Origin of the sequence: Undibacterium sp. GrIS 1.8, assembly GCF_040544445.1 — a bacterium.
In the GTDB taxonomy this organism is placed as follows: domain Bacteria; phylum Pseudomonadota; class Gammaproteobacteria; order Burkholderiales; family Burkholderiaceae_D; genus Undibacterium.
The window spans coordinates 1-47,917 of sequence record NZ_JBEONQ010000038.1 but is presented as its reverse complement, the minus strand read 5'-3'; the positions used below and the strand labels follow the sequence as shown (position 1 = coordinate 47,917).

The 47,917-nt window shown below is 45.9% G+C and carries 46 protein-coding genes; 20 read left to right on the top strand and 26 right to left on the bottom strand.

Annotated features, from left to right (window positions below; all coding sequences use genetic code 11):
• Nucleotides 1-62 precede the first annotated feature (62 nt).
• A complete protein-coding gene (locus tag AAKU64_RS16640; RefSeq protein WP_354333872.1) occupies nt 63-905 on the bottom strand; it encodes a Tar ligand binding domain-containing protein in 843 nt (280 codons plus the stop codon).
• A 572-nt stretch (nt 906-1,477) separates the two neighbouring features.
• On the opposite strand from AAKU64_RS16640, the gene bufA2 reads away from it, so the two are divergent.
• The 3 genes from bufA2 (at nt 1,478) to AAKU64_RS16625 (ending at nt 3,573) form a co-directional block, all read left to right on the top strand.
• On the top strand, nt 1,478-1,744 hold the full coding sequence (gene bufA2, locus AAKU64_RS16635; protein ID WP_354333871.1) for a BufA2 family periplasmic bufferin-type metallophore: 267 nt from the start codon (nt 1,478-1,480) through the stop codon (nt 1,742-1,744).
• A gap of 84 nt (nt 1,745-1,828) precedes the next feature.
• Entirely contained in the window at nt 1,829-2,719 is an 891-nt protein-coding gene (gene bufB / locus AAKU64_RS16630) for an MNIO family bufferin maturase (RefSeq protein ID WP_354333869.1), read from the top strand.
• Nucleotides 2,716-3,573: an HvfC/BufC family peptide modification chaperone gene (locus AAKU64_RS16625; RefSeq protein WP_354333867.1), complete on the top strand. Its 858-nt coding sequence runs from the start codon at nt 2,716-2,718 to the stop codon at nt 3,571-3,573. The genes bufB and AAKU64_RS16625 overlap by 4 nt, the downstream gene beginning before the upstream one ends.
• Nucleotides 3,574-3,581: 8 nt before the next feature.
• Here the strand turns inward: AAKU64_RS16625 and pabB are convergent, their stop codons facing one another.
• Complete coding sequence (gene pabB / locus AAKU64_RS16620; RefSeq protein WP_354333865.1) at nt 3,582-5,546, bottom strand: aminodeoxychorismate synthase component I; 1,965 nt, start codon at nt 5,544-5,546, stop codon at nt 3,582-3,584.
• A gap of 187 nt (nt 5,547-5,733) precedes the next feature.
• On the opposite strand from pabB, the gene AAKU64_RS16615 reads away from it, so the two are divergent.
• Nucleotides 5,734-7,059 (top strand): diguanylate cyclase domain-containing protein, encoded by a 1,326-nt coding sequence (locus tag AAKU64_RS16615; protein WP_354333864.1) that lies wholly within the window; start codon nt 5,734-5,736, stop codon nt 7,057-7,059.
• Here the strand turns inward: AAKU64_RS16615 and slmA are convergent.
• From slmA to argB, 3 genes are all read right to left on the bottom strand, one after another.
• Entirely contained in the window at nt 7,004-7,579 is a 576-nt protein-coding gene (gene slmA, locus AAKU64_RS16610; protein WP_354333862.1) for a nucleoid occlusion factor SlmA, read from the bottom strand. The two genes, AAKU64_RS16615 and slmA, sit on opposite strands and share 56 nt — an antisense overlap.
• 12 nt (nt 7,580-7,591) lie before the next feature.
• On the bottom strand, nt 7,592-8,329 hold the full coding sequence (locus tag AAKU64_RS16605; RefSeq protein WP_354333860.1) for a pyrimidine 5'-nucleotidase: 738 nt from the start codon (nt 8,327-8,329) through the stop codon (nt 7,592-7,594).
• A gap of 102 nt (nt 8,330-8,431) precedes the next feature.
• Nucleotides 8,432-9,355 carry an acetylglutamate kinase gene (gene argB, locus AAKU64_RS16600; protein ID WP_322120898.1) on the bottom strand — a complete coding sequence of 308 codons (924 nt, stop codon included), beginning with the start codon at nt 9,353-9,355 and terminating at the stop codon, nt 8,432-8,434.
• A 146-nt stretch (nt 9,356-9,501) separates the two neighbouring features.
• On the opposite strand from argB, the gene AAKU64_RS16595 reads away from it, so the two are divergent.
• The 5 genes from AAKU64_RS16595 (at nt 9,502) to AAKU64_RS16575 (ending at nt 12,007) form a co-directional block, all read left to right on the top strand.
• Nucleotides 9,502-10,071: a sigma-70 family RNA polymerase sigma factor gene (locus tag AAKU64_RS16595; protein ID WP_322120897.1), complete on the top strand. Its 570-nt coding sequence runs from the start codon at nt 9,502-9,504 to the stop codon at nt 10,069-10,071.
• A 182-nt stretch (nt 10,072-10,253) separates the two neighbouring features.
• Complete coding sequence (locus AAKU64_RS16590; RefSeq protein WP_354333857.1) at nt 10,254-10,466, top strand: zf-HC2 domain-containing protein; 213 nt, start codon at nt 10,254-10,256, stop codon at nt 10,464-10,466.
• On the top strand, nt 10,463-10,684 hold the full coding sequence (locus AAKU64_RS16585) for a cysteine-rich CWC family protein (protein WP_354333855.1): 222 nt from the start codon (nt 10,463-10,465) through the stop codon (nt 10,682-10,684). Before AAKU64_RS16590 ends, AAKU64_RS16585 begins: the two co-directional genes overlap by 4 nt.
• Before the next feature lie 72 nt (nt 10,685-10,756).
• On the top strand, nt 10,757-11,470 hold the full coding sequence (gene folE / locus AAKU64_RS16580; protein WP_354333853.1) for a GTP cyclohydrolase I: 714 nt from the start codon (nt 10,757-10,759) through the stop codon (nt 11,468-11,470).
• Between the two features lie 111 nt (nt 11,471-11,581).
• Complete coding sequence (locus AAKU64_RS16575) at nt 11,582-12,007, top strand: BLUF domain-containing protein (RefSeq protein WP_354333852.1); 426 nt, start codon at nt 11,582-11,584, stop codon at nt 12,005-12,007.
• 259 nt (nt 12,008-12,266) lie between these two features.
• Here the strand turns inward: AAKU64_RS16575 and AAKU64_RS16570 are convergent, their stop codons facing one another.
• The 5 genes from AAKU64_RS16570 to AAKU64_RS16550 all read right to left on the bottom strand — a co-directional run bounded on the left by AAKU64_RS16570 (nt 12,267) and on the right by AAKU64_RS16550 (nt 16,823).
• Nucleotides 12,267-14,396 (bottom strand): M48 family metallopeptidase, encoded by a 2,130-nt coding sequence (locus tag AAKU64_RS16570; protein WP_354333851.1) that lies wholly within the window; start codon nt 14,394-14,396, stop codon nt 12,267-12,269.
• A 25-nt stretch (nt 14,397-14,421) separates the two neighbouring features.
• The gene (locus AAKU64_RS16565; RefSeq protein WP_322120891.1) at nt 14,422-15,006 is read right to left on the bottom strand and encodes a LemA family protein; all 585 of its coding nucleotides are present in this window, start codon (nt 15,004-15,006) and stop codon (nt 14,422-14,424) included.
• Between the two features lie 124 nt (nt 15,007-15,130).
• On the bottom strand, nt 15,131-15,814 hold the full coding sequence (locus AAKU64_RS16560; RefSeq protein WP_354333848.1) for a BON domain-containing protein: 684 nt from the start codon (nt 15,812-15,814) through the stop codon (nt 15,131-15,133).
• Nucleotides 15,807-16,403: a phosphoheptose isomerase gene (locus AAKU64_RS16555; protein ID WP_354333846.1), complete on the bottom strand. Its 597-nt coding sequence runs from the start codon at nt 16,401-16,403 to the stop codon at nt 15,807-15,809. The genes AAKU64_RS16560 and AAKU64_RS16555 overlap by 8 nt, the downstream gene beginning before the upstream one ends.
• A 33-nt stretch (nt 16,404-16,436) precedes the next feature.
• Nucleotides 16,437-16,823 (bottom strand): YraN family protein, encoded by a 387-nt coding sequence (locus AAKU64_RS16550; RefSeq protein WP_354333844.1) that lies wholly within the window; start codon nt 16,821-16,823, stop codon nt 16,437-16,439.
• A 180-nt stretch (nt 16,824-17,003) separates the two neighbouring features.
• On the opposite strand from AAKU64_RS16550, the gene rsmI reads away from it, so the two are divergent.
• Nucleotides 17,004-17,882 (top strand): 16S rRNA (cytidine(1402)-2'-O)-methyltransferase, encoded by an 879-nt coding sequence (gene rsmI / locus AAKU64_RS16545; RefSeq protein ID WP_354333874.1) that lies wholly within the window; start codon nt 17,004-17,006, stop codon nt 17,880-17,882.
• 43 nt (nt 17,883-17,925) lie between these two features.
• Here rsmI and AAKU64_RS16540 read toward each other — a convergent pair whose 3' ends face one another.
• The 6 genes from AAKU64_RS16540 to AAKU64_RS16515 all read right to left on the bottom strand — a co-directional run bounded on the left by AAKU64_RS16540 (nt 17,926) and on the right by AAKU64_RS16515 (nt 24,929).
• Nucleotides 17,926-18,999 carry a septal ring lytic transglycosylase RlpA family protein gene (locus AAKU64_RS16540; RefSeq protein ID WP_354362483.1) on the bottom strand — a complete coding sequence of 358 codons (1,074 nt, stop codon included), beginning with the start codon at nt 18,997-18,999 and terminating at the stop codon, nt 17,926-17,928.
• A 92-nt stretch (nt 19,000-19,091) separates the two neighbouring features.
• Complete coding sequence (gene rodA / locus AAKU64_RS16535; protein WP_354333840.1) at nt 19,092-20,204, bottom strand: rod shape-determining protein RodA; 1,113 nt, start codon at nt 20,202-20,204, stop codon at nt 19,092-19,094.
• A 2-nt stretch (nt 20,205-20,206) separates the two neighbouring features.
• The gene (mrdA, locus tag AAKU64_RS16530) at nt 20,207-22,189 is read right to left on the bottom strand and encodes a penicillin-binding protein 2 (protein ID WP_354333838.1); all 1,983 of its coding nucleotides are present in this window, start codon (nt 22,187-22,189) and stop codon (nt 20,207-20,209) included.
• A gap of 29 nt (nt 22,190-22,218) precedes the next feature.
• Nucleotides 22,219-22,737, bottom strand: a complete 519-nt coding sequence (mreD, locus tag AAKU64_RS16525; RefSeq protein WP_354333836.1) for a rod shape-determining protein MreD — start codon at nt 22,735-22,737, stop codon at nt 22,219-22,221.
• Complete coding sequence (gene mreC, locus AAKU64_RS16520; protein ID WP_354333834.1) at nt 22,734-23,792, bottom strand: rod shape-determining protein MreC; 1,059 nt, start codon at nt 23,790-23,792, stop codon at nt 22,734-22,736. Before mreC ends, mreD begins: the two co-directional genes overlap by 4 nt.
• A 93-nt stretch (nt 23,793-23,885) precedes the next feature.
• Nucleotides 23,886-24,929, bottom strand: coding sequence for a rod shape-determining protein (locus AAKU64_RS16515; RefSeq protein ID WP_323492742.1), 1,044 nt, complete (start codon nt 24,927-24,929; stop codon nt 23,886-23,888).
• Between the two features lie 489 nt (nt 24,930-25,418).
• Between AAKU64_RS16515 and gatC the strand changes: the two genes are divergently transcribed.
• The 5 genes from gatC (at nt 25,419) to pyrE (ending at nt 30,095) form a co-directional block, all read left to right on the top strand.
• Nucleotides 25,419-25,721: an Asp-tRNA(Asn)/Glu-tRNA(Gln) amidotransferase subunit GatC gene (gene gatC / locus AAKU64_RS16510; RefSeq protein ID WP_354333832.1), complete on the top strand. Its 303-nt coding sequence runs from the start codon at nt 25,419-25,421 to the stop codon at nt 25,719-25,721.
• Between the two features lie 63 nt (nt 25,722-25,784).
• A complete protein-coding gene (gene gatA, locus AAKU64_RS16505) occupies nt 25,785-27,239 on the top strand; it encodes an Asp-tRNA(Asn)/Glu-tRNA(Gln) amidotransferase subunit GatA (RefSeq protein ID WP_354362482.1) in 1,455 nt (484 codons plus the stop codon).
• Nucleotides 27,236-27,805, top strand: a complete 570-nt coding sequence (locus AAKU64_RS16500; protein WP_354362481.1) for a hypothetical protein — start codon at nt 27,236-27,238, stop codon at nt 27,803-27,805. The genes gatA and AAKU64_RS16500 overlap by 4 nt, the downstream gene beginning before the upstream one ends.
• A 97-nt stretch (nt 27,806-27,902) precedes the next feature.
• Nucleotides 27,903-29,387 carry an Asp-tRNA(Asn)/Glu-tRNA(Gln) amidotransferase subunit GatB gene (gatB, locus tag AAKU64_RS16495; RefSeq protein WP_354362480.1) on the top strand — a complete coding sequence of 495 codons (1,485 nt, stop codon included), beginning with the start codon at nt 27,903-27,905 and terminating at the stop codon, nt 29,385-29,387.
• Between the two features lie 36 nt (nt 29,388-29,423).
• Nucleotides 29,424-30,095: an orotate phosphoribosyltransferase gene (gene pyrE / locus AAKU64_RS16490; protein WP_354362479.1), complete on the top strand. Its 672-nt coding sequence runs from the start codon at nt 29,424-29,426 to the stop codon at nt 30,093-30,095.
• 107 nt (nt 30,096-30,202) lie between these two features.
• Here the strand turns inward: pyrE and AAKU64_RS16485 are convergent, their stop codons facing one another.
• The 10 genes from AAKU64_RS16485 to AAKU64_RS16440 all read right to left on the bottom strand — a co-directional run bounded on the left by AAKU64_RS16485 (nt 30,203) and on the right by AAKU64_RS16440 (nt 39,698).
• Complete coding sequence (locus AAKU64_RS16485) at nt 30,203-32,719, bottom strand: secretin GspD/PilQ domain-containing protein (RefSeq protein ID WP_354362478.1); 2,517 nt, start codon at nt 32,717-32,719, stop codon at nt 30,203-30,205.
• On the bottom strand, nt 32,716-33,240 hold the full coding sequence (locus AAKU64_RS16480; RefSeq protein ID WP_354362477.1) for a hypothetical protein: 525 nt from the start codon (nt 33,238-33,240) through the stop codon (nt 32,716-32,718). Before AAKU64_RS16480 ends, AAKU64_RS16485 begins: the two co-directional genes overlap by 4 nt.
• Before the next feature lie 6 nt (nt 33,241-33,246).
• Entirely contained in the window at nt 33,247-33,894 is a 648-nt protein-coding gene (locus AAKU64_RS16475) for a hypothetical protein (protein ID WP_354362476.1), read from the bottom strand.
• A gap of 1 nt (nt 33,895) precedes the next feature.
• On the bottom strand, nt 33,896-35,140 hold the full coding sequence (locus tag AAKU64_RS16470) for a hypothetical protein (protein ID WP_354362475.1): 1,245 nt from the start codon (nt 35,138-35,140) through the stop codon (nt 33,896-33,898).
• Complete coding sequence (locus tag AAKU64_RS16465; protein WP_354362474.1) at nt 35,109-36,137, bottom strand: hypothetical protein; 1,029 nt, start codon at nt 36,135-36,137, stop codon at nt 35,109-35,111. Before AAKU64_RS16465 ends, AAKU64_RS16470 begins: the two co-directional genes overlap by 32 nt.
• Nucleotides 36,137-36,805: a type II secretion system protein gene (locus tag AAKU64_RS16460; protein ID WP_354362473.1), complete on the bottom strand. Its 669-nt coding sequence runs from the start codon at nt 36,803-36,805 to the stop codon at nt 36,137-36,139. Before AAKU64_RS16460 ends, AAKU64_RS16465 begins: the two co-directional genes overlap by 1 nt.
• A 1-nt stretch (nt 36,806) precedes the next feature.
• Nucleotides 36,807-37,295, bottom strand: a complete 489-nt coding sequence (locus AAKU64_RS16455) for a PulJ/GspJ family protein (RefSeq protein WP_354362472.1) — start codon at nt 37,293-37,295, stop codon at nt 36,807-36,809.
• Entirely contained in the window at nt 37,292-37,717 is a 426-nt protein-coding gene (locus AAKU64_RS16450; RefSeq protein ID WP_354362471.1) for a pilus assembly FimT family protein, read from the bottom strand. Before AAKU64_RS16450 ends, AAKU64_RS16455 begins: the two co-directional genes overlap by 4 nt.
• A 44-nt stretch (nt 37,718-37,761) precedes the next feature.
• Entirely contained in the window at nt 37,762-38,223 is a 462-nt protein-coding gene (gene gspG, locus AAKU64_RS16445) for a type II secretion system major pseudopilin GspG (RefSeq protein ID WP_354362470.1), read from the bottom strand.
• A gap of 272 nt (nt 38,224-38,495) precedes the next feature.
• Complete coding sequence (locus tag AAKU64_RS16440; protein WP_354362469.1) at nt 38,496-39,698, bottom strand: type II secretion system F family protein; 1,203 nt, start codon at nt 39,696-39,698, stop codon at nt 38,496-38,498.
• A gap of 626 nt (nt 39,699-40,324) precedes the next feature.
• Between AAKU64_RS16440 and AAKU64_RS16435 the strand changes: the two genes are divergently transcribed.
• From AAKU64_RS16435 to AAKU64_RS16415, 5 genes are all read left to right on the top strand, one after another.
• Complete coding sequence (locus AAKU64_RS16435; protein ID WP_354362468.1) at nt 40,325-42,043, top strand: hypothetical protein; 1,719 nt, start codon at nt 40,325-40,327, stop codon at nt 42,041-42,043.
• A 137-nt stretch (nt 42,044-42,180) separates the two neighbouring features.
• Nucleotides 42,181-42,756 carry a hypothetical protein gene (locus AAKU64_RS16430; RefSeq protein ID WP_354362467.1) on the top strand — a complete coding sequence of 192 codons (576 nt, stop codon included), beginning with the start codon at nt 42,181-42,183 and terminating at the stop codon, nt 42,754-42,756.
• 42 nt (nt 42,757-42,798) lie between these two features.
• Nucleotides 42,799-44,484 carry a GspE/PulE family protein gene (locus AAKU64_RS16425; RefSeq protein WP_354362466.1) on the top strand — a complete coding sequence of 562 codons (1,686 nt, stop codon included), beginning with the start codon at nt 42,799-42,801 and terminating at the stop codon, nt 44,482-44,484.
• A gap of 92 nt (nt 44,485-44,576) precedes the next feature.
• On the top strand, nt 44,577-46,196 hold the full coding sequence (locus tag AAKU64_RS16420; protein ID WP_354362465.1) for a glycosyltransferase: 1,620 nt from the start codon (nt 44,577-44,579) through the stop codon (nt 46,194-46,196).
• Complete coding sequence (locus AAKU64_RS16415) at nt 46,133-47,461, top strand: glycosyl transferase (protein ID WP_354362464.1); 1,329 nt, start codon at nt 46,133-46,135, stop codon at nt 47,459-47,461. The genes AAKU64_RS16420 and AAKU64_RS16415 overlap by 64 nt, the downstream gene beginning before the upstream one ends.
• Nucleotides 47,462-47,917: the final 456 nt, after the last annotated feature.

Genomic DNA, 47,917 nt, shown 5'->3' with positions numbered 1-47,917 from the left:
ACTTTCATCTTGCCAGAAATGGCCGCTCCTTTCTCATCTATTTTGCGCTTCTCGCAATAAAATTACTCTCCGGTGTTTCGTTTTGCAAGAACCTCGATCCCTAAAAGATTAGTGTTCATGGAGCCTAACGCATTAATTAGCACCCCAAACTCGTTACGTGAACGGCTGCTGATTTGTCCAGTCAGATCTCCTTGCGCGACCCTCTCGGCGATCTTAATTGCCTGGCGCAACGGTGATGTGATGCCGCGAATCAGCAAGAATATCGTTGCGGCACCGATCAGCACCGAAACGATCAACACGCCAATCATCAGATAGCTGGTATTTCTGATGTCGGTGGCAACAGTCTCACTGTCGCCAGCGACGCGGTTGGCTAAAAGGTCTGTGAGTGCGCGCAGATCGACGTCCGAAGTTCGGAGAACAGGATTAATAGATTTGATCAGGAGTAGCTCCGCGTCGTCCCACTTCTCTTGCTGAATTGCAGCGTTAGCAGCCGCAATGCTTACAGTGCCGAGTTTTCCACTTTTGTCGAACCAAGTATCAGCCAAGGCCTTTTCGTTAAGATCTGTGATGTCGCTTAGGTAACTACTCCATAAGGTGTTGATTTCCGCAGTCGTGTCGTCGATGATTTTGTAATGTACGGTTAGTGGATGATCGTGCAATTTGGCCCATTCAGTGGCCGGATTGTGCTGTAATGCCTGAAGGATCTGGCTACGATTTATCTCCATCTTGAAACGGATTTTTTCGATCATCGCGACGACTTTTACGTTCCGCAGTGATTTGCCCTGCAAAAGCGTCGACGTGTGCTTCGTGGAATATATCCCGGCCGCGCCGACAATTAGCAGCATCGCGATCAGCATGCCTACAGCCGCGGTGATCAGAGTTTTGATCTTAATGTTATCAAGCATGATTAGTTTCCGTAACGAAATAATTCAAGTGGGAAATTCTATTATCCTCCTTAAGCGAGGAAGCTTCAGAATACAGAAAAACCGTGCGTTAAGACAAGCAGTATTAGTGTAACGGGTTCTGTCGCACTAATGAGGTAAAGTTGAGTTGAAGCATCAAGAGAGTCTAGCCACTGAGTACAGTAAGTTTTGCTTTTCACTCAAAACAAAGGTCTTGGCCTTGCGTTTACCTCCCAGGCGAGGAGTATATATAAAGTGCCTTAATACAACACCGCCAATTAGATATCGTTCGCTATCCTGCACAACGAACACATCGATCAATATTCACATCTTGTTCGCCCATCTCACCATCCCTAATTTCGCCCCTAAAAAAATATTTTTAAAAATAAATGAAATCAAGTGTAAGTAATCGCGCTCTGCTCACGACAGATGCATAAGTTCAGGCAGAGAACAAAACGCAAGACTCTGAGATGGACTTTGTAGTTGAACCAAAGCTGACGTGTTTTACATTTTTAATTGCTGACACTTTTATTCATTCCTATTTTTAATTCAATTTTTTTATATCGGAGAACAACATGAAACAAGCTATCCAAACTGGTGCCCTGATCGCTGCTGCCGCTGCTGCTATGGCTTTCTCTGGCGCGACTTTCGCTGCCTCTACTACAGCAAGTGCTGGTGACATGGTGCATTGTTCAGGCATCAATAGCTGCAAAGGTACTAGCGATTGCAAAACTGCAGAGAACGCATGCAAAGGCCAAAATTCTTGCAAAGGTCACGGCTTTATCGCAACAAGCTCTGCTGATTGCAAAGCTAAAAACGGCAAAGTCATCGATCAAAAGTAATACCCTGAGTGCGCTGTAGTATGTTTTTGGTCACATCGGCCAATCATGCGACGGCGCACTTTATATCTTTAAAAGATGTCTGCCATGATGACGACAATTGCATCGCCGGGTTTTGGACTAGGCTTACGTACCGATCACTACAATGAGATTTTGGCGACGCCGAATAGCTTCTCACAAGCGATAGACTGGTTTGAAATTCTGTCTGAAAACTATATGGTGCCAGGCGGAAAACCGCTCGCCATGTTGGATGCAATACGACGTGATTACCCGATGGTGATGCACGGCGTGTCGATGTCGATAGGCTCCGCGCAAGGCCCTGATGAAGCGTATTTGCGCGACCTGAAAAAACTCATACAGCGGGTACAACCGCTATGGGTGTCGGATCATTTATGCTGGACCGGTGTGCATGGTAAAAATATGCACGACTTGCTGCCCTTGCCGTACACCGAGGAAACTGTCGCACTGGTGGTGCAAAATATCCGTCGCGTACAAGACATATTAGAACGCCCCTTAATTATCGAAAATGTCTCTAGCTACCTGACCTTTGCTAGCGATGCAATGAGCGAGTGGGAATTTTTAAATGCGATTGTCACTGAGGCAGATTGCCTGATGCTATTGGACGTGAATAATATTTACGTCAGCAGCGTCAACCATGGCTTTGATGCATTGGACTATCTGAACGGGATTCCACAAGGACGGGTGCAGCAAATCCATCTTGCAGGTCATCACAATCACGGTAACTACATTGTGGATACCCACGATCATCCTGTCGCTGATCCGGTATGGGATTTATATGCGCACGCACTACGTCGATTTGGACAAGTCGCCAGCATGATAGAGCGCGACGACAATATCCCTCCATTAACGGAGCTGGTGGAAGAGCTAGCTATTGCGCGACGCATCGCCCAACGTGTGAAGACAGAACAAGCAGTAACAAGAGAGCTGCAAATGCGATCCGCGGGGTTGTTGGTATGAGTACGCAAGCATCAACAACATTGGGGATGGAATTGAAATTAGAAACGGCAGGCAAGCTTCCTTTGCTGGAATTGCAGCAAGAATTTCAAGATTTTATTTTGGGACCGCAAGCTGATACTGCTTTCGGTCAACATATTGGCCATTCATCTGGCCGGTCGGACTTTGCTACCGATGCGCGGCTGGCGATTTATTACGATGCTTATCGCCTTCGCTTACGTGAGGCTTTGTCAGACGCGTTCGATAAAACCCATCGCTATATTGGGGATGACTTATTTCATCAAGCTTGTCATGAATATTGCCAGACACACCCATCGCTGTCGCGTAATTTACGCTGGTACGGCGCAAAATTTCCCACGTTTTTAAAAACTTATTTATCGGATTACCCGATCGCGGCAGAGCTGGCCGAGTTTGAGTGGCTGTTGAGTCTGGCGTTTGATGCGGAAGATCAGCCCGTATTAAGGCTGTCAGACATGGCAACCGTGGCACCGGAAGATTGGGCGCAAATTGGCTTTGTGGGTCAGGCATCGCAACATTTTTTACACGCCCGTTGGAATAGCGTTGCGCTGTGGATGGCGCTGGGAGAGCAAGCTCAGCAAAAGGTTCAGCAGCAAAGCCCACCTGATCCGGTGTATTCAGAAGAAGGCGCTATCTGGCTGATCTGGCGCAAAGATTTGCAAGCGCATTTTCGGTCCATTAGCGCAGCAGAATATACGGCTTTAACCGGACTAAACGAAGGTCAAAGTTTTGCAGAGGTTTGCGCAACCGCCGCCGAAAAAAATCCAGACAGTACGATGCAAATTGCGGGATGGTTGCAGACTTGGTTGAATGAGGATTTGTTATCGGCAGTGCGCTAAATAACGCATCACCAGATCACTTCTGCAAGCATTGCGCCGCGCAAAGAATTACAAACCATCACCTGATCTGCATGGCGTAAGTCGTCCATACGCAATTGCTTTTCGCTGGCCTGCCATTGAGAATCGTCTAACATCACTGCACGCATCACACCGGGTAATACGCCGTCACTCAATGGCGGCGTGAACCACTTGCCATCAATCTGTACAAATAAATTACTACGTCCCCCTTCAGTCAGGTAGCCATACTGGTTGCAAAACAAAGCATCAAATGCGCCTTGCTGTTCAGCAGCTTGCCACGCTTGATCGTATTGCTGACGCTGCGTGGTTTTATGGCGTAAGAATACGTCGCCACTTTGCGTATGCTGTGTTGCTAACACTAACTTGACTGGCTTAGAAGCGTCGGCGAATGCAAGCAAAGGCGCGCTTTGGAGGCTGGTCGTGCCGTCACTCTGCAACGTAAGACGCAGGCGGAATGCGGCTTCTGGAGGCAAATCGGCCTGAAAGCCAAGGATTACCTGGACAATCTTTTCTTCATCATAAGCAAACCCCAGATACTGAGCAGAGTTGCGCAGGCGCTGTAAGTGGCGCGGGAGATGACGGTAACCGTGCTCACGACTGGCATGCATGGTTTCAAACAAGGCGAATTCAGGACGCAGATCGGTTAAGAATTTTGCTTTGAGCTGGCATTCGGCAAACTCTTCCGCGGCCACGCTGTCATACACAATCCCAGCACCGACACCCATCACGGCCTGGCGCACATCAGCTTCTTTTTCCAGCTCCGGCGCTTGCAAAATCAAGGTACGGATCGGTACGGACAAACAAAAATCGCCGACTTCTCGGGCTGCGCTAACGTTGGCGCTATTGCTGGTTTCTGGCGGATCAAACCAGCCGATTGCGCCAGTATATAAACCACGCGGCTCGGTCTCTACTTCACGCACGATTTGCATGGTGCGGTGTTTGGGTGCACCGGTGATAGAGCCACAAGGAAACAACGCCGATAAGATCGCTGCCAGACCCAACTCAGGCTGTAGGGTTGCGGTAATACTCGATGTCATTTGTAATACGCTGGAGAAGCGATTGACCTCAAACAAGGCAGGGACTTTGACTGATCCCGGCACCGCAATCCGCCCCAGATCATTGCGGAGCAAATCCACGATCATCAGATTTTCTGCCCGATTTTTTGGATCAGCCGCCAGTTCTTGCGCCAGCCTAGCGTCAGTCACTGCATCGCCGGTAGCTGCGGCTGTACCCTTCATCGGTCGAGCAAATAATTCACCTGCCTGATGACGCACGAATAATTCCGGTGACAGCGACAAAACAGCTTCGCCATCCGGCAGACAAATCAGCGCGCCATACGGTACCGGCTGGCGCTGGCGCAAACGCCGGTAGAGCGTCAGCGGCGACCCCAACACATCAAAATGCAGGCGATAAGTGTAATTAACTTGATAGGTGTCGCCCGCAGCGATATAGGCGCGTATTTGCGAGATCGCTAGTGTAAATGCGGCCTCGTCTACGCTGGCACGGATGCCGGCAATGCTGGCCGTAGCCTTGTCTGCATCGGCAGGCAGATTGACACTAGCCTGATTTTTTCTCTCCGCATCTGCGAGCCAAATCGCCACTTGTTCACGATTCAGCAAATCGCAACGGGTGAATAACAAGACGCGTGATACCGCGTCCCGGTTAGTGTGCTGAGCGGGATTTGCTACTGCGCTCCAATCGTCAATCGCCTGCAAGCGCGCACCGGTTTCGTAACTAAGTAAAGCCACTGCATGCATGCCCGACTGCAAAGCTTGTTGCGTGCGTTGCCATAAATCTTGCCAAGCCGCTTGAATCGTATTGGCAGCATTCTCGGCGTCACACTGCAAGACTTGGACTAAGCCGGTGTACAAACGCGAACTGGCAAGACCATTTTCGGCATGCGCATCGTCTAACAAGGCAAAACAATCGGGAGTGGTGTTGGGCAAAAAAGACACTATGAGAACCAAAAGTAGAGAATGCGCTGGAGTTTACTCGCAGATACCAAGCATTGCACAGCTAAGCGAGGATTAGCATTACAATAATTACAACTAAATCTAAAGCTAAGTTATTTTAGAGCGAATACTCAGGCAGTATTGGCTGATAATACGGAACAAAATAATGTCAATATCGAGACAAATACTCATGCAAACCGCATTTCTCAGATTGCCTCTAGCAAAAAAGCTATTGCACGATAACTTCATTGCGATCGTGATTGCCTTGTCGTCGGCGCTGGTATTTTTCTTATTGGTGTTTGGTTACATGGCACAAAAGAATTTACGCGCTGCCAGCATGTATAAAGCCAGTACCTTAGCGGCTAATCTGGACGACAGTATGAGCAATACTGATCCAAGACAATCAAATAAGTTAATACTTAACGTCAGTGTTGCACCCGATGTTTTAAGCATCGCTGTGTTTGACAAAAATGGCACACCTAAAATCACATGGAATCGCCTTGAGTATTTTGGTAAAGCAGAAAACCTGGCAGCGATCGTTCCTCCAACATCAAGCAACCATACGCAATCAAGTTTTAAAAGCGATTATTTTGAGGTGACAGTGCCAATCATGAATGGGCTGGAGCTAACTGGTTTTGTGCAAATGCAGATCAGTTTAAGTAGCTTTTACAAAGATCTTGTACTGTATTTTGTCTTGGGTTTCTTGTTATTAGCGATTACTACACTGGCGGGTGTTTACCTGTTAACTCAAAGACAATTGGTGCGTCTGGCGCCTGTTTTTGAACTGTCCCGGATTATTGAAAAAGTCGTTGTATCAGAAGATTATAGTTTGCGTGCACGCCATCATGACAGCAGTGAACTGGGCAGCCTGAGTCAGCACTTTAATAAGCTTATGTCGCACATAGAATCGTGGGAGTCTGATGTGCAAGTCGCTGCCAATCAACGACTGGAAGAAGAACGACGCATCACTATTTTAGATAATCACGATAGCCTTACTAAGCTACCGAATCGTCACTATTTCCATCGTCTGTTAAGTAATAGCGTAGAGCAAGCAGTTGAAACCAAAAAAATGGCTGCACTCGCATTTATCGACATTGATCACTTCAAAGTTTTAAACGATTTACATGGATATGACGCTGGTGATTTAATTCTGGCAACCATGGCAAATCGCCTGTCGGCCGTTTTACGCAATACCGACACATTGTGCCGGGTCGATGGAGATGAATTCGCAGCAATTTTGCCCGATATCGGAACGGTAGAGATGGCGCAGACTTTAGCTGATCGCTTAGTACAAGCAATCAGCGAACCCTTGATTTTGCGTGGAAAAAAATTGACCATTACGGCCAGCGTCGGTGTCGCATGCTGCCCACTGCATGGAAAAGAACAACGCCTTTATTTACACAATACCGATCTGGCGTTAAAAGAAGCCAAATACTCAGGCACCAATACCTGGCGGATTTTTAGCGCAACAACAGCGCAAGCTGATGCGCAGCTTGCTCTCCAGGTAGATATTTAAAACCGGTTTTAGCATAGCGGTGCCAACGCCCCATCACAAAGCTACTCAGCAAATTTGCCCGCATGGCAGCTTCCGTTTCAAGCAGATTGCCTTGACTGCTGGCGATGCGTAATGACTGCTTGAAAGCGAGTTCAATCCGTTCCATAAACTGATTCATGCGGACTTGTAAACGCGGATCTTCATTCACCAAAGCATCGCCAATTAATACCTTGGTCATACCGGGATTGCGCTCAGCAAAATTGAGTAGCATCAGCGCAATTGCCTGCGTTTGAGACAAACCATCTTCTTGCTGTTGACTGATCTGATTGATGAGTCCAAAGACCGAGCTTTCGATAAACTCAATCAAGCCTTCAAACATCTGCGCCTTACTGGCAAAATGCCGGTACAAAGCGGCTTCTGACACTTCGATCTTGGCAGCCAGAGCAGCGGTCGTGATCTTTTCGCCCTTGGGATTTTCTAGCATTGCTGCCAGTGTTTGTAATATCTGTAGCTTGCGCTCGCCGGGTTTGGTGGTTGCCATTTTTATTTATTTTTAGCGTAGACGATGAATATGCTGGGGTAAATCTAATACGGATTTTACTGCGACATCTACACAGGCATAGGATTTTTTAATCTTGTATTGATGCAACGCATCTAGCTCTTTATGACCGGGTTGGCTGGCTTGCAAGTAACGGGTAATCAATGCGGTGCGCATACCGGTCCGCTTGGCTGCGCGTAAATTGCTGACGGTGTCTTCAATCAAAATACAATCTGCTGCACGCACTTTTTGCTTTGCCACTAGTTTACGCAAATATTGCGTTGATGGCTTAGGTCGTAAATGTCCATGTACGCGCATTGCCTCGATTGGTATATGTGCAGCAAAATGCCGGTGCAAACCCAAGTGACGTATCACTTCACGCGAATAGTCGCGCGGCGCATTAGTCAGCAAAATTTTGCGTCCGGGCAAACGACGTAACAGACGCGCCAAACCACGTTCTGCCCTGATCATGGCGGTCAGATTATCAAAGCTATGTGCCGCATGCAAAAAGCTGTCTGCCCGCACGCCATGATGCTTTACCAGACCCAATAAAGTTGCGCCATACCGTTGCCAGTACAAAGCTCTTGCGGCGTTGACAGTTGCGGCATCGGCAGGAGTAACGCCGTCACCCAACAAGTCCGCCATAAAGCGATTCATATTCTGCGTGATCGCAGGGAAAATCGCATGACTGGCGTTATGCAAGGTATTGTCAAGATCGAACAGCCAAAGCGGATCTGAACGTTTTGGCTTCATTATAAGCAACTCGGGTAATCGCTGATTGCGAATGTGATTGGATAAATTGCGATGGACTTAGTAGCGACTAAGTCCATCGCTACTAAGTCTATTTTGACTACATTAGTGACTTCGAATCATGGTACCAAACGCTTGTTCTGTCAGCACTTCCAGCAACAAAGAATGTTCAATCCGGCCATCAATAATATGCACGGTATTGACGCCTGATTTAGCGGCATCCAGAGCGGAAGAAATCTTTGGCAACATACCACCGGAGATGGTGCCATCAGCAAACATTTCATCAATCTCGCGCGCAGATAAATCTGTGACCAAATTACCTTGTTTATCTTGCACGCCAGCGATATTGGTCATCATGATCAACTTTTCAGCCTTCAGGATTTCGGCAATTTTGCCCGCGACTACGTCAGCATTAATATTGTAGGCCTGGCCATCAATACCAAAACCGATAGGTGAAATAATCGGGATAAACGCATCATCCTGCAACGCCTTCACCACCGCCGGATTGATCGCATCAATCTCGCCGACAAAACCGATATCCAGGAATTTGCCCGGATTTTCACGATCTGGCATTTGCATCTTGCGGGCACGGATGAGTCCGCCATCTTTGCCAGTCAAACCAACTGCCTGGCCGCCGTAATGATTAATCAACATCACGATATCTTGTTGCACTTCGCCACCGAGCACCCACTCCACCACTTCCATGGTTTCTTCATCGGTAATCCGCATGCCTTGCACAAACGAACCTTGTTTGCCGATTTTTTTAAGCGCGTTATCAATTTGCGGCCCACCGCCATGGACGACTACCGGATTCATCCCGACCAGCTTGAGCAAAATAACATCGCGGGCAAAACTATGCTTCAGACGCTCTTCTGTCATTGCATTGCCGCCGTATTTAACGACGATCGTTTTACCGTGAAATTTACGGATGTAAGGAAGCGCTTCTGCTAAGATTTCGGCCTTAATCTCTGACGCAACGCCAGCCAATTTATCCGTCGAAGAGATCGCTGTGTCGGTTACACTACTCATAATGAAAATATCCTGTGGTCATTTGGAAGTGTCCTGAATTTTACAGGGAAAAAGTGTCATGCAGCCATGCGACCCTACATTTGCACAAGCTAATGATGCCTTGACGTTATCATCGTAGTTATTTGTCAAAATTATCTATTTAAAAAATGACATCACTCCCCGCCCTACATCAACAACTTGAGGTCATGCGACCCGTTTTGTTGCGCTTCGCCCTGTTGCAATTGCGGAATCAGGCATTGGCAGAAGATGCCGTCCAAGAGGCTTTGCTTGCCGTACTGGAAAAACCGGATAGCTTTGCCGGACAATCTTCATTGCGCACCTATGTCACAGGGATTCTTAAATATAAAATTATTGATTGCTTACGAGCCTCGAATAAAGAAGTCTCTTTGCAGGTAGAAGACGGCGAGTCGGAGGCGGATTTGATCGATAGTCTTTTTAAACAAGACGGGCATACGATAGAGCAACCGCGTGCTTGGGGTAACCCGGACGCAACGCTGGAACAAAAGGATTTTTTCCGGGTATTAGAGGTATGCCTTGAAAAACTACCAGCGCAAACAGCACGCGTATTTATGATGCGCGAATGGCTGGACTTAGAAACTGAAGAAATTTGTAAGGAATTGAGCCTGACCACGTCTAATCTATGGGTGCTGCTCTACCGAGCCAGATTACGTTTGCGGGAGTGCCTGGATTTAAACTGGTTTGCCAATAAAATCTGAGCTAAATCTTAAAGCTAAAACTTCAAGTTAGTATTTAAAGTACTAATTCATTTTATATAATTTAGGACTTACGCAACATTGTCCTGGCACAGCTTGGCGAAGAAAATGGTCTTTAGTACGACCAGACTCTGGAACGCAGCTGAGGCGGTTTTTGCGTAAGTCCTATCCTCTACCTACTTATCATGAGACTACTACTCACCTGCAAACAAGCGCACCAGATGGTCTCGGAAGGTCTGGACCGCGAGCTAAAACTAGGCGAGCGCACGCGTCTGAAAATGCATCTGACCATGTGTGACGCCTGCACTAACTTTAATGGGCAAATGCGATTATTGCGTAAAGCTATGCGCCAGCTACCGATGCAAGATGATAGCTCTGGGCCAGATCGTCCAAAATGAGTACCTGCCCACGCTGCCAAACCAGCTTTACTTGCGCGATGGCAGACAATACTGGCCAAGCTTGCTGGTGTGTTGCACTACCACCGATCCCACTCGCCCAGCTACCAGAAGGTAAATTGGACATGGATGCAAGTTGCTTTTGTCCACAATGTTTGCCCGAGTGGAAAGCCGAGCGGGCAGCGCTACAAAACTTGAGTTCGGCAATTCAGTTACCATAGTGTTTTTGTGGTGTTTGTAAGCGCAGGCAAGACCGCAAATGTCTGTTTGTGCGCCCTTTCTTGGAATCTAGCATGCCATCTGATTTGTCTTCTGAATTAAAACAACTACCGACACCCGTTCCAGTCTCGCAGCGGATACGTGAGCGAATTGTGGCGAGCAAAACGCGCTACCATGCGAACGACAATATTGCTAATTTTATCCAGCCAGGCGAGTTAGAATTATTGCTTGATGAAGTGGAAGAAAAACTCAAAGGCGTATTGCAAAGTTTAGTCATTGATACCGATAGCGACCACAATACGCAAGATACGGGTCGCCGTGTCGCGAAGATGTATCTGAACGAAATCTTCAAGGGACGCTATGTCAATATGCCGGCGGTGACTGAGTTCCCAAATGCATCGCATCTCAACGAGCTGATGATCATTGGCCCGATCACGGTACGCAGCGCTTGCTCGCATCACTTGTGCCCGATTATTGGCAAGGTATGGATCGGCGTCATGCCCAACGAACATTCCAATCTGATCGGTTTGTCCAAATACGCGCGTATCGCAGAATGGATCATGAGCCGCCCCCAAATTCAGGAAGAAGCCGTGGTGCAATTGGCCGATGCCTTGCAAGAAAAAATGCAGCCAGATGGCTTGGCCGTGGTGATGGAAGCAGATCACTTTTGTATGCATTGGCGCGGCGTCAAAGATATGGACGCAAAAATGATCAATAGCGTCATGCACGGATCATTTTTAAAAGATCCTAACTTGCGCAGGGAATTTTTATCGCTGATCAAACGATAGCGTGTTTTTAAATTCGTTTTTAAATTTACTTTACATGTGCGCTGATCAAAAAACCAGTTCGACCACTTGTATGCCACTTATGGCAAGCTAACTTTATTCAAAGAGATCATCATGCTAGTCCGACTTTTGTACGCCAGCCGTGCCGTTGATCAACAGATGTCCAACATGATATTAGGCATCATGCAGCAATCGCGTACACAAAATCCACAAAATGGCATTACCGGTATTTTGTGTCACAGCGACAGTGTGTTTATGCAAGTGTTGGAAGGTGGGCGCGAGGCTGTGAATACGCTCTACGCGCACATACTGCGCGATCCGCGCCACACGGATGTGACTCTGCTGCATTACGAAGAAATCAACGAGCGGCGCTATTCTGGCTGGACTATGGGACAAGCCAACTTGGGCAAAATCAACCCGTCGATTTTATTGAAATACTCAGCCCTGCCAGAACTCAATCCGCATCTGATGTCCGGCAAAAACTCTTTGGCTTTGATCGATGATTTAATGGCGACAGCAGCCATTGTAGGCCGCACCTGATTGGAATAAACCCGATTACGGCAAGTGGTCGGGTGCTTGGAGGAGAGCTTACAAACAAGCTTGGAAAAGAATATAGAAGCGCGCTTACTAATCCAGCAATTCCCCCAACGATTCAGCACTTTGTCTGCAACGCATACTTCCCTTACGCCAAACTCATAAATAATATACTCCCATATAGTATATTTAGTTGTCCATAGAATCATTGGACAATACGGCATATTTATCAAAAATAAGGGGGAGTATATTTAACTTAACTCTATTACAAAGTAAATTCGCCAACTTTCTGCGGAACAGGTGCGTCGATTGCAGCGCAAATACAACGGAGTAAATCTGCGCTGTCTGGATTGAGTCGCTCGTTTGGCAAGGCTGCGGCGGCGACCAGCAAACGAATTAAAAATGGCTTAGCCAAAGGCGCTAGCTGATTCAATTTATCCAGCGCTTGCTTCACCTCAAAAAAGTCGGGTGCATTCACCGATACTGTGACCGCCGGACTGGTGTTGATCGGAGCTGTGTTGATCGCAGCTATATTAATCACACACATATCAGTAGCATTTAAGCCCAGGTCGGGCATGCTACTGGCAGCGCGTAAAAATGCGCCTCTGGCATCAAACGCCGCCGTATCTTTGCCGCTGGCGGTGTAGGCGACTAAAGACAGCAACAATGCGGTTTCTTTTTTCAGCGCAGCCAATTGACCAAAACGTACCGGCACGGCACGTCCTGCTAACGGCCCCAATCGGCGATCAAGTACCGTTTGCAAAACAAACTCGGCCTGAGTCATCTTTTGGTCCGCTGCGATCAGCCTAGCAACGATCGTTAACAGACTCGCCCTCTGCTCCACCGACAATAGTTTTAATGCGGGCATTGCCAGATCAAGCAACGGTAAGCGCGCACTGCGCGGCATGGCCTCAATATGTGGCAACAAACTTAGTGCTAAGGCAGATTGCGCTGTGGCGGATTGCTGCAAAATGGTAATTTGTATTGTGTAGGCTTGGGTGTCACCGCGATCTAACAACAAAGTATATACCGCGGCACTAGCGCCCAAAGGATCGCGCAAGGCATCCAGTAACTCACTTGGCATGCGATTTTTTGTTGATGCGTGGTTGCCAAATCCCAGGCCGAGTTGATTACTTACGTTTGATGTTAATGCGTTTGATGTTAATGCGTGGGATGTTGCGGCGTCTGATGTTACTGCGCCTGATGCAATACCTGATTTCGCTGTGCCCGGAGAGTCGATAATTGCCAAGGTAGAACCAGGTACGCTGTTGTTCGTTGCCGCTTGCGCTGCCATAAAATTGCGTGCGCCAAATCCATATACGCCCTCAGGCAAACCGGCACCAGCGTCAACATCAATAATTTCACTGGCATCTAAAAACTCTACATTCCGGCCATACAAACGTTGCAGACGTTCTTTTAACGGCGGATGTGTCGCAAAAAAACCGTCTAGTAAATTAGGTCGGGCTGCGCCCAAAAACATATGAGAAAGCTGTTCTGCATGTGGGCTATCGATACGTGATCCGCATTGGTTGGTGAGCGTTAATCCGCCGATTTTACGTAATGCGCCGCCAATACCTTCAGGGTTACGCGTAAATTGAACTGCGCTGGCGTCGGCTAAAAATTCACGCTGACGGGAGACTGCAGACTTAATCAAACGGCCAAAGAAAATCCCGACATAGCCAATCACAAACAGAGCAACGCCAGTTAGAAAAAAGATCGTTTGCAACGATGGACCTTTTTCATCACGACTACGTGACGACCCGATGCTAGAACCCCAATACATCAGTTGCTGGCCAAAACTGGCAATCATCTGTATCCCAAACAGCATACCGATCAGTTTGATATTCATACGCATGTCGCCATTGAGAATATGGCTGAACTCGTGCCCTATCACTCCCTGTAATTCATCGCGGGTCAAGCGCACCAAAGTGCCTCGCGTGACGGCAACAACTGCCTCATTTTGATGATAGCCCGCGGCAAACGCGTTAATTGCCTCTTCATGATCCATCACATAAACGCGGGGACATGCGATGCCAGAGGCCAGTGCCATTTCTTCCACAATATTGAGCAGACGACGTTCTTGCAAATCCTGCGAAGACGGCATCACTAGACGCCCGCCAGCCAACTGAGCCACGGCATCACCACCGTCGCGCAGACGGAACATTTCTACCAAAGTACCGCCGCCGATGAACAGCAGAGTCAAAAAAGTGTTCAGAATAAAGAAGCCGCGGGGGTAGTGGTGCACGCCAGCAAAGCGCTGGCCGCTGGACCAAATCCAGACCAAAGCAAGGCTAAGATTAACCGCCAGCACGATCGCCACCACCGCCAGAAAAAACAAGAATAAAAGCTTCTTACTTTGGCGGTGTGCCTGGTCTTGTTGCTCGAAAAAATCCATACGGATTTATAGAAAACAGCAGCGGTTAGAAAGAGACTTTAACAGCTTTGCGTTCTTCTGCCGACTCGGTGGCCTGCAAGAGTTCGCCAGCTTTGAAGCCAAACATATTGGCAATAATAGAACCGGGGAATTGCTCGATGGAGGTGTTGTACTGCATCACGCTGTCGTTATAAGCTTGGCGAGAGAAGGCGATTTTATTTTCTGTACCAGTCAATTCTTCTGTCAATTGCATCATGTTCTGGTTGGCTTTTAAGTCAGGGTAGGCTTCTGACAAGGCGAACATTTTTCCTAAAGATGCCGTCAAAGTACCTTCTGCTGCGGCCATCTGCTGCACCGCTGCGGCGTCGGAGGGATCACTTACCGCTTTCGTATTAGCGGTCACTGCCTGATTGCGTGCTGCGATGACGGCTTCCAGCGTTTCGCGCTCATGCTTCATGTAGCCTTTAGCTGTTTCTACCAGGTTTGGGATCAGGTCGTAGCGACGTTTTAGCTGAACATCAATTTGTGCAAACGAATTTTTGAAACGATTACGTAAGCTCACCAGCCGGTTATAAGCACCGACGATCCAGAATGCAAACACAGCAACGACGACTAAAAAAATGATTAACATGGGTTCTCCTGATGGAAAAAAAGGGTTTGAACCAAAGTACAAACCCTGTAGTTGTTATCGCTCGGCGATTAGCTTCGTCTTGGCTTAGTCTTAGCTTGTTATTAGCTTAGTATTGACTACGCGGCTATTTGGATTCAGTCGTACTCTCGGACTTCGTATCTGGCTTCTTAGGTTCAGCGGACAGTTCTTTTAATTCAGTCTCGCTGATGTAATCAAACACTTTGACTACCTTGCGTACGCCACTGACACCGCGCGCGACTTCTCCTGCCAGATTACCTTCGCGCTGTGTGACGCGCCCCATCAAATAAACCGTGCTGGCTTCAGTGACTACTTTAAAAGCACTGGCATATAAATCTTTGGTGTCGACAAAAGAGGCTTTGACCTTAGTCGTGATCAGAGCATCGCTGGAGCGCGAAGAATAGTTGGACAAACCGGCAACTTGCAGCTCGTTTGCAACGGATTGCACGCCTTCTACCGCACGCATTTCTGTCTCCGCCTTGGTTTTAGTGGCCTCATCAGGCACCTCACCGGTCAACAAAGCACGGCGATTAAAACTGTTGACGTTGACATGGGAGGAATCACCCAGCGCTCTGGACAAGCGGATTTCGCCCTTCAGGACAATCGACTTGTCTTCAGTCTGAGCACCAAATGTACGCCTGTCGGTAGCAGCAAAGGTACCGACTACTGCACTGCCTACCATCATTTCTATACAACCCTGCAAACTCATCGCAGTAGCACAACATAAACTGATTACCAGTACCGGTCGAGCGGTCTTGGTCACTAAACTCTTAGTTAGATTCTTAATCATCTGCATCACCTCCGAATAAAGCGGCATCGATGCCGTCACACAAACAATGTATGGTTAATAAATGGACTTCTTGTATTCTGGCTGTCCGGTCATGCGGCACACAAATATGGACATCGGCGTCGCTCAGGATTTTACCGATTTGTCCGCCACCCTTACCTGTAAGCGCAATCACGCGCATATCACGGTCAATTGCAACGTTAATCGCATTAATCACACTAGTAGAATTACCCGATGTGGATAAGGCGAGTAAGACATCGCCTGCCTGACCAAAAGCCTGTACCTGCTTAGAGAACACTTCCTGAAAGCTGTAGTCATTGGCTACAGCGGTCAAAATTGAGGTGTCGGTTGTCAGTGCCAGTGCGGGCAAAGGCAAACGTTCACGCTCAAAGCGCCCAACTAACTCGGCTGCAAAATGCTGGCAATCAGCAGCAGAACCACCGTTGCCACAAGCCAGTATCTTGTTACCGTTAGACAGCGCCGCGAACATTAGTTCGATTGCTTGTTCGATAGGACGAGCCAGAATACTGGCCGCTTGAATTTTGAGTTCGGCACTTTCGTGGAAGTGCGCAAGGATGCGTTGATTTGTCATGGTGGGGCGATTATAAAGCAGGTCAGTGGCAAACTACCCGATGATCACGTTTTTAAGCCAGTTAATCTCTTGATCATCAATAGCCAACAGATCAAAACGGCATGCGGGTTCTGTATGTTGTGTCAGTAAATATACTTGTGCCGCATGTACCATGCGGCGTTGTTTTGCAGGTGTCACGCTGGCAATCGCACCACCAAACTGGGAGGAAGTGCGTTTTCGTACTTCAACAAAAACCAAGGTGGTCTGATCTTGCATGATTAAATCAATTTCACCACCTTTGCACAAAAAACTGCGCTGTACTAATTTTAAACCTGCCTGTTGCAAATACAAAAGTGCCTGCTCTTCGGCAGCGTCACCAGTACGCTGCCGACTGGTTCTCACTGATGCAATCCGTTTTGCTAGCCAACTCTGCTCAGCCATTGTCGTACAATCCTGATTTGATTAATGTAAGTCTGATTGAATCACAATGAATTCGAATGAATACCTATGAATATGTCAGAAGACACATCCGCAAAAACATCTGCAAACACGCCTGAGAATGCGCCTAAAAATCCGTCCGAAAACACGACTGAAGCTTATTCGCTTGCCAACGCGACGATCATGCAAGCAGTAGCCAGCCAGAGTTATCCCGTTTCCACATTATATGTAGTTGCAACGCCCATAGGAAATGTTTGCGATATTTCATTACGGGCTCTGCACTTGCTGGCAATGGCAGATGCGATCGCTTGCGAAGATACACGTAATACCGCGCAACTACTCAATCGCTACGGCATTAATAAGCCCCTGATCTCGGCACATCAACACAATGAACGAGAAGTTGCTGAGAAAATCGTAACGCGCCTGCAAGCAGGTGAGCGCATCGCACTGGTGTCTGATGCCGGTACGCCTGGAGTCTCAGATCCTGGTGCAAAAATCGCTGACGTAGTGCGGCAAGCTGGCCTGCGTGTAATGCCTTTGCCCGGTGCCTCGGCTGCAATTAGCGCATTGTCTGCCAGTGGCTTAATCAACGATCAGTTTTATTTTTTTGGATTCTTACCAGCAAAAGCTGGCCAGCGTGACACGGCTCTGCGCAGCGTGTTGACCATCAACGCGACACTGATTTTTTACGAAGCGCCACATAGAATCATCGATTCAATCACAGCGCTACAAACGGTTTTTCAAGGCGAACGCCAGATCGTATTTGCGCGTGAACTAACCAAATTATTTGAAGAAATTCATCGCTGTAATTTATCGGAGGCGATCAATTGGCTTAGCGCTGATCCGCACAGAGAAAAAGGCGAATACGTTATTTTGCTGGAAGGTGCGCCAAGTAATCTGGAGGATAGCCAGCAAGAGGCACGTCACATTTTGAGTATTTTGCTTGAGGAGTGCTCAGTCAAACAGGCAGCATCGCTTGCTGCAAAAATCACAGGTCAAAAGAAAAATGGCTTATATCAGCTTGCGCTTGAAATGAAACAAGAAGCACCTGATAACGACTGATAACAACTGAGTTGGGAGCTTAGAGTTAAGAGAGTGCGGCAGATTAACGCTGAACCACAATGGGTTTGGCGACACCTAAATCAGCAGTTTGTACAATAGCGCTGGATGCATCTGCGCGGCTGGCAAATGGCCCGCTCACAAGACGATATAAACTTCCTTGCTGGACGATATCAAAACTAGGTAAGCGGCTTTGCGCCTGATCTTTTAACCGGGACATCGTTGCTTCTGCATTGGCGCGTATGGCATATGCGCCAAATTGTATGTAAAACCCTGCTACCGAATTAGTGGCTGTATTCGTAGTCATAGCAGTATCGCCAGCAACATTTTCTGCGCTAGCGGTATTGCGTATACTTCCAATTTTTTCTACTGGCTTACTACTTTGTTGCGCCAATAATTCCTCCATCGATATCTGAGCTGTCTTTGGATCAGCTTGCGGAACGGCAGCAACACTAGGGGTTGTCGTAGCCGCTGAAGTTAAAGCCACCACGGAAGAAGCAATAACAGTATTAGAAATCACCGGACGTTGATTTTTACGATTCTCTGCCATACGTTCTATATCGTCAGGCAGCAAACGCTCAACCTCAAGCTGAGTGCTTCCTTTACCAAGATAATCTAGCTTTAGCACAGCGGTGTAAGACAAATCGATAATACGGCTAGAGTGGAAAGGGCCGCGATCGTTAATCCGTACAATTACCTGCTTGCCGTTAGAAAGATTGGTCACTCTGGCATAAGAAGGAATCGGCAAAGTAGGATGCGCGGCAGTGATTTTGTACATATCGTACAACTCACCGGATGAGGTTTTTTGATTATGAAATTTTTTACCGTACCAACTGCCAACACCGCGCTGAACAAATGGTGTCGTGCTATCCGTTAATGGCGTATAAGTTTTACCAAATACGACATAAGGTCTATTGCCAGAGCGGGAATAAGCCTCCATGGTAGGAATAGGCTCTACCGTGTTCTCTAACCCCTCCGGCGGATTATCGCCGGGACCATCATCCTTGTAATAGCCACCTTTGCCTGAGTTTGCTTTGGGTAAATATGGCGCGGTATTTGTTGCACTAGTTGCTGGCTTTCCAGCAGTTGCAGCCACTGGACGGGGCTGATCAGTCGACACGGCAGAATGCTTAGGGGCACTGCTACAAGCAGCCAAAAATAATGCGCTAGTAATTGCGAAGAATTGGAATTTGCGACTAATTGATCGTTGTCTCAAGTTTGCACCAGCTTACGATTACGTTGCACACTCATCAAAATACCTGCACCCATACCCAGCGTAACCAATGCCGTACCACCATAACTCATGAAAGGAAGAGGGACGCCAACCACGGGCAAAATACCACTAACCATACCCATATTAACAAAAGCATAGGTGAAAAAAATCATCGTAACCGACCCCGCCATCAAGCGCGTAAATAAACTTGGGGCGTTTGCAGCAATCATTAAGCCACGAATAATTAGTAACAAGTAAAGTACGACTAAAATACTATTTCCGATAAAACCAAATTCTTCAGAAAATACCGCAAAGATGAAATCAGTGGTCCGCTCAGGTATAAATTCAAGATGGGCTTGTGTTCCTTTGGTCCAGCCTTTGCCATTGATGCCACCAGATCCAACAGCGATAGTCGCCTGAATAATATGGAAGCCCTTACCTAGAGGATCTCGACTAGGATCAAGCATGGTCATTACACGATCACGCTGATAGTCATGCAACATATAAGGCCAGATTACAGTGGGGACAACGGCAGCAACAAATACTACGATCGAAATTAGAATTTTCCATGACAGACCAGCCAGAAAAATAACAGCAAACCCTGCAGCGACTACAAGCAAGGCGGTACCAAGATCAGGCTGCTTAGCGATCAATCCAACAGGAACCGCCAAAATCACAATAGCAATTACAAAATCCTGCATACGCAGCGTGCCTTCACGCTTCTGAAAATACCAAGCTAGCATCAATGGGACAGCGATCTTCATCATTTCGGATGGTTGGACGGGAGTGCCGATATTAATCCATCGGCGAGCACCTTTTTTCACCATGCCGAATGTTGCAACAGCAATTAATAAAGCTACGCCAAATGCGTAAATCGGTATGGCAAAACGCATCAGCGTTTGTGGTGGAATATTTGCCATAATCCACATCACTACAAATGAGATCACTATATTCCGAAGCTGATCTTCAACACGTCCCGGAAAATCAATCCCAGCGGAATACAATGTAATGATGCCAATCGACATAATCAAAAAAATGATGATCGACAAAGCTGCATCAAAGACCATGATACGGGACCGGATTGCTCTCCAGTTGAACGCTCTATTGTTCATGATCAATCCTTGTTCCCTTCGGTTTCACCGCCAGGCTTAAGTTCGTTACTCATTTCGGCAGCCGCTTTGATGTCCTCATCAGTGCGATATAAAGCAGGGTCAGCCTTGAGTGCAGGTGTTTTATCTTTATCCTGCGGCCGCTTACCCAGCAAATAATAGTCAAGTGCTTTACGCACTATCGGCGCGGCAGCGGCAGAGCCCATACCGCCATTCTCGACAATAATTGCTATCGCAATCTTAGGATGATCAGCAGGTGCAAATGCGATATATAAAGAGTGATCTTTATGGCGTTCTGCAACACGCTTCGCATCATATTTCTCACCTTTTCTTAAGCCGACTACTTGTGCAGTTCCTGTTTTACCACCAGATGCATAGCCGGCATTAAGGAATGATGCACTTGAGGTACCTTCCCGTGTCACGCCAACCATCGCCTGTTTTACAAAATCGATATTTTCTTGCTTCAATGAGATCCGAAAACTTTCTTTTGGCACAGTCAAAGTACGGTCATGGGTTTGTGGGTCTTCTATAATTTTAACTAAATGGGGTTTCATCACTACCCCGTTATTCGCAAGCGTAGCAACTGCATGTGCCATCTGCAAAGGTGTAAAAGTATTTTGTCCCTGGCCAATTCCAAGCGAAATAGTGTCACCTAATACCCAGCGCTGCTGCGCTGGCTTTTTAAAGGCGCTACGTTTCCATGCGGTAGAAGGTAACAAGCCTTTTCTTTCATGCTCAAGATCAATACCTGTAATTTGGCCAAAACCAAAAGGCATCATAAAATCATGCATTGTGTCAACGCCCAGATCGTTGGCAAGCATGTAGTAATAAGTGTCACAAGATTGAACGATGGACCGATACATATCCACCATGCCATGACCACCAACTTTGTCATCATTGAAGCGGTGATTACCAAAAACAAAATAACCCGGATCAGCGATCGCCTGTGTCGTCGTACGTTTCCCTAACTCAAGCGCAGCTAGTGCCATAAACGGCTTATAGGTAGAACCAGGAGGATAAGCTCCGGTCAAAGGCCGGTTAAGCAAGGGCTTATCTTCAGACGTGTTGAGCTCATTCCAGCTTTGCTGATCTATACCTTCAACAAATAGATTGGGGTCGTAAGTTGGCTTGGAAACGAAAGCAAGCACATCACCGGTGGCTGGTTCAATCGCGACCAGAGCACCGCGTCTATCACCAAATGCGTCTTCGATGACTTTTTGCAGTTCTATGTCTACCGAAAGAATTAGGTTTTTACCAGAAGTGGGTGCGGTGCGAGAGAGCGTACGCACTGCACGGCCACCGGCTGATACTTCGACCTCCTCAAAACCCGTAGTGCCATGGAGAAGTTTCTCGTAACTTTTCTCCAGACCTTCTTTACCGATATAGCTAGTGCCGTTGTAATTAGCGTCATCTTCACTATCATCAATTATTTCTGCATCTTTTTGACTGATGCGTCCAATGTAACCAATCACATGTGATGCGACATCTCCAAGCGGATATTGTCTGAATAATCGGGCTTGGATATCAACCCCGGGAAAACGAAACCGTTGTGCAGTGAACCGAGCGACTTCCTCGTCAGTTAACTTGGTTCTGATTGGCAGACTCTCAAAACTTTTTGACTCTTCGATTAACTTACGAAATTGCTTACGATGCTTTGGTTGAATATCAATAAGTAGTGCTAACTCATCAATCACAACGTCTAAATCAGCAGTGATTTTTGATGGAGTTATTTCTAAAGTATATGCAGAAAAATTTCGCGCCAAAACTGCGCCGTTTCGATCTAAGATCAATCCACGATTAGGCACTACCGGAACGATAGAGATACGGTTTTCGTCAGCCTGTAAAGCGTACTGGTCATGCTTTACAATTTGCAACCAGACAAAGCGGGAGATCAACAAAATAAAGCAAACAAAAACAAAAACGCCTATAAAAAATAAGCGCATTCTGAAAAGATAAAGTTCGCGTTCGGTATTCTTGAGTTCGGTCATATCTACTCTGTCAAGCTCAAGTGGCTAGATCAAATGGGGCGGGTATCGTCTTTATCAATTGCACGACGCTGAGGTGCGAGCAACAACCATGTCACGACTGGCCAAAGCAAGGTTGTGATAAAGCTTTCGGAAAAATACAAAATCCCGGGAAATTGTCCGCTCGGAGCAACCATTAAGCGTATCGCAATCTGTACCGCTTGCACCATCAGAAATAAAGGTAGCACGTGCAATGATTGCGTCAATGGATTAAACCACAGCACGCGCCTGTGAATGGTTATTGCAAAGTAAGATAATAAAGTGTACGCCAGCGCATTTTCACCAAGGTAAATTGCGTCATGTACATCCATCAATAATCCCATCGTAAATGCAACGCCAATGCCCACTTTGCGAGGTTGATGGATACTCCAGAATACCAACACTAAAGCAACAAAATCGGGAACACCAATCCAATTACCCCAAGGAAGAAAATTCAAGAAAAAAGCACATACCAGACTAACAGCTATGAAAGTCGAACTAACAGGCAGCAAAATGTAATGTGGGCTATTCATTTTGCGATCTCCTTAACGACTTCTTTTCCATTGTCTTTGCCGGAATTTTTACTGGAATCCTTTGCAGGCGTCACAAGTGGCGCTGGAATAACGGTATCAACTGATTTTTGCGGCATCATGGATTGTGTATCCGGCGGAGCCTCTCTGGCAGCATCTCGAGTTACCTTGCGATTTAATTTTTCTTTTTTTACGCGGATATCTTCGGTGTCGGGGCGCGGCAAATTATTAGACGATACTAGCAAGATCAGCAATTGCTTATTTCTATCAATACCTGCTGAGGGTGTACAAAGAATATTCTCAAACTGAGTTGTTGCTTTGTTCTCCACCTTAACTACCTTAGCCACTGCCAAACCAGCGGGATATACGCCATCAATACCTGATGTTACCAACACATCTCCGTTGTGAACATCTGCGTTAGACGTCATCCGCATATCCAGGTAGCCCGATTGACCTCGTCCATACACGACGCTACGCAGTCCGTTACGGAGAATTTCGACTGGAATCGCCTGGTTTTTATCGGTCAACAATGTCACCTCTGACGTCAAAGGAAAAACCCGTGTGACCTGACCCACAACACCTAGATCATCAATCACTGGCTGACTGAGAGCGACACCATTTTGGCTTCCACGATCCAGAATAATTTTACGAGTAGTACTATCGCGAGCATCGTAAATAATCTCGCCCAGAACGGATTTCACCGTTAATTTTTCACGTGCATCCAGCATTTTCCGTAAATGCATATTTTCAGCTGATAGCTGGCCATTTTGTTGCAGTGCCTCGGCATTGGAAATTTGCTGACGCTTCAGCTGAACGTTTTCTTTTTCTAGAACGCTGGTAGATGTGAGGTAGGCAGAAACCTTCGTTGCGGCATCGCGCGGAACCACAGCAAGCATTTGGATGGGATACAAAACCGTTCCCAACATCTGCCTAGCAAAGATTAATGTATTTAGACGAGAATCGACGACTAGCAAAAAAATCGCCAAAATCGCGAAGAACACCACTTTGGCGCGGGCAGAAGCGCCTTGTTTGAAAAGTGGTGGTGGACTGTATTGCATAAATTAGATAAAAGTTCGGACTAAAACTCGTCGATAAAATGTCGACATCAAGCAAGGAGCAAATTGCACCTAGTCTCGCACCACTTAGGGAAATTATTCGTAAGAGAAAATAGATCCCAGCTTATCCATGCGCTCTAACGCCATTCCTGAGCCACGCACTACGCAAGTGAGTGGATCTTCGGCGACAATGACGGGCAAGCCCGTTTCTTCCATCAGCAAACGATCCAAGTCACGAAGCAATGCACCACCGCCTGTCAGCATCATGCCCTTTTCAGCAATATCAGCACCCAATTCTGGCGGAGTTTGTTCCAGCGCGTTTTTTACAGCGGAGACAATGTTGTTTAAAGGGTCAGTCAGCGCTTCTAAGATTTCGTTACTGGAAATAGTAAATGACCGTGGAATACCTTCTGAAAGATTACGTCCCTTCACTTCCATCTCTTTAACTTCAGAACCGGGGAACGCAGAACCAATTGCCTTCTTGATCGCCTCAGCAGTTTGTTCGCCGATCAACATACCGTAATTGCGACGGATGTAATTGACAATCGCTTCATCGAATTTATCACCACCAACACGCACTGAACCTTTGTACACCATGCCACCTAGAGAAATAATCCCGACTTCAGTAGTACCGCCACCAATATCTACAACCATAGAGCCTGTTGCTTCAGATACAGGCAAACCAGCACCGATCGCCGCAGCCATAGGCTCTTCAATCAAATACACCTGAGAAGCACCTGCACCTAAAGCTGATTCACGAATCGCGCGGCGCTCTACCTGGGTAGAACCGCAAGGCACACAAATGATGATACGTGGAGAAGGCTTAAAAAACTTAGTGTCATGCACCATGCGGATAAACTGCTTGAGCATTTGCTCAGTCACCGTAAAATCAGCAATGACGCCGTCTTTCATCGGGCGAATAGCCTCGATATTGCCAGGTACTTTGCCCAGCATTTGCTTGGCTTCCCGACCGACAGCCTGGATGGTTTTTTTACCGTTAGGACCACCCTCCTGACGAATGGCAACAACGGATGGCTCATCCAATACGATACCTTGGTTACGCACATAAATCAGCGTGTTTGCTGTACCCAGGTCAATTGCCAGGTCATTAGAAAAGTAACTACGAAAAAAACCAAACATGTAAGAATCCTGTATTTTGTGTTGTCGTCATGCGCAGCAGTTCTGCGCGAATTTGTCTAACCGCATCTTGCTTTAAGCTCAGCGTTATACTTATGCCGAATAATAATGATGAACAATGACGAATCACCATAAGCAAAGAAGCCCTCAAAACCCTCGCAAGCGTTTCAATGCAGGCCGAGAAACTCAGCTTTATCGTATTTCGAAGATAAGGCAGGCTTCACAAACGCAATATTGTGCTGCGCAGCAGGTTTTCAGAGCTTCATGAGGTATTAACCCTATATTCTACCTTATAATCTTAGGAATATTAGGCTATCTACCATATCTACTGAAAATGGATTTTTTACCGATGTTGGCAACATTAACCGACATTTAGTCTTGTAAATTTTGCTTTTGTTTCCATTTGCTTCTATCTACAAGAGTTGTTATCACCATCTATTATTACAATTCGATACTTTTATTTACCCATTACGCGCACTACGCGATTTAGCCATGTCACTAGACCTATCCGATGTTAAGCGAATTGCCAGCTTAGCAAAACTCGAACTATCCGAATCAGAAACCGTCAGCACGCTGGACAAACTGAATGGCATTTTTTCGCTGGTTGAGCAACTCAAAGCTGTTGACACCACCGGCATCACGCCACTCAGCCATCCAATCGCGGCGTTAATGCCAGAACTAGGATTGCGCCTGCGAGAAGATATCGTCAGTGAGACCAATCGTCGCGACGACTACCAGGCAGTTGCGCCGGCAACTCAAGACGGACTGTATCTTGTACCTAAGGTCTTAGAGTAGCCGTAGAGCCGTCTTAGAAAAAAATTAGGACTTATTTCGAGAATCATCAGGATATTTCAGAACATGCATAAGCACTCTTTAAAACAATTGTCTGCCATGCTGCACAGCAAGCAGATTTCCGCCACTGAATTGGCGCAGCATTATTTGGGTAGAATTCAGTCTAGTGAGCTGAATGCGTTTTTGCATGTTGATCCAGAATTAACTTTGCAACAAGCCACAGCGGCTGATGTACGTTTAGCCAATGGTGATGCCACTGTACTTACAGGCATTCCGATTGCGCACAAAGATATTTTTGTTACGCGTGGCTGGCGATCTACCGCAGGTTCCAACATGCTGGCAAACTACACTAGTCCATTTGACGCAACAGTAGTAGAACATTTTAATCAAGCTGGTATGGTCACACTAGGCAAACTCAATTGTGACGAATTTGCGATGGGCTCCAGCAATCAAAATTCTGCTTTTGGCGCGGTTAAAAATCCTTGGGATTTACGTGCAGTACCTGGCGGTTCCTCGGGCGGATCAGCCGCTGCGATTGCGGCACGTTTAGCGCCAGCGGCAACAGCAACTGATACTGGCGGATCGATCCGCCAGCCGGCCTCATTTTGTGGTGTAACCGGGATTAAACCAACCTATAGCAGCGTCTCTCGTTACGGCATGATTGCCTTCGCCTCGTCACTAGACCAAGGCGGTCCCATCGCACAAAGTGCTGAAGATTGCGGACTACTACTCAATGTAATGACGAGTTTTGATCCAAAAGATTCAACCAGTTTAGAAAGACCAAAAGAAGACTTCAATCGGGATTTAACCAAAGACTTAAAAGGCTTGCGTATCGGTGTGCCGCGTGAATTTTTTAGCGAAGGCTTAGCAAAAGATGTAGAACAAGCCGTCCGAGCTGCACTCGCCGAATATGAGAAATTAGGGGCCGTCTTAGTCGATATTTCCTTACCAAAAACTGAACTATCGATCCCGGTGTATTACGTTATCGCTCCGGCAGAAGCATCATCGAACTTAAGCCGTTTCGACGGCGTGCGTTACGGCCATCGTGCAGCCAATTACAAAGATCTTAACGACATGTACAAAAAATCGCGTGCCGAAGGTTTTGGGGATGAAGTCAAACGTCGTATCCTGGTTGGTGCTTATGTTTTATCGCACGGATATTACGACGCCTATTATTTGCAGGCACAAAAAATACGGCGCTTAATCGCGCAAGATTTCAAGGCTGCGTTTGAGCTATGTGACGTCATCATGGGGCCTGTAGCGCCCACTGTAGCATGGGATTTAGGCGATAAAACAGACGACCCTGTTGCCAATTATCTGGCAGATATTTTTACTTTATCAACCAGTTTGGCAGGCTTGCCTGGCATGTCAATTCCATGTGGCTTTGGACAAGGTGAAAAAAATAGCCAGCGCCCCGTCGGTCTACAAATCATTGGCAATTATTTTAAAGAAGCCCAATTGCTGAATGTCGCACACCAGTTCCAATTAGCGACTGACTGGCATCAAAAAGCGCCTATATGAAATCAATCCGCTCACTTATTGTTCCAACACTTTTGCTCGCATGCAGTGGCGCTTTCGCGCAGGCAGAAAAGCTCACAGTTTCGGCGGCGACACCAGCAGCAGTGACATCGGCAACTTCGGCAACAGCACAGCAATCGTCTAAAACCGATGTACTGGAAGCTAATTTCTCCTGCGCTTTGGTGCAGCAAGAAACTGATGGTGGTGAACGTTTGGATTACGCTGATCAGGCGCATATCCGCATTGAAGGCAACGTGATTAAAACATTTCAGTGGGAATCCAGTTTGTTCAGGAGTAACCACGGCAATGAATGCAGCATCGATCTCAGTGATGACCCGCAGGCAGAAGTCACTGAGAAAGGCTGGCGAATCAACTTGAAAGATGCGCGTGCAGCACGCACACGACGTGGATATGATTTTGATCGAGGCTTCAATTGCAGTATTCGGTTAGACCGTGTAGGAAATGATTTACAGATCAAACCTACATGCCCCGCCTTATGTGGCTCACGGATGAACTTTACAGCACTGACAGTCAATCTTAAAAGCGGCCAATGTCGTTACGATGAATAAATAGGTAGCAATCAAAGTCGCTCACTAAAATCAAGCATATCGGTAGCGCGAAAGAAATTAATGCAATTCATGCAAATGAACGAAAAAAGGATTCAACATGCAATGGGAAGTCGTCATCGGTTTTGAGACTCACGCACAACTCAAAACCCAATCAAAAATTTTTAGCGGCTCTGCCATCCAATTTGGCGCCGAGCCAAATACACAAGCGAGTCCCGTTGATCTGGCACTACCTGGAGTACTGCCAGTGATGAACAAGGCTGCGGTAGAAAAAGCAATACAGTTTGGCTTAGCCGTTGGTGCGGTCATTGCGCCAGAATCTATTTTCGCCCGTAAAAACTACTTCTACCCTGATCTGCCTAAAGGCTATCAAATCAGCCAATTTGAGATCCCTGTAGTACAAGGCGGCAGCGTCACTTGCGTGGTCGAAAAAGACGGCAAATCCGAAGTAAAAGTCATCGAACTCACCCGTGCCCACTTAGAAGAAGACGCCGGAAAATCGCTGCACGAAGACTACCAAGGCATGACAGGGATAGACCTGAATCGCGCTGGCACACCGCTATTAGAAATCGTCACCGAACCCTGCATGCGCAGCGCAGCAGAAGCCGTCGCATACGCCAAAGCTCTGCACTCACTAGTCATGTGGCTAGACATTTGCGACGGCAATATGCAAGAAGGTTCTTTCCGCTGCGATGCCAACGTATCGGTACGTCCGGTGGGACAAAAAGAATTCGGCACGCGCGCTGAGATCAAAAATCTCAACTCATTCCGTTTTCTGGAAGAAGCCATCAACATTGAAGTACGCCGCCAGATTGAGTTGATCGAAGACGGTGGCAAGGTCGTACAAGAGACACGTCTCTACGATCCAGATCGCAAAGAAACACGCTCCATGCGCAGCAAAGAAGATTCACAAGATTACCGCTATTTCCCAGATCCCGATTTGCCACCGTTGAAGATCGACGCCGCCTGGATAGAGCGCGTAAGAACAACAATGCCAGAACTCCCCGACGCCATGCGTGCACGCCTCATCCAGCAATACAACATCTCCGAGTACGACGCCATGATCGTCACTCAGTCAAAAGCCACCGCAACCTACTTTGAGGCCGCAATTATGGCCGCAGGTGCTATTGACGCCAACGGCAATCCAGCAGCACAAGCCAAGCAAATCGCAAACTGGATGATGGGCGACGTATCGTCCACGCTGCACCGTGAAAATATCGATATCGGCGCCATTCCCGTCACGGCCAGCCAATTAGCATTGCTGTTGCAACGGATTACCGATGGCACGATATCCAACAAAATCGCCAAAGAAGTTTTTGCAGCCATGTGGCAAGCAGTATCCTCTGACATCAACTTGGCAGATCAGATCATCGACAGCAAAGGTCTTAAACAGATCTCCGATGTAGGCGCACTAGAAAAAATCATAGACGAAGTCATGGCGGCCAATCAACAATCCGTTGATGAATATCGCGCAGGTAAAGAAAAAGCCTTTAACTCACTGGTAGGCCAAGCGATGAAAGCTACCAAAGGCAAAGGCAATCCAGCTCAGGTGAACGAACTATTAAAGAAAAAATTAGCGAGCTAATGGGATGAGCCGTTCAGATAATATGTTGAGGAAATAGTGACCAATTTAAGACAAAAATTTATAGAGTTCTCAGTGAAATCGGGAGTGATTAAGTTTGGCAGCTTTATTACAAAAGCTGGCCGTGAGTCACCTTATTTTTTTAATGCTGGGCTGTTCAGTGATGGGGAAAACCTTGGGAAGTTAGCCAATTTTTATGCGGATACGCTAATCAACTCCGGAATAGAATTTGATATGCTATTTGGCCCTGCATATAAAGGGATTACACTTGCATCCGCCACTGCCGTCGCGCTGGCTGCCAGGGGACGTAACGTATCATTTGCGTATAACCGCAAAGAAGCAAAAGATCACGGCGAGGGCGGCACCGTCGTCGGCGCCAAACTCGCCGGCAAAATCGTCATCATCGACGACGTTATTTCAGCGGGCACGTCAGTGCGAGAATCAGTCGAATTGATTTATGCAGCGGGCGCGACGCCGTGTGCAGTATTAATAGCGCTTGATCGTATGGAGCGATCCGGAAAAGACGATGCCCTATCTTCACTCTCGGCTGTACAGGAAATTAGTAAATTATATGAGATGCCCGTAGTATCTATCGGTAATTTAGACGATTTATTCGACTATCTGTCCGTAGATAAAGATATTCAAATGATTGAACATAAAGCCGCAGTCTCCGCATATCGTTCAAAATATGGGATTGCAAACCTAATTTGAGTGAGTGCAAGTAGAGCGTAATTTAGAATCTGAGCAAATATTGCAGGTAAAAAATTCAACCATATCGCTGCAAAACATAAGGGCTGCTTAATCGCAGCCCTTTTCTATTATCGCTTCTCGACAGCACCTCTTAATTCTTCTAGCAGATCCGCATTTTCAACCGGCTTTGTTCCTGGCAACAAAGGAACCGGCTTTGTGTTTGAAGTACTTGTTTTGGCTTTTTTACTCGCTTCCTTTTTCCCACTCGGAACTGATAAAGGTAGCGTTGGTGTTTCCGGCTTGCTCATAATTACTTCCGAGGAATCTAACGACTCTTTATCAGCCAAAGATTCTTTGCTACCTAATTTCCCCGGAATCTGCCCATCACTGTGTTCAACTGGCACTTCATCAGACATCGTCTCTTTTCGGGTAGGTTCAACCATGGATTGATTGATAGTGTCTTGAGTCTTAACTGGAACAACATCCCTTGTAGAATCGTTGGCAGATGGCATGCGTTTCAATGCACGCAAATCAGTCCTCTCTTTCAAATCTTTAGCCCAATCACCCAAAGAACTTTGGAAAGCATTGCTAATAGACTCAGCCTCAAAATCATCATTGATGATGTAAGGGGTGATCAAAATAATTAATTCTTTTTTACTCTTGTTGGTAGATTCAGTTTTGAACAAGCTACCAATCCCCGGAATATCCTTGAGCAAGGGAACGCCAGAGTCTGAGGAACTATTATCATTTGAAATAAGACCAGCCAACATAACAGTACTTCCATCCCGCAAAGTCAATTTAGTATCCACTTTGCGCGTACCAATCGTTGGTGAAGTGATGGCACCGCTGCTTAAGGATTTAACATTACTTACTTCCTGAGAAATGTCTAGATCAATTCTATTGCCGGAATTGATCACCGGTCTTACCTTTAAGATCATACCTGCTGTACGGTACTGTATTGTATTGGTCGTGGTGCTGCCAGAAATAAATCCGGGAGTCGTAGTCGTACTGGTTAAAATCGGTACTTCGTCAGCTACTTGAATCGTCGCAGTTTCGCCGTTGCGCGCCATCAATTTAGGGCTAGAAAGAATTTGAGCATCATTTTTTGACGCTAACGCGGAAATATCAGCGCGTAGCAACCCTGCGGAATTCAAGAAACTAAAAGTCAAACCACCCGAGCCTGAGCCCGCGTTGGCTGAAGTGACTGTACCTCGGACATTAGTGCCGGATGAGTTTCCTGCTGAGACAGAATTACGAAAATTCCAATCAACCCCAAGCGTATTGGCAGTTCCAGCAGTTACTTCAGCAACCATCACGTCGATCAGCGCCGACTTCGTCGGTTTGTCCAGCTCTGCAAGCAATGCCATCCATTGCCGATATTGATCAGGCCCCCCACCTTGAATAATCAAACTATTAGTAGCGTTGTTAACTACAATCTTTGATGCCCCACGAGAAGCCGTCGCCGATTGTGTCAATGCTGTTGGCGCTGAGGCGGATCCAATCGGTGCGATTGTACTGCTGCCACCTCCACCTATCAATTCGGATAAAGTTTTCGCCAGCGCCTGCGCATCTGCATATTTGACAGGATAAGTAAAAAATGCCCCCCCAGCCTGGCTATCAGACGGTTTATCCAAGTCTTTAGCCCACTGGAGAGCGTGATTTAAAATCACTTCTGACGACGAGAAAATAATAACGCTGTTCAATGGTGCAATTGGCAAAATAAGAATTGGCGTTCCAGCACCTAATGACGTACTTGCAGAGTAACCCTCCGCGGACAGCACATCGACTAGGCGTTTACTAAATTCGTCTGCAGTCCAAAAGACAGGGCTGATTCTCTTGGTGCGCAAACCTCTCATAATTGGCTGGTCAAAGACCTGGATCACTTCCATTGCAGCGGAAATATCCTCTGGCTGACCACTCAGTAATATTGCGTTTCTGGCCAGATCATCTTGCGTCTGAATTTTATTGCCGAACATAGTCCGTAATAAGCTACTAAAGTCGGTAACTCTGACTGCATCTAACTCCACATAATGAAAAACAGGGCGCAAACTAGGAGGCGTATCAGGCTGCGCTCGGCCACGACGTATAGCAGGAGAATAGCTATTGGAAGCGGTGTCTGGTACGAGTCGAATAACGCCACCAAAATCCTGGACCGCGATTCCGTAACTTTTTAAGAGCATTCTGGCAAGACCTGCCATTTGGCTAGCCGATTGCGGTCTCGGTGTGTGGAAGGTGATCAAATCTGTCCGGGCAGCTACTGCACCGTCCATTGAATAATTTACTTTAAGAACGCTCCCATACACGGCTTGAATAAACGTTGGCAAAGGCATTTGATCAAAAGCTACAGACAACTCGGATTTTTCATTCACAGAGTCGCTTGATGCAGAACTATTATTTTTGCCGCTCCCACTTTTAATTGAGGGCATTTTTGGGGTATCAGTTTCTGAATATTTACGCTGTATTTGTTCATCACCCAACAAGGACGCCGAAGTCAATTGTGGGCTGCGCTCAAATTCTATTTTCTTAGGAATATTTAATTTTGGGTCTGCACACCCAGATACAAATAACAGAGTAATTATCACAAAAACTGGAGCAAAACGACTCGTTAGAAATCTTGTGTTTTGTCGGAAAGTTGATTTTTTCATTGCTTACGTAGATTCAGTTTCATAAGTTGACCATTCAAAGAAATTTTTAATTGGTCTTGGGCGATCTCAACAATCTTTGCACCGCCAGGTAATTTCTCACCAATTTTTCTCGTCTCCGTTGCTGGTTGATTTTCAAATAAAAGGAGTACACTTTTCTCGCTTCCAACTGAAGTTACTCCAACTATCCGCCAACGAGGTGGCGTCAAAGGCTCCTTCCTCGGCGGGAGAGGTTGCTTTACTGCAACCTCCCAAACTCGGAGTTCGCTTAAACCGATGGTCGATTTTGATCCATCCTCTTGGCTCAAATCTTGCTCATTTTTCATCGTTTCAGGAGGGGCCGCCGGCACTATAAATGGCGCGTCAGGAAGTGCTTGTTTTTTTGCGTTCGCTAAATGCATTTGACCTAAGGAATCAAATAACATGTAACGTCCCAGCAAAGCACCTGCGACAGAACATCCTATTACAAAGACGGTGGAGCCCCAATGTTGGCCAGAAATTTTCTTGATATCTCGCATACTCATGTTCAGTCAAAGCACTTTTGAGGAAGATGGAATCTCTGCTTTTTCTTGAGCAAGGACAGGATCAAGACGCCAATAACAACGAATACCAATTTCCATCTGCGCTCCGCGAACAATTGCGCGCTCGACAACGGTAAATCGCTGCGCCTCTTCAAAGGAATGTAATAGCTTAGTGAACGCCAGCGGATCAAACCTACCCGTCACAGTTAATTTAATCATCTGCACACCAGAAGGTAGCACATCAAGTTTATTTTTATCACCGTTAGTTTGGTAAGTAGACTTCGCTTTGAATGCCCCTGGAGATAAATCAGTCTTATCACCACCCTCTGCATCGGCTGCCGTTACTGCCAGATTGGGCACGCCGGCACCTTTCGCTAAATCACGAATGTCGCTCAATAATCTCGCTTTTGCAAAAGTAGGTGATTTTTCTGTGGGTAAAAACTCAATCCAAGCTTTTTTCACTTGTTGAACAGCGATCAAATTTTCACGCCATTGATTATTCTTCAGCAGCCTTTCCTGGCGATCCAGTAATTCGTTCTGACTGTCTAACTGTTTTTTTTGCACCGTATTTAAATCGTATAACTCGGTAAGTCCATAAATGATGAGAATTAACATCACCATTCCCACAAGTTGCCAAAAACGTTCACCTGTTTTCATTTCATTCCCCCTTCTCTCGCTTGCCACTTCTGTAAGTCGAAGGAGATTGGTCCGCTTTTACTGGCTCAGTTGGTGTTTGTAACTGCCCTAAGACCCGCAGCTCACCAGATGGTTTCCCTAAACGTTGCATCTTGGCAGATACTTTAACAACTCTCACGTCACTGTCAGGTAATAGCCTTAAATTACTCAGTTTAGGCAGTGATTCCATATCTTGAATCAACGATGCAATATTTAATTCTGTATTAATCGGCACTAACGTCAATCGCAATTCACCATCGAGATACTCAAATTCACGCAACGCAGCTTCTTGTTGTTGCAAGACAGGCTGTAGGCTTTTGAGCATATCCTGAATTCCATCCTGGCTGCGTAATGCTGCAAGTTTATTAATCCATTGTTGCTGCGAAAGTGCTTTACTACGAGCGTCGTTCAAGGGGTCTACTCTTACAGATAACGTGGAAATCTTTTCTTCAGTTATTTTTTTCAAAGTCTGTAAAGTCCACCATTGTATGGATAGATAAGCTGCAAATCCGGCTAAAAGTCCAAAAGTAGCAATTAGTAAAATATCAATTCGAAAATCTTTGATGACATGCCACCACTGGGTGCCAAGTAAATTGCGCCCCCATGGCTCTGCGAGCCTTGCGAAATCCCTGATTGGCTTTGCCTCGACAGAAATGACCCGCGCCGGCATTTTTTCCGGCCAATTTAGAAGTTCGCTGCGAACACCAGTTGCTGCAGCCGAAGTAGGACGCCACTCAATCCACTCCTGATCACTAATAAGATCCGGCCACCAAGCGGTATCAATCAAAGTATCTTGGTGCCACAACTGTGCTTCGATACCTTCCTTGCATTCATACAGGACTGCGCCATCTTTAAATTTGGGAAAACAAACACTTTCTGGAGCAAGTTGAAGCGAATTAAAATCTAGTCCAGTCTTAGCACAAAAATCCCGCACAAGTCTATTTTCCCAAAACCAGAGGTGTACCCAATCTCCTGAACGACAAGCATAAACTCCACAATCGGCAAAAGGAGCAAGTCGATTGAGTTGTAATTGCACTAGCGCCGACGTTTTATGACGGGGGACTCCTTTGACTTGCAATGAGGTCATCACGCACCAGGCACGGGGCAATATCCACAAAGGTTTAATCCACCCAGTCTTCTGAGCGGATTTCTCTCCAGAGCGCTCACTTTTCAATAAGCCAACGGATTCGGCATAGTCAGAAAGGTAGTATCGGTTGCGTAATTGCATTCTTGTCCGTATCAGAAATTTGGTCTATTTTTGGCCACTCAGCGCGGTCAGTCGGCATGATAACTGAAGCCAATGGTATTCGGCGCGGGGAATTTATCTCCCATGGCGTCCCTTCCGCATTGGACCGCAATTTTAACTCGTATCGAAAAACCCAAGACATTTCAGGCATCGAATGAGTCACTCGCAAAGTTCTAGCAGGGTACCTTCCATCTGGCAAACCTAAGAAATTATTTGACTGATTACTTTGCTGCAACACGTTAATCGTCGTCGATTCGCCAGTTAAACGTTCCTTAGCAACAGTTGCCAACTGTTCGAGGGTCAATCCATAGGCTGACAGTGTCTTCGCAGTTGCGGTACCTGGATTAAAATTACTATCTCCCCATACAGTGACATCTTCAAAACAATGACGTTCTTCCCAAATTGGCTGCAGTTTTTTCCAACCATAGACACGCCAAATCTCTGGCTCAGAAAGAAGCGAGGCACCACGAGGAGGTTGCAAACCCGCTGCAGAATACTCAAAATCCTTAGCGCCGTTCAAGCGTTTTAGCTTGCTAGGTTCGGCATAGTCCTCCAATGCATCCATTAGCGCATCGGCCTGAGATTCATCTGCGCCACAACTTACCAGAAGCCGCGACAACAAATTTCGCTTTGGGCGATTTAAATTTAACAATCCCCGCACATCTTGGAGTTGCATAGTGCTTCCATCCGCGCCGGCATACCCGCGACTATCCACGCGCAAATACTGCCCTGACCAGCCAAATCCATTCTCAGTTGCCTTGCTCGTTGAGAGCCAATATAACGCCTCGCTGCGACTAGATAGAAAAGCCTGTTCAGCATTCGCGCGTTGTTTTAACTTTGCTTGACGTTCGGCGAGTATCTGATTGGATTGACTGATCATCGCGGCCAATATTGTCAATCCAGCGAGCAGCCATAACACTGCCGCTAATGCAAATCCATTTTCGTTTTTTTTACGACGGGAAATATGCAATAACTTCATCACTTCACATCTACCCCAAACAATTTACCCATTTCATTTTTTGTGTTCGGCTCAATCTTACGCATACCATCATAAACTGCGACGGTCTGCAACAAACGATCACCTGAGTTAGCTCGTACAACTACGCCTCGCGGCATGTCATCGACTACTTTTCCCATCGGAGGCCAAATTGCCGAGGTTGTACCATCGACCATCAGATACTCAAATTGCATCGACGTGTCCCACGAGCCGATTACTACAGACTGTCCGTCATCTGTCATCACCAGAAGATCCGTTTTCCCAGATCTGCCAGAAGTTAATTTCACCTGAAATTTTTGCAAATTTCCCCAGTCATTGTTGGGCAAAGATAAAGAGTAAGCCTCGAATCCGGTGCTATCACCGTGAAACGGTTTCTCAACATTCTCAGGAAGCACTAGGTTGCTCACTAGATCTTTAAGTGAGTTCACACGTATCCACTGTGACTGAAATTGCCCATTTACGTTTTCCGCAATACGGACAACTTGCGCAACTTGGAAAAAAGCACCAGACATAATCACGACAACAAAGCCCAGAATGACTAGGCTAACCAGCAACTCGATTAGGGTTAAGCCAGTCTGACTTCTGATCGCAATACCTTTAGCACGTGCAATTCTAAGTCGATCTAGGTGAACACTTTTTATCTTTAACATGTCAGAAGGGCGTCACTGCTGCTGGCTGTCGAACCTGTTTATATCCAACTAAGCGTAATGGAAATTCAAACCATGCCCGTCCAGTTTTATCGGAAGCCTTTACCTGAACTTTGTAGATACTGATTTGGTAAAGACCCAATCCTCCAGAGGGTGAAACCGAGTCTCGGATCTCTGAGAGGGGTTCGCTAGTCCATTCGATTTGAAAGGAATCAAATACCTGCCTTCCATCCGATGCCACGGCAGGATTTTGGGTTGAAAGAAAATCGATTGCCTGTATTTTTGCCAAGGACTCTTTTTCCTGCAATTGAAAGCGATTCAACTGTCCCATTGACTGTCCAAGCCAGCTAAATAATACAACAGAGCCTATCGTCAAAATAGTCAACGCAGCAATCATCTCCAGCAAACTGAAGCCTAGTTGCTTTTGACAAACCGAACCAAATTGTCTACGGTCTGCTTTGCGATACCTTACAGTAGGGATAAGCACGTTCATTGCCGAATTACGCTAACGTCACAACTAACAGGAGCAATATTCAATTTCACTTTGCGGGTCTGAAAGCCAAGCAACTCAATTATCCCGCCTTCACAAATTCCACTATGAAAAAAGACGACTGGCTTTTCATTCACAATCGCCCAACCATCTGGCAAACTCAACATGGCATTGCCATCGCCCATCTTAGTGGTCCAGTTTTCTTTACTCAGCTTCACCGTCTCGGATAACAACGCCGCGCGAGATGCCAGTCGCTGAAACTGTATTGATATCTCAGTCAACTGCGCCCGTTCAGAAATAGAATCAAACCATCTTTGCATGGCAGGTACAGCAACGCCGGCCATAATTGCGGTCAGCGTTAAAACTGCCATCATTTCGATTAGAGTAAATCCGCGTATAAATCGACACGGGAGAGAAGACTGCATCACAGAAAGCACTCCACCACAAAATTAGTTATCTTCCACATCGATTATTTTGCTGGTGTTCCAAGTCCGATATCTGCATTTAGCCCCTCCCCTCCCTCCTTACCGTCGGCTCCAAACGAGTATACTGAATAAGGCTTGTTATCAATACCAGGTACTTTGTATTGATATGGGTTACTCCAAGGATCAAGCGGAATGGCACCCTCGATGTATGGTCCCTTCCATAAAGGTTGAAGATTTGAATCCAAGGGCGGCGTCAAAAGCCACTGGAGACCTTGCTCCGGAGGAGGCACTTGTCCGACGTCGAGTCGCATAATATTCAATGCACTCTCAAGCATTTTTATTTGTGTTTGCGCAGTTTGCACCTTAGACGAATCTACTTTGCCGAAAATACGCGGCCCGACTAAACCTGCTAGCAAACCGATAATTACCATCACAACTAACATCTCCAGCAGGGTAAAACCCGCAGATCGCTTAGTTTTACTTAACGTCCATAATTTATTGCGCATAACCACCTTTCAAAACGAAAATTGCATACCTTTATTACAAGTACTCAATCACAGATAAAACAAAACAATCACATCAACCAGCACTAAATTTACAACATTTAGTCAGGTGGTTCACTTCATTAAAAACGTGATGTTCAACAAACTGCGATCTGATTATAGGAAGGTTATCTAAGCATATCTGAGATTGCCACATCATAAAAATGAACCAAATTTATCTTCCTAACTAACCACGGAGGCTATATCAGCGGCGATTACCCCCAATCGACCGCCGACTAGATAACATTCGTCAAACTCGTAATCGCTAGCATGACTGAAATCATAATACCGCCGAGTACAACTGAGACTAACAAAATCGTTATTGGTTCGAGTAGAATCAAAAATTGCTTCATCTGTTGCTGGCTATGCAACCGATGCATGTTGGCCAAGGAGGCCGTTGTTTTACCCAATGCGCCAGAACGCTCACCAACTCGTACTAAGTTGACACCGGTGGCATCAATAAATTGATGCAATTGCAGCGACTCCGCGAGCGTTTTACCACCTCGAACATCACTCAATATTAATGATGCCTTCTGTCGCCAGACATCGCCACGAAGCGCGTTCTGCGCGTGAGCCAAAGCCTCCAAAATCGATACATGATTTTGCAACAGGACACTAAACATAGAACTCCAGCGCGCCATCTCTGTGTGCATAATCCAGCTACCGATCAAGGGCAATCCTGCAGCCCAGTTCCAAAGATTTTGCTGTATTTTTTCTTGACGAAGTAATAGGTAGCCACCAATCCCAGCGCTTGCAACAACAATCGCTAACAGTAATTTATTTTTTGTAAGCCACATACCTGTTGCCAGCACCCATACCGACAATAGCGGAATATCGGCCTTTGGATTGCTCAAAATATTAGCAAACTTAGGTACGACAAACACAAACACTAATAATGTTGCGAGAAAACCGCTGACCACCAAGACCATTGGATAAATGAGAGCATTTCGCGCCTCACGTTGGAAATTTTGTTCAAGCTCCAACTGCTCAGCAGCAGAGCGCAAAGAACCAGGCAGTTTGCCAGTAGATTCTCCTGCCTTACAGAGCTCGATAACATAATTAGGCAACCGCAGATCTGCCTCAATCAGCGCCCTAGAAAACGCAACACCGCCGCGTAGTTGAGAAAAAATTTTATTAAAAGCAATACCCAAAGGAGAATCGACGTAACCACGAGCAACATTCTCAACGGCATCAGCAAGCGTTACACCAGCATCCAGAAGTGTCGCCAGCTCCTGGAGCACGACCAATAACGCGTCCCGTCCAGCGCGCTTTGGCCGCGATAATCGTATCGATTTTGGCGTAGCAGCCTGACGCATCTCAAATACCATTAAGCCGCGACGCTGCAGTTGAGACATTGCCTCAAATTCAGTCTCCACAGTAAGAACGCCTTTGATTACAATACCTTGGGGATCAGTGGCTTGGTAACGATATTCAGGCATAGCGATTTAACAATTCGGAAAATAAAGTCATAAACACCAGTAAGTGAACGGTAGAGTTGTTTAATCAAATAAAGCAAACGACCGCATCCGAGGGAGGCATCAATTTAAAAAACAATATGCTTTAAATAGTTGCAGGATTGTATTTCATTAACGGAGCAAGGACTAGTAACAACAATGGGTAAATACATGAGATTTCTATTAATGCAAAGAATACACAAATCCTCAATTAACAACCCCATGATTAATAACATATACGCAAGTCCACATTTCTGAGAGGCTTTAAATACACATACGATACTGCGTAAAGTTGAATTAACTTCCGATACAGTATGTACCTAAGTAACAACAAACTTCTGTACAAAGTTTAAGAATCACGTGCAGAATGCTGTAACACAGCCTAATATAGTTTCGTCGATCTTACCGATATGACCTATGGGGGGAGGAAATGTTGCCAAAATTACGTTTTCAATTTATTTGCACGGAGTAACTTGCTGTAATTGTAAAAACATGATTTAATCCGACTCGGCTAGTCATATGAGTACTCGTATGACAAGTACTTGTATTAAACGTACGTTGTACATTTTATTTTAGTATTAACAAATGTCTTTTCTAGAGAGGCTATTCAAATGAAACACAAACAACTAAGTATCCTGGCGGCTAGCCTGGTTGCTGCTTTTGCTGCTAACGTAGCTTCTGCGGGTCAAATTCAATCAACATCTTCAGCTATCGCTCACGAAACAATTGTGAACGACGCACAGGCAGTGTCAGCACCGCCAGTATCGTATCGTTTCGCTGGCGATATCGATGCAACCTTAGTTACTCAATCCTTCCAGATCCAATTGGTTCTTAAGCAGGGCACATTCAAAACTGCTGGCTCAGCAAACGCAATTACTCTCGTAGATAATACTGGTAATATCATTCCAGTAGCGAAGTACACCGTAAGCACACCTACACTCAGCGCAGATAAAACTGTGTTGTTTGCTAATGTAACTTTCCCACAATTAGCAGGAACGACGTACGTTACACCAGCGGTTCGTTTTAATGATACAGTAACTAATGCTAATGCTGGAGCAGTTGCTGCTACGGTAAGCAACCTATACACTTTAGTTGGCGCTGTGCTTCCTTGCGTCAATAGTGTTCCTACTTTAGGTGTTTCAGTTAAAGAATTTGCCAACGTAACCTCTACAGCACAAGCTACCGATGCATTGAATGCAAATCCGGCCAACGAGCACACTCGCGCTGGAAGCACAAATGATGGTACACTTTTTACATTCCCTACGAACCTGTCAGTTTCATTAGTTGCAGCTACAACTAATTTGGCTAAAGTTGATGCAGCGAATCAAAATACGTTGTTCAAAGCAACAAGTGGTGTCGCAACTGCAACCAGTGGCTTTCAAACTACTACAGTAGCTAACTTGGGGACTGTTACGATCAAACAAGATTCAACTGGTTCTGATTCAGGTAGCAACAACCCTTATTTGCTAACTGCAGCAACTTATCCTGCCACAGCCGCAACAAATACTACTGGTGCAGTTGAATTGAAGAACTTCAACGTTAAAGTTGTTTCTTCACAAGGTTTCGCTATTGGCAGTACAGTATGGCTGTCAACAACGGCTAACGGTCCAGCTGTTGGCGGCGCAACTGCAACTGTGACAGCTACAACTGGGAACACAGTTACTCTGACTTCAACATCGTTGACACCAGCTCAACTGGCAGCACCTTTGTTTGTTGTCTACACTGTTCCTGGTACCGCAGTAATTCCAGTGTCCACATTCAATGCTACCGGCACGTTGTCTAAAGCTCCTGATTCAGGCACAACTTACTTGAATGAGCAAGATAATAGCTGCACAAAACCTTTGGCATCTTTAGTTGGCGGAGTTAAAGTTGACGTGCGCAATTACGCTACTCCAACAACTGGCGGTGGCTGGACAAGTGTTATTCGCTTGATCAACCCAAGTGAAGTAAACACTGCGACTGTGTATGGCCAATTGATTCATGCAGATGGTTCATACGGTAACTGGGGTGCATTAGGCACATTGGCACCACGTGCTGTATCAAACTTGACCTCTACTGCTATCAATGCATTGTTGACTACAGTACCTACAAGTGTAACTCCTGGTGCCGCTGGCCCAGTTGCAAACACAAATGGTGCTGGTGATCGTTTGCGCATCTCAGCTGATGGTGTTAGCGCTCTGAAAGTACAAAATTATTTGTACAATCCTGATAGCAAAAATTTCATTGAAGCTTCTTCAGCTCAAGGAGTTGATTTTGATTCCAGCACAGATCGTGTTCCATCAGATGCGCAAGCAAATGATCAAGATGCACAAACTGGTCTGGTTAAGTAATATAGAGTTTGGTAATAGTATTATTTAGTTAAAAAAAGGAGGCTTTCGCCTCCTTTTTTGTTTTAATATTTTGTTAATACGATGAGAATATTCGTATCTCTCCAAGCCTATATTAGTTCGATCTTGATATTAGCGCAGTGTACAATATCTCCAGATCACATCATTGTGCTTCTCAAGCTCATATAAAAGGCGAAATGTTTAATTTTTTTATTCCTCAAATATCCCGCGCAAGCTTTGATTTGGTGGTCAAAATTGCTTCAATTGTACTTATCTTGGCGACTCCTATTCCAACTACTCACGCCCAGATTAGTATCAACAGTGGCTCCATCACATCACTGGAGACCTTGATGCCAGATCTGCTAAAGGCAGATAGCGTAGATAAGGCGCTCAATGTGTTGAAACCCTCCCTCACAAAAACTCAGTTACTTAAGTCGGACTATTTATTGTTGGACTCTCCAACTATTGCTCCTGCAGGACTGATGTCAGTGCGATTGATGAGCGAATTGCCGGGAACCGAGTTATTTGTTCTAATGAACACATCTCCAGCAAAAGGAGACTCTGCTATATTAGCAGCGCAGGAAATTCCCAATATGGGAAAGTCAGATATTCGGGTCAAAATTAAATTAGAGAAAAGTACCGAGCTGCTATTGGCAGTTCGTGCAGCCGGTAAATGGTATAGTGTTAGCAACGATGTAAAAATTGCAACGAAGTAAGCTGATTAGCTTAATGACACAATGAACCATTATGATCACGCAATGAATACATTTCTCTCTTTCGAACAATTCCTTGAAGCCAACTCAATCGTTCCCACCGAGACGCTAGTGAACGCCCGATTGCTTCAACGAGAACAATTCACACCTCTACCTGCACTATTGGTAAGAATGGGGGCTTTATCTGAAGAGGTTCTTTATCAGCAGATGGCCTTGCACAGCGGCATGCCACTCATCACAGAAGAGGACTTGCACCACGCGCAAATCGCCTTCCCAACTACGGTGAGTCAGTGGGGTTTGTTATCGCATTGGTGTCAAGCTCAGGGCTTAATTCTTTGGCAACAAGAAGATTCCCACATTACCCATTGCGTGGCAAAGGAGGTAATCAGCGCGAATGTTCACGAGGTTCTGCGCCTTAAATCTCCTCCAGAAACACAAATACATTACTCACTAGTTCGACCATCCGCATTTGAAGCGTTTTATGCCGCACTGGAACGACGTGAACCGAGGGCGGTGGCGACTGGTGACGTCATGCATTTGCGCGAGCTTGCTGAAGAAGGGCCGATCATTGAGCTGGTGAACACGGTATTATCACAGGCGGTAACACGAAGGGCATCAGATATTCACGTTGAACCAGGCGAATACGAATTTGCGATTCGGTTACGGGTAGACGGTGTAATGCAAGAGCTGAGCCGTATGCCGCTAGATAAATTTGATGCAACTGTATGCCGTATCAAGATTTTGTCACAGCTTGATATTGCAGAGCGTCGATTACCACAAGATGGTCGCATGACAGCGCGCGTTAATAGCGAAGTTTTTGACGTCCGTGTATCGGTACTGCCGGGCGCAATGGGTGAATCAGTAGTAATGCGTCTGTTGCGCCAAGATCGTAAACCCTATCATCTTGAGGATCTGGGCATGATGCCGGATCACGCGGCACTATTTAAACGCTGGATTCAGATGCCGAACGGTATCGTATTGGTTACCGGACCGACCGGCTCAGGAAAAACCACGACACTGTATACCGCCCTAGATATCGGTAATGATGGACTCAACAAGATTATTACTGTAGAAGATCCGGTCGAATATCGGTTAAAAGATATTACTCAGATTCAGGTCAATGCTGATATTGGATTTACCTTCGCCGCTGCTTTGCGCTCCATTTTACGACATGATCCAGACGTAGTGTTGATTGGTGAAATTCGCGATCAGGAAACTGCCGCAATCGCCGTGCAATCAGCATTAACAGGCCATTTAGTATTCTCAACTTTGCATACCAATAGTGCTGCAGGTGCAGTTACCCGTCTAGTCGATATGGGAATTGAAGCATTTTTGTTAGGATCGAGCCTAAAAGGTGTCATGGCTCAGCGCCTGGTCCGCTGCCTGTGCGAACATTGTTCGCAGCCAACAGAGGTAAGTCAGGAAACCCATCGAGTTTTACTGGAAGGTGTGAAGCATTGGAGCGATGAGCTTGTCAGTAAACCTCAATTACGTCGTCCCGTAGGATGTCGTAATTGTAATCAGACCGGTTTCAGTGGTCGCGTAGCGATCTATGAACTGTTCGAAGTCGACGCTACTTTGCAACATCAAATTCTGACAGGCGCGAGTGAAGCAGATATCGTTCGTTACTTACGCTTAAGCAATGTCCGCTCGCTGCGCGACGATGGCATACTTAAGGTGTGGCAGGGTATTACAACCGTGGATGAGGTACTAAGTCTTGCGGGAGCGTAAAATTTCTTTCATTAGATTTTTACACCAGATTATTTTATGAACTACTTATGCTTGGCGCAACTCTTATCTTGATAAGACAAGGAGGGGGGCTAATGTTAAAACATGGTGTTGATCACGTTTTAATTCGAGAAAATCAAATTTTTGCGTATGGCTGGGGTTTTGTGCCAGGATTAAACATACGTAAAGTTGTGCTTGTCTTGCACTTCGATAGAATAAAGGCAAATATTGAGCTTGACGCTAATTATGGTCAACGTAGGGATGACGTTCGTAAAAAATACCACGTCATACCGGAAGCAAGTGATGCTGGATTTTTATTACTAGCAGAGACAGGTGAGCAAAAAATTTCAAGCATAGAGCTACGTTGGGAATTATCGGATAACAGCATCCTCACGACACCAGTTCATTTCACTCAGCGTCAGGAGCATGAAAACGCTCTTAGCAAGGTAGCTCACTATGCTGTTTTAGCAAAAAAATCTCTGCTATTGCTGAAAAACTCAGGCCCTAAAGCGGTAGTTGATAAGATTTTACGTTACAACTCCGGTAAACCAAAAGCGCTAGACTCAGTAATTTGGAAAAAACTCATTCATCAACTTAAATCACGCCCCTGTGCTGTAGTGATTGATCATGATATGGGAGGCGGTGCTAATATATATCGCCAGAGACATATTGCTGAGCGGCTCGCTTCTGATGAGAATGTTTTGATGCTAGGCTTTCATATCGCTAGCTTGCAATACTTTGTTGAGTTCTTTGACGGTAGATCACCAATACGTTATTCGATTACATCTATAGAAGCGTTTGTCTATTTGCTAGGGCATGCCAAAATACACCATATCCTTTATAACTGTGCTGTATCGTTCAGACAGCCACTTAGCGTAATCAAGATGTTAGTCACTCTAAGAAAGCATATGCATTGTGAATTACAGGTTGTGGTACACGATTACTTTGCCATTTGCCCTAGCCATTTTTTGATTAATGATAAAGGCACGTTTTGTGATGTTCCAGGCATTAACGAATGTCAGCGTTGCATTAACGAGCATACTGACGGATTCGTCTCTGTCAGCAACATCAGAGACATACGCCAATGGCGTCTCGCCTGGTCGGCATTGCTGATCGCTTCAGATGAAGTAAGATTATTCTCCGAAGCGTCCAAACGCCTGTTACAACGGGCATATCCTGACGTTCCTCAAAATAATTGGCGAGTACAACCGCATGCACTTCATACATCAGTTAAAAGAATCTCTATATCTCATTCAAAGGAACTGCATATTGGTGTAGTGGGTATGATAGGTAAGCATAAAGGTGCTGAAATCGTCAACGGATTGGCACGTGAAATCCAAAAACGACATTCAAATATAAAAATAACTATTATCGGCGCGATAGAGGCGAGAGTTCCCAGCCATATTGTTGATATCACGGGCCCATATCATCCAAAACAACTTAGTCGCATCGTTCAAGAATCTGGAGCAAACGTATTTTTGTTACCCTCAATTTGGGCAGAAACCTTCTCGTACGTCTCACATGAATTGGTCGATATGGGTGTTCCATTTGCTTGCTTTAACTTTGGTGCTCCCGCAGACCTAGCCAAAGCGTACGAGAACGGATTGGTCCTGAGCTCTATGCAACCCGCTGCAATACTGGATGAACTACAATGTTTTTGGCGGCAAATAGCCTTAAAAAAGAAAGAAGTTATATGGTTGAGCGCGTTAGCATGAAAAAAATACATGTTTTTACCAGTGCTGCATGTAATTACATTCCGAAAGTTCGAGTATTAATAGAATCCATTAAACAATGGCATCCAGAATGGGTCGTTCACTTGGCATTGTCCGATCAACTTCCACCTGAAATAGATTTGTCCAAAGAGCCTTTTGATGAAATTCATCCGGCAGATAGTTTGGGTATACCTGATTTTATGGGTTGGTCTTTTTGTCATAATATTGTCGAACTTTCGACAGCGATCAAACCGTTTATGCTAAAAACCCTGTTGGATCGTGACGACTGTGCCGGCGTAATTTATCTCGATCCGGATACTGTGCTGTTTTCCCGGCTAGATGAGGTTATAACAGCGCTTGAAAACTGTAATCTAGCATTGACTCCACATCAGCTGAAGCCTGAGTCTTCTGTCGCATCAGTGATGGACAATGAAATTTGTAGCCTGAAACACGGCATTTATAATTTAGGTTTTTTTGCTGTTAATGTAACCGAAATTGGCAAGACTTTTGCAGCATGGTGGGCTGAACGTTTATATTATTTTTGTCGAGCGGATATTCCAAACGGCTTATTTACAGATCAACGCTGGGTTGATCTGGCACCTGCGTTCTTTGAAGGGGTGTGTATTTTACGATCACCAAGACTCAACGTCGCCCCATGGAATCTCACAACACGCAAACTAACCGGCAAAGTACCAGATCAAGTATTGGTTAACGGAGAGTCATTAGGCTTTTATCACTTCACAGGCTTTGACAGTGGAGCACACATGACCATGTCAAAAAAGAACGCAACAGGAAATCAAACAGTTACCGATCTGGTTAATTGGTATAGCACAGTAACAGAGAATTTAAGTACTGATCCGTTGAGCCAGGTTTCGTGGCATTTTGGCAGTTTTGCCAATGGAAATAAGATCAGTCCACTGGAACGCATGATCTATCGCGAACGCATAGATCTACAAAAAAAGTTTCCAAATCCTTATTTAACTGGTCAAGATAGTTTTAAGGCCTGGATAGAATCCAATGGCAAATCAGAATACCCAAAACTGTTTGATAGGACTACCGAGGCATTAGAAATAGTCCGACTACATAAAATACTCACGCCAGGTTTTCAGGCTGGGAGAAGTCAGTCTCAATTGAGTTTAGGATTATTGACAGCACATCTCTTGCAAGCATTATTGAATGCCGATCATCGTAGAAGAATAAGTAAACGGACTTGGGAAATTTTAAGCAACGAAGGAATGGCTGGAGTGATAAAACGCATATCTAAGTGATGATCCCGATATAGGACGTCGGCGTTAGTTTTGCGGCGATTGCCTGGTAAAGGGATGGAATTAGTATAAGAATTAGCACGAACAAAAATTTTGTTACTCTATTTTTTTCAAGTGCAATAGAGCCTGTAAATAAATTTGTGTAAATGTCCGCGGTCTATTAACCTCAAACGAGGAACTTACCGATAGACATTGTAATGGACTGAGAGAAACGCAAAGCGTTGACAAAAGAGCTTGCCAAGAACATTAAAACTGAAGCCAATTGTCATCAACAATCATGTCGAAAAAGTAAATATTAAATTCTCCGGCCAGAAAAGCAGAGCCTGTAAGAAATTCTGTGTAAATGCCACGGAACAACTTAGTGGTCGTATTGTTGAATACGGTCACCAAACTCAATCATAAATCGATTCAGCGCCATACGCCAATTCTGAATGGGCATCGTCCATTTTTTTGATGCCT

What these genes read in the sequence shown, in the direction of transcription:
- AAKU64_RS16640 (WP_354333872.1), bottom strand. Translation starts at nt 905, where the DNA reads ATGCTTGATAACATTAAGATCAAAACTCTGATCACCGCGGCTGTAGGC.
- bufA2 (WP_354333871.1), top strand. Translation starts at nt 1,478, where the DNA reads ATGAAACAAGCTATCCAAACTGGTGCCCTGATCGCTGCTGCCGCTGCT.
- bufB (WP_354333869.1), top strand. Translation starts at nt 1,829, where the DNA reads ATGATGACGACAATTGCATCGCCGGGTTTTGGACTAGGCTTACGTACC.
- AAKU64_RS16625 (WP_354333867.1), top strand. Translation starts at nt 2,716, where the DNA reads ATGAGTACGCAAGCATCAACAACATTGGGGATGGAATTGAAATTAGAA.
- AAKU64_RS16615 (WP_354333864.1), top strand. Translation starts at nt 5,734, where the DNA reads ATGCAAACCGCATTTCTCAGATTGCCTCTAGCAAAAAAGCTATTGCAC.
- slmA (WP_354333862.1), bottom strand. Translation starts at nt 7,579, where the DNA reads ATGGCAACCACCAAACCCGGCGAGCGCAAGCTACAGATATTACAAACA.
- AAKU64_RS16605 (WP_354333860.1), bottom strand. Translation starts at nt 8,329, where the DNA reads ATGAAGCCAAAACGTTCAGATCCGCTTTGGCTGTTCGATCTTGACAAT.
- argB (WP_322120898.1), bottom strand. Translation starts at nt 9,355, where the DNA reads ATGAGTAGTGTAACCGACACAGCGATCTCTTCGACGGATAAATTGGCT.
- AAKU64_RS16595 (WP_322120897.1), top strand. Translation starts at nt 9,502, where the DNA reads ATGACATCACTCCCCGCCCTACATCAACAACTTGAGGTCATGCGACCC.
- AAKU64_RS16590 (WP_354333857.1), top strand. Translation starts at nt 10,254, where the DNA reads ATGAGACTACTACTCACCTGCAAACAAGCGCACCAGATGGTCTCGGAA.
- AAKU64_RS16585 (WP_354333855.1), top strand. Translation starts at nt 10,463, where the DNA reads ATGAGTACCTGCCCACGCTGCCAAACCAGCTTTACTTGCGCGATGGCA.
- folE (WP_354333853.1), top strand. Translation starts at nt 10,757, where the DNA reads ATGCCATCTGATTTGTCTTCTGAATTAAAACAACTACCGACACCCGTT.
- AAKU64_RS16575 (WP_354333852.1), top strand. Translation starts at nt 11,582, where the DNA reads ATGCTAGTCCGACTTTTGTACGCCAGCCGTGCCGTTGATCAACAGATG.
- AAKU64_RS16570 (WP_354333851.1), bottom strand. Translation starts at nt 14,396, where the DNA reads ATGGATTTTTTCGAGCAACAAGACCAGGCACACCGCCAAAGTAAGAAG.
- AAKU64_RS16565 (WP_322120891.1), bottom strand. Translation starts at nt 15,006, where the DNA reads ATGTTAATCATTTTTTTAGTCGTCGTTGCTGTGTTTGCATTCTGGATC.
- AAKU64_RS16560 (WP_354333848.1), bottom strand. Translation starts at nt 15,814, where the DNA reads ATGATTAAGAATCTAACTAAGAGTTTAGTGACCAAGACCGCTCGACCG.
- AAKU64_RS16555 (WP_354333846.1), bottom strand. Translation starts at nt 16,403, where the DNA reads ATGACAAATCAACGCATCCTTGCGCACTTCCACGAAAGTGCCGAACTC.
- AAKU64_RS16550 (WP_354333844.1), bottom strand. Translation starts at nt 16,823, where the DNA reads ATGGCTGAGCAGAGTTGGCTAGCAAAACGGATTGCATCAGTGAGAACC.
- rsmI (WP_354333874.1), top strand. Translation starts at nt 17,004, where the DNA reads ATGCAAGCAGTAGCCAGCCAGAGTTATCCCGTTTCCACATTATATGTA.
- rodA (WP_354333840.1), bottom strand. Translation starts at nt 20,204, where the DNA reads ATGAACAATAGAGCGTTCAACTGGAGAGCAATCCGGTCCCGTATCATG.
- mrdA (WP_354333838.1), bottom strand. Translation starts at nt 22,189, where the DNA reads ATGACCGAACTCAAGAATACCGAACGCGAACTTTATCTTTTCAGAATG.
- mreD (WP_354333836.1), bottom strand. Translation starts at nt 22,737, where the DNA reads ATGAATAGCCCACATTACATTTTGCTGCCTGTTAGTTCGACTTTCATA.
- mreC (WP_354333834.1), bottom strand. Translation starts at nt 23,792, where the DNA reads ATGCAATACAGTCCACCACCACTTTTCAAACAAGGCGCTTCTGCCCGC.
- AAKU64_RS16515 (WP_323492742.1), bottom strand. Translation starts at nt 24,929, where the DNA reads ATGTTTGGTTTTTTTCGTAGTTACTTTTCTAATGACCTGGCAATTGAC.
- gatC (WP_354333832.1), top strand. Translation starts at nt 25,419, where the DNA reads ATGTCACTAGACCTATCCGATGTTAAGCGAATTGCCAGCTTAGCAAAA.
- gatA (WP_354362482.1), top strand. Translation starts at nt 25,785, where the DNA reads ATGCATAAGCACTCTTTAAAACAATTGTCTGCCATGCTGCACAGCAAG.
- AAKU64_RS16500 (WP_354362481.1), top strand. Translation starts at nt 27,236, where the DNA reads ATGAAATCAATCCGCTCACTTATTGTTCCAACACTTTTGCTCGCATGC.
- gatB (WP_354362480.1), top strand. Translation starts at nt 27,903, where the DNA reads ATGCAATGGGAAGTCGTCATCGGTTTTGAGACTCACGCACAACTCAAA.
- AAKU64_RS16485 (WP_354362478.1), bottom strand. Translation starts at nt 32,719, where the DNA reads ATGAAAAAATCAACTTTCCGACAAAACACAAGATTTCTAACGAGTCGT.
- AAKU64_RS16480 (WP_354362477.1), bottom strand. Translation starts at nt 33,240, where the DNA reads ATGAGTATGCGAGATATCAAGAAAATTTCTGGCCAACATTGGGGCTCC.
- AAKU64_RS16475 (WP_354362476.1), bottom strand. Translation starts at nt 33,894, where the DNA reads ATGAAAACAGGTGAACGTTTTTGGCAACTTGTGGGAATGGTGATGTTA.
- AAKU64_RS16470 (WP_354362475.1), bottom strand. Translation starts at nt 35,140, where the DNA reads ATGCAATTACGCAACCGATACTACCTTTCTGACTATGCCGAATCCGTT.
- AAKU64_RS16465 (WP_354362474.1), bottom strand. Translation starts at nt 36,137, where the DNA reads ATGAAGTTATTGCATATTTCCCGTCGTAAAAAAAACGAAAATGGATTT.
- AAKU64_RS16460 (WP_354362473.1), bottom strand. Translation starts at nt 36,805, where the DNA reads ATGTTAAAGATAAAAAGTGTTCACCTAGATCGACTTAGAATTGCACGT.
- AAKU64_RS16455 (WP_354362472.1), bottom strand. Translation starts at nt 37,295, where the DNA reads ATGAACGTGCTTATCCCTACTGTAAGGTATCGCAAAGCAGACCGTAGA.
- AAKU64_RS16450 (WP_354362471.1), bottom strand. Translation starts at nt 37,717, where the DNA reads ATGCAGTCTTCTCTCCCGTGTCGATTTATACGCGGATTTACTCTAATC.
- gspG (WP_354362470.1), bottom strand. Translation starts at nt 38,223, where the DNA reads ATGCGCAATAAATTATGGACGTTAAGTAAAACTAAGCGATCTGCGGGT.
- AAKU64_RS16440 (WP_354362469.1), bottom strand. Translation starts at nt 39,698, where the DNA reads ATGCCTGAATATCGTTACCAAGCCACTGATCCCCAAGGTATTGTAATC.
- AAKU64_RS16435 (WP_354362468.1), top strand. Translation starts at nt 40,325, where the DNA reads ATGAAACACAAACAACTAAGTATCCTGGCGGCTAGCCTGGTTGCTGCT.
- AAKU64_RS16425 (WP_354362466.1), top strand. Translation starts at nt 42,799, where the DNA reads ATGAATACATTTCTCTCTTTCGAACAATTCCTTGAAGCCAACTCAATC.
- AAKU64_RS16420 (WP_354362465.1), top strand. Translation starts at nt 44,577, where the DNA reads ATGTTAAAACATGGTGTTGATCACGTTTTAATTCGAGAAAATCAAATT.
- AAKU64_RS16415 (WP_354362464.1), top strand. Translation starts at nt 46,133, where the DNA reads ATGTTTTTGGCGGCAAATAGCCTTAAAAAAGAAAGAAGTTATATGGTT.